Here is a 55,127-nt window from a genome sequence, read left to right as displayed (position 1 = left end):
GCGTGGCCGACACGTGGGCGGATGCCGCGGCCGGTGCGCTCGAGGCCGGCATCGACGTCGAGCTGCCCACCGTCAAGGCCTTCGGCGAACCGCTGCGGGCCGCGGTCTCGGCGGGCGCGGTGCCGATGTCGCTCGTCGACACGGCGCTCGGGCGCGTGCTGCGGCAGAAGGCCGAACTCGGCCTGCTCGACGCCGACTGGTCGCCGGTCCCCTCCGCGCTCCAGGGCGTGGGGGCGACGGATGCCGCGGCGGTCCGCGGCACGATCGACCTCGACCCGCCCGACAACCGCGAGGTCGCTCGCGAGCTCGCCGAGCGCGCGGTGGTGCTCGTGCGCAACGACGGCACGCTGCCGCTCGGCGGCGCGGACGACGCGGACGGTCCGGCCGCGCCATCCGTCATCGCCGTGATCGGCCCCAACGCCGACGACCCGTACGCCATGCTCGGCTGCTACTCGTTCCCCACCCACGTGGTCACGCAGCACCCGGGCGTGGAGATGGGCATCCGCATCCCGACGCTGCTCGACGCGATCCGCGCCGAGTTCCCGGGCAGCGACATCCGTCACGCCCTCGGCACGACCGTCGACGGGGGCGAGATCGATGGCCTCGCGGATGCCGCGGCGCTGGCCGCCTCGGCCGACGTCGTCGTGCTCGCGCTCGGCGACCGGGCGGGCCTCTTCGGCCGCGGCACGAGCGGCGAGGGCTGCGACGCCGAGTCGCTCGCCCTGCCGGGTGCGCAGCAGCAGCTCGTCGACGCCGTGCTCGACACGGGCACGCCCACGGTGCTCGCGCTGCTCGCCGGACGGCCCTACGCCCTCGGGCGCGCGGTCGCGGAGTCGGCCGGGATCCTCCAGGCGTTCTTCGCCGGTGAGGAGGGCGCGGGCGCGATCGCGGGCGTGCTGAGCGGCCGGGTCAACCCGTCGGGCCGGCTGCCCGTGTCGATCCCGTCGTCGCCGGGCTCCCAGCCCACGACCTACCTGGCGCCGCCGCTCGCCCGCGCGAGCGACGTGTCGAACCTCGACCCGACCCCGGCGTACCCGTTCGGTCACGGGCTCGGCTACGCGAGCTTCGACTGGCCGGCGTTCGAGGCCGAGGAGGACGCGATCGCGACCGACGGCGCCGCGAGCGTGCGCGTGCGCGTGCGCAACACGGGCACGCGGTCCGGAACCGAGGTCGTGCAGCTGTACCTGCACGACCCGGTCGCCTCGGTCGTGCGGCCCGTGCAGCGGCTCATCGGCTTCGCGCGCGTCGACCTCGACCCCGGCGCGGCCGCCGACGTGTGGTTCACCGTGCCCGCCGACCTCGCGTCGTTCACGTCGCGCTCCGGCGAACGCATCGTCGAGCCCGGCGAGCTCGTCCTGAGCGTGGGCCGCTCGAGCGGCGACCTCGTGCACGCGCACACCGTGCGGCTCGAGGGTCCGGTCCGCGTGGTCGACCACACCCGGCACCTGCACCCGCTCGTCGACGTCGACCTCTCGCCCGCCGAGGAGGCCACCACCGCGTGACCGCCGCGTCCGGCTGAGCGGCCTCGACGGCCGACGGATGGCGCCCGCCCGCGTCATCCGTCGGCCGGCCGTGCCCGCGCGCCCCCGAACCCCGCACCCCCGCACCACGTCACCGCACCACCGACCGCGCAAAGGAGCGCAGCACATGCACCGACGAAGGACACTGGGAACCCTCGCACTCGCCACTGCCACCGCCGTGCTGGCGACGCTCGGCCTCGCCACCTCGGCGAGCGCCGAACCCGTCACCGTGAGCGCCGCCGACTTCGAGGACGGCACCGCCGGCCCGTGGGGTCCCCGCGGCGGCGTGGCGCTCGCCGTCACCGACGCCGAGGCGCACGGCGGCACGAAGAGCCTCGCCGTCACCGGGCGCACGGCCGACTGGCAGGGCGTGTCGGCGACCGCCGCCGCCGTGGGCCTGCAGGCCGGCGCGACGTACGACTTCTCGGCGTGGGTCAAGCTGCCCGCGGGCGAGACCGGCGCGAGCGGCATCCACTTCACCGCCGAGCAGACGCCCGCGGGCGGCGGCTCGAACACCTACACCTGGATCGGCGGGGCCGTCGAGGCGACCGCCGACGGCTGGGTCGAGATCGGCGGCAGCTACGCCTTCCCGGCCGGGCTCGCGAGCGCGAACCTCTACATCGAGGCGGCGCCGATCGGCGATCGGCATCCGTCGTTCCTCGTCGACGACCTCCGGATCACCACCGAGGACGGCGGCGCGGTGCCGCCGCCGGTCGGCGAGATCGTGATCGACAGCGACTTCGAGGACGGCCTGGACGGCTGGACGCTGCGCGGCGGCAGCGGGACGACCACGGCGACGGTCGAGCTCTCGACCGCGCATGCGCACGGCGGCGCGCAGTCCGCCGTCGTGACCGGGCGGCAGACGCAGGGCGACGGCATCGGCCACGACGTGACCGGGCTGCTCGACCCCGCGGTGACGTACGAGCTGACCGCGTGGGTGCGATTCGGCGAGGGTCAGCCCGTCGACGACGTGTGGCTGAGCCGGGCGAACACGACCGGCGGCACGACGGCCTTCGCGACGCTCGCGCAGTTCGACGGCGTCACGAACAGCGGATGGACCGAGGTGACCGCGACCTTCCAGGGGTCGGCGGCCGACGCGTCGCTGCTCTACTTCGAGACGCGCTGGGACAACGGCGCGACGGGCAACGTCAGCGACCTCCACGTCGACGACGTCGTGCTCCGCGTGCCCGAGCCGCCCGTCATCGAGGACCTCACGGGCATCGGCGAGACCGTCGACTTCCCGGTGGGCGTCGCGATCGACAGCCGGGAGACGTCGGGTGCGGCCTCCGAACTGCTGCTGCGGCACTTCGACCAGGTCACGGCCGAGAACTTCATGAAGCCCGAGGCCTGGTACGACGCCGACGGCGACTTCGTCAGCGCGAACGCCGAGGCCGACGCGCTCATGGACTTCGCGCAGGAGCACGACCTCGGCGTGTACGGCCACGTGCTCGTGTGGCACGGCCAGACGCCGGCGCGGTTCTTCCAGGATGACGCGGGCGCGCCGCTCGCGGCCGACGAGGCCGGCAGGGCGGTGCTGCGCGACCGGCTGCGGACGCACATCTTCGACGTCGCCGAGTACCTCGCCGGGAAGTACGGGCCGTTCGGTTCGGAGACCAATCCGCTGCGCGCGTTCGACGTCGTGAACGAGGTCGTCTCCGACGGCAGCGAGTTCGCCGACGGCCTGCGCCGCAGCGAGTGGTACCGCATCCTCGGCGAGGAGTTCATCGACCTCTCGTTCGCCTACGCCGACGAGGCCTTCAACGAGGTGCACGCGGCGGACGGCGCCGACCGGCCGATCGCCCTGTTCATCAACGACTACAACACCGAGCAGGGCGGCAAGCAGGAGCGCTACCGCGCACTCGTCGAGCGGCTGCTCGAGCGCGGTGCGCCGGTCGACGGCGTCGGGCACCAGTTCCACGTGAGCCTGGCGATGCCGGTCTCGGCACTCGAGCAGGCCATCGTCGCGTTCGAGGACCTGCCCGTCACGCAGGCGGTCACCGAGCTCGACGTCACCACCGGCACGCCGGTCACGCAGGCGAAGCTCGTCGACCAGGGCTACTACTACCGCGACGCGTTCCGGGTGTTCCGCGAGCACGCCGATTCGCTGTACTCGGTCACGGTGTGGGGCCTCACCGACGGACGCAGCTGGCGCGCCGGCTCCGGGGCGCCGCTGCTGTTCGACGACCAGTACCGGGCGAAGCCGGCGTACTTCGGCGCGGTCGACGGCGAGCTGCCGGCCCGGCAGCGCACGGCGAACGTCTTCGCCGGCGACGTCCCGCTCGACGACGCGGCCACCGCCTCCCCCGAGTGGGAGCGCCTGCCGCTGCACGCCGTCGAGGACGTGGCGGAGTTCCAGCTCCGCTGGACGGCCGACCACCTGACCGTGTACGCGAGTGTCGAGGACGCCACGTCGGACAGCGGCGACGGCGTCGAGCTCCAGGTCGGCGACACCGTTGCGAGCGCGGGCCGCGACGGGTCGGGCGACGTCGAGGCGGTCGTCGCCGAACGCGACGGCGGCTACGACCTCGTCGCGCACCTGCCCGTGGCCGACCTCGGCGAGGGCGACTCGCTCGAGTTCGACCTCCGGGTCGCGGGCGCCTCGGGCGAGACCGTCGGATGGAACGCGCCGGGCGTGCTCGGCACGCTGACCCTCGTCGAGCCGCTCTCGTACCTCGAGGTGGTCGAGGCGGATGCCGCGCCCGCCGTGGACGGCACGGTCGACGCCGCGTGGAGCGACGCCACCACCGTCCGCACCGAAAAGCCCGTCGTCGGCGAGACCGGCGCGACGGCCGACGTCCGCACCCTGTGGTCGGGCGACACGCTCTACGTGCTCGCCGAGGTCGCCGACCCGGTCGTCGACGTGAGCGGCTCCGACCCCTGGATCCAGGACTCGGTCGAGATCTACGTCGACCCGGGCAACGCGAAGAACGGCTCGTACCGCTACGACGACACGCAGATCCGCGTGAGCGCGGCGAACGCGCTGTCGTTCGGCACGGGCGACGAGGCCTTCCAGCGGGCGCGGGTGGAGAGCGCGACGGCGCTCGTCGACGGCGGCTACGTCGTCGAACTGTCCGTCGACCTCGGCGACGCCGCGAGCGAGGGCACGTTCCACGGCCTGGACTTCCAGGTCAACGACGCGGCCGCCGGCCAGCGCACGTCGATCCGCAACTGGGCGGACCCGACGGGCGCCGGCTACCAGTCCACCGCCCGCTGGGGCGTCGGAGGCTTCACGGGACCGGCTGCGCCGACCACCGTGGAGAACGTGGTGGCGCCGTCGGTCGAGGGCCCCGCCCTCGCCGGTCGGGTCGTCGTCGCGAACCCCGGGGAGTGGAGCCCCGGGGACGTCGCGCTCGCCTACCGCTGGCAGCGCGACGGCGTCGACATCCCGGGCGCGACGAGCGCGTCGTACCGGGTGACCGGACGCGACCGGGGTTCCGAGTTGACGGTGGTCGTCACGGCGACCTCCGGTGGGCTCGAGCCCGGCGTCGCCTCGGCGACGGTCGCCGTCCCGGCGGCCGCGGGGCGTCCCACGCCCTGACGCGTCACCACACGCGCCGCCGCCGGCCGGGATGCCTGATCCCGGCCGGCGGTGTCGTTCCCGGGCGGGCTACGCGTCCTCGCGGTTCGGATTCTCCAAGCGGAAGAAGTTGGACTGGGAGCCGTCCGACCGCGTCTCCTGGTAGATGAAGTTCAGGCCGCGCTCGTCGAACGTCTCGAACCAGCGCTCCCACGTGACCTTCTCGAGACGGTCGTCGTCGGCGCCGAAGTCGATGCGGAGCACGCCGAGGCGACCCTCGTGCTCGGTGCCGGGCACCGTCGCGGGCGTGCCGTCGCGCTCCTCGGCCCACTGGCGGATCACTTCGTGGTGGGTGGTGACGAGGCTGCGCCCCTCGCGTTCGGGGTCGTCGTCGGTGGACGTGACCTCCTGCGAGTAGTCGATCGACGTGGACGACTCGGGACCGCGCCGCACCCGCCCGCCGTCGGGGCCCGCGCCCAGGTCCTGGTCGTCGCCCGACCCACCGCCTCCGGATCCTCCGTTCGAGGAGGCCTTCGCGACTGCCTCGACGAGCTCCTCCTTGTTCATGTTCGACGCGCCCGACACCCCGGCGTCCTTCGCGCGCTCCCGCAGATCGTCGACGTTCAGGTCGCGGAGTTCGGTCTCGCTGACCTCGGGCGTGTTCGGCGTCTGGTTCCCCGGCTGGTCCGCCATGGTGTTCCCCTTCCGATTCGGGTGTACCGGCCACGTTGCTCGGTCGTGGCGACCGCATCGAGGGGCTTGCGTTCCGCATGACCGACCGCTATCCCGGAGAGCATGGCCGAAACGATCGTCCCGGTGGACCCGGACATCCTTCCCCGCAGTCCCGCCTTCGCGCAGGGCATGATCGCGCCGGCGGGCCCGCTGCTCTTCGTCGGCGGCCAGAACGGCACGGACGCCACGGGCGCGCTGCTCCGCGGACTGCGCGCCCAGACCGAGCAGGCGCTCCGCAACGTGCTCGCGGTCCTCGCCGAGGCCGGCAGCGGACCCGAGCACGTGGTGAAGCTGAACATCCACCTCGCGCCCGGCATCGACCCGTCTGACGCGTTCGCGGCGAGCGCCGCCGTGTGGGGTTCGCGCCGCACGGCCGTGACGGTGCTCGTCGTCGCCCCCGCGAAGACCGGCGCCCTCGTCGAGATCGATGCGGTCGCGGCGGTCCCGGGAGGAGGCGGCGCGCCCGACCGCGCCGAGGGAGAGGAGCACTCACGATGACGAAGTACCTGATCTCGTTCCCGAGCTTTGCGATGGAGGTCTCGCCGGACGAGCTGCCCGCCGTCTCCGACGCCTCGCACGCCGTCGTGCAGGAGGCCAAGGACGCCGGCGTGTGGGTGTTCGGGGGCGGCATCGACGAGAGCGTGCCGCCGGTCATGGTCGCCGCCGACGGCACCGTCACCCCGGGCACGTATCCGCAGACGTCGCGCCTCGATGGCGGCTACGCCGTGCTCGACCTGCCCTCGGCGGAAGCCGCCCATGCGTGGGCGGCGAAGCTCGCCGCCGCGTGCCGATGCGCGCAGGAGGTCCGCGCGTTCGGGTACGACCCCGACAGCTGACCCCCCGGCCGACCTACCAGATGGTGCCGCCGCCGACCGAGATGCCGCCCCAGGTCAACGCGATGAAGATCGCGGCGAAGACGACGGGGGCGATGCCCTTGCCGTCGCGCGCGAGCCCCTTGAGCAGGGCGATCACGGCGAGAATCGCGGCCACGATCGAGAGGCCGCCGCCGAGGATCAGCCCGATGAACAGCGGGATGGGCATGAGCACGAGGCCGGCGAGCGCGACCCAGAACGCGGCCCAGGCAGTCGGATTGGAGCGGCGTTCGACGGAGGAGGTCATGCCTCATTATCCCGTGTCTGCGGCGCGGCGCAGCGCTCAGCCGGCCGGTGGGGCCGTGCTCTCGCGCACCACGAGGCTCGTGGCGAGGTCCATGCGCGGGGTCGGCGCACCGGCGTCGAGCGGCGACTCCGCCAGGCGGATGGCGAGGCGTGCCGCCTCCTCCCCCATGCGGCGCAGGGGCTGGTGCACGGTCGTGAGCTTGGGCGTGAGCCACGCCGCGATCGGGATGTCGTCGTAGCCGACCACCGACAGGTCCTCGGGCACGCGGATGCCGCGCTCACGCGCCGCCTCGAGCACGCCGAGCGCCTGCATGTCGCTGCCGGCGAAGATCGCCGTGGGCCGCTCGGGCGCGTCGAGCAGGGCGCGAGCGCGGTCGCGTCCGCCGGAGACGTGGAAGTCGCCGAACCGGATCCACGACTCGTCGATCGGCAGTCCGGCCGAGTTCATCGCGGAACGGTAGCCGTCGATGCGCGCGAGCGAGCACATCATGTCCTCGGGGCCGGTGATCGCGGCGATGCGGCGGTGGCCGAGCTCGATGAGGTGCCGGGTCGCGGCGAGGCCGCCCGACCAGTTCGCCGACCCCACCGACGGGGCGTCGGCGGACGGGTCGCCCGCCGGGTCGACGATCACGAACGGGATGGCCCGCGCGTGGAGCTGCTCGCGGTACTCCGGCGCGAGGTCGCTGAACACGAGGATCACGCCGACGGGCCGGCGGCGCATGACGCCCTCGACCCAGTCGGGGTCGGGCGAGTGGCGGCTGCCGCTCACGGTGAGCACGACCGACAGTCCGTGCTCCTTGGCGACCGACTCGACGCCGTCGATGAGCTCCATCGACCAGATGCGGTCGAGTTCGTGGAAGACCAGCTCGATGAGCTCCGCGCGCGCCTCGGACCGCGCGGCTCCGCGACGGCGGTAGCCCCGCTCGGCCATGACCTGCTCCACGCGGGCGCGGGTGGCGGCGGCGACATCCGCTCGCCCGTTGAGGACCTTCGAGATCGTGGAGAGGGAGACTCCGGCCTCGTCGGCGATCTCGGCGAGCGTGACGCGCTCCGTCGCGGCATCCGTTGACATGTTTCGAAGTCTAACCACGAAAATTGCGAACGGATGTCGCGCCGCACCTTGCACCCCGACCAACGCATCAGTTATGTTGGGCGTGCCAACAAATCGACGACGATGCCCGAAAGGCCCGCACATGGCAGTGACGCCCACCCGCGACGACCAGTTCTCCTTCGGCCTGTGGACCGTGGGCTACAACGGCACCGACCCGTTCGGCGGCCCGACCCGCAACGCGCTCGACGTGGTGCACGTGGTCGAGAAGCTCTCCGAGCTCGGCGCCTACGGACTGACGTTCCACGACGACGACCTGTTCGCCTTCGGCTCCTCGGACGCCGAGCGCCAGGCCCAGATCGACCGCCTCAAGCAGGTGCTCGCCGACACGGGCGTCATCGTGCCCATGGTGACCACGAACCTCTTCTCGGCGCCCGTCTTCAAGGACGGCGGCTTCACCTCCAACGACCGCCAGGTCCGCCGCTTCGCGCTCCGCAAGGTGCTGCGCAACATCGACCTCGCCGCCGAGCTCGGCGCGAAGACCTTCGTCATGTGGGGCGGCCGCGAGGGCGCCGAGTACGACGCCGCCAAGGACATCCGCTCGGCGCTCGAGCGCTACCGCGAGGCCGTCAACCTGCTCGGCGACTACGTCACCGACAAGGGCTACGACCTCCGCTTCGCGATCGAGCCGAAGCCGAACGAGCCCCGCGGCGACATCCTGCTGCCGACCGTCGGACACGCGCTCGCGTTCATCGACTCGCTCGAGCGCCCCGAGCTCGTCGGCCTCAACCCCGAGGTCGGCCACGAGCAGATGGCGGGCCTCAACTTCGCCGCCGGCATCGCCCAGGCGCTGTACCACGGCAAGCTCTTCCACATCGACCTCAACGGCCAGCGCGGCATCAAGTACGACCAGGACCTCGTGTTCGGCCACGGCGACCTGCACAACGCGTTCGCGCTCGTCGACCTGCTCGAGTTCGGCGGGCCCAACGGCGGCCCGGCCTACGAGGGCCCGCGCCACTTCGACTACAAGCCGAGCCGCACCGAGGACGAGAACGGCGTCTGGGAGTCGGCCGCGGCGAACATGCGCACCTACCTGCTGCTCAAGGAGCGGGCAGCGGCGTTCCGCGCCGACCCCGAGGTCCAGGAGGCCCTCGAGGCCGCGAAGGTGCTCGAGCTCGCGCAGCCCACGCTCGGCGACGGCGAGTCGTACGACGACCTGCTCGCCGACCGCTCGGCGTTCGAGGACTTCGACGCGTCGGCGTACCTCGGCGGCAAGGGCTTCAACTTCGTGCGCCTGCAGCAGCTCGCGACCGAGCACCTGCTCGGCGCGCGCGGCTGACGCGTCGCGCTCGCCGCTCGATCGCCCACCCTACCCATCCGGTGGTCGAGTAGCGACGAAGGAGCGTACCGAGACCTCTCACCCGGTCTCGATACGCGCTTCGCGCTACTCGACCAGCGGAAATGTCCGAAGGAGGACACCGTGGCCCTCGTCGCCGGCGTCGACTCGTCGACGCAGTCGTGCAAGGTCGTGATCCGGGATGCCGCGACCGGGGCGCTCGTGCGCTCAGGCCGGGCACCGCATCCGGACGGCACCGAGGTCGACCCCGCCGCGTGGTGGGGCGCGCTGCTCAGCGCGTTCGCCGACGCGGGCGGCTTCGAGGGCGTCGAGGCGGTGTCGATCGGCGGACAGCAGCACGGCATGGTCGCGCTGGACGCCGATGGGCGCGTCATCCGCGACGCCCTGCTCTGGAACGACACGCGCTCGGCGCAGGCCGCCCGCGACCTGATCGCGGAGGTCGGCGCCGGCGAGTACGCGCGTCGCACCGGCGTCGTGCCCGTCGCGTCGTTCACCGCGACGAAGCTGCGGTGGCTTCGCGACGCCGAACCCGAGAACGCGGCCCGCGTCGCCGCGGTCGCACTCCCCCACGACTGGCTGACGTGGCGGTTGCGCGGCTTCGGTCCGGCCGGCGAGTCCCCGCTCGGACCGGTGCTCGACGAGCTCACGACCGACCGCTCCGATGCGTCGGGCACCGCGTACTGGGGCCCCGACGGCTACGACCGCGACCTCCTCGTCCGGGCGCTCGGCCACGACGCGGTCCTCCCGCGCGTGCTCGGCCCGGGCGAGGCCGCCGGTCGCACGCCCGACGGCATCCTCGTCGGTCCCGGTGCGGGCGACAACGCGGCGGCCGCACTCGGGCTCGACGCGGCATCCGGCGACGTGGTCGTCTCGATCGGCACGAGCGGCACGGTGTTCGCCGTGACGGATGCCGCCGTCGCCGACGTCTCGGGCACGGTCGCCGGGTTCGCGGATGCCACGGGGCGGTTCCTGCCGCTCATCGCCACGCTCAACGCCGCGCGCGTGCTCGACGCCACCGCGACGCTGCTCGGCGTCGACCACGCAGAACTCGGTCGCCTCGCGCTCGAGGCCGAGCCCGGGGCATCCGGTGCCGTGCTCGTGCCCTACTTCGAGGGCGAGCGCACGCCGAACCTGCCCGACGCCACCGCATCGTTCACCGGGCTGACGCTCGCGAACACGACGCGCCCGTCGATCGCGCGCGCCGCCGTCGAGGGACTCCTCTGCGGGCTCGCCGACGGGCTCGACGCCGTGCGCTCGCAGGGCGTCGAGGCGCGCCGCGTGCTGCTGATCGGCGGCGCCGCGCAGAACCCGGCGGTGCGGCGCATCGCCGCGCAGGTGTTCGACGCGCCCGTCGTCGTCCCCGCCCCGGGCGAGTACGTCGCCGACGGCGCCGCCCGACAGGCCGCGTGGGTGCTCCGCGGCGAGCGACCCGCATGGCCCGTCGAGATCGCGGACGAACTCGCACCCGACACCCGACCGACGATCCGATCGCAGTACGCGGTCGCCGCCGCACGCGCCGCCGAGGAGACCGCCGCATGACCACCACCGCCCGAGTCGCCGCCGCCGGCGCCGGCCCCGAGCATCGCCTCGGCACGACGACGCTCCAGGTGACGGATGCCGCGGGCGCCCCGCTCGCCGACACCGAGGTCGTCGTCGAGCAGACCCGCCACGCGTTCACGTTCGGCAACATCGGCTTCGACCTGGTCGGCCTCGCGAACGGCCGCGGCGAGGCCGGCGACGAGGAACTCGGCGAGCGCTACGTCGAGGTGTTCAACGCGGCGACGCTGCCGTTCTACTGGCGCGACTTCGAGCCCGAGCCCGGCCGGCCGCGCACCGACGAACTGCGTCGAGCCGCCGAGTGGTTCCGCGACCGCGGCGTCGCGGTGAAGGGGCATCCGCTCGCCTGGCACACGCTCGCGCCGCAGTGGCTCCTCGGCCGACCGCTCGACGAGGTGGAGCAGACGCTGCGCGAACGCATCCGCCGGGACGCCGGCGGGTTCGCGGGCCTCATCGACACGTGGGACGCGATCAACGAGGTCGTCATCATGCCCGTGTTCGAGGCCGAGGAGAACGCGATCACGCCGCTCGCGCGCGAGCGCGGACGCATCCACATGATCCGCCTCGCCTTCGAGGAGGCTCGCGCCGCGAATCCGAAGGCGACCCTGCTGCTCAACGACTTCGACCTCTCGAGCGCGTACGAGTGCCTCATCGAGGGCGTGCTCGAGGCTGGCATCCGCCTCGACGCGATCGGCCTGCAGACGCACATGCACCAGGGCTTCCGCGGCGAGGAGGCGCTCGTGAAGATCGCCGACCGCTTCGCCCGGTACGGACTGCCGCTGCACTTCACCGAGACCTCGCTCGTCTCGGGCGACCTCATGCCCCGGCACATCGTCGACCTCAACGACTGGCAGGTCGACGAGTGGCCGTCGACGCCGGACGGCGAGGCGCGCCAGGCCGACGAGCTCGAACGCCACTACCGTGCCCTCGTCGGCCACCCGGCCGTCGAGTCGATCACGTACTGGGGCATCACCGACCGGGGTGCGTGGCTCAACGCACCCATCGGGCTGCTGCGCGCCGACGGCACGCCCAAGCCCTCGTTCGACGCGCTCCGCGACCTCGTGAAGGACGAGTGGTGGCTGCCGCCGACGACGACGCGAACGGATGCCGCGGGGCGGGTCGCCGTCCGCGGCTTCGCCGGCGACTACGCGGTGCGGCCGGCCCGCTCGACGGATGCCGCGGCCGCGACGTTCACGGTCGCGCGCGGCGCCGACGCCGAGGCATCCGTCACGCTCTGACCGCGGACGCGAGCGCGCGTTCTCGCGACGAGTGCGCGGCCGTTGCGGCGCGCGCTCGTCGCGCCTGCGCGCACTCGCGGCTCTCCGCTCAGGTGAGGGTGCGCGCGAGCACGGCGCCGGCCGTCTCGAGCCAGCGGAGCGGCTCGGCCATCGCGGCCGTGCCACCGCCCGCGAGGTCGGTGAGCGACGCACGGGCGGCGAAGCCGGAGGCATCCGCCTCGATGGCGCCCGCGACGAGCGCGACCGGCACGCCGGCGGCCGCGGCGCGGGCCGCGACCTCGCTCGGCGCCTTGCTCGCGGCGGACTGGGCGTCGAAGCGGCCCTCCCCCGTGATGACGAGGTCGGCGCCCACGAGCGCGGCGTCGAGTCCGATCGCGTCGGCCACGGCGCCCGCGCCGGCGGCCATCGTCGCGCCCCACGCCAGCAGTCCGAAGCCCGTCCCGCCGGCGGCCCCCGCACCCGGTGTCGCGGCGAGCGCCTCGCCGCCCGGGATCGCGTGCGCGAGCCGCGCGAGATGCTGATCCATAGCCCCGATCATCGCCGGCGTCGCGCCCTTCTGCGGCCCGAACACCGCCGCCGCACCGCGCGGACCGAGCAGCGGATGGGTCACGTCGCCGAGGATCAGCGCGCCGCCGGGCGGGAGCCGGCGCAGCCGGGACAGGTCGACGTGCGCGATGGCGCCGACACCGCGCGCGCCGGACGCCACCGGCTCGCGGTGCGCGTCGAGGAACACGCCGCCGAGCGCGGCGAGCACGCCCACGCCCCCGTCGGTCGATGCGCTCCCGCCGATCGCGAGCAGCAGCCGCGCGGCGCCCGCGTCGAGTGCCGCGGCGATGGCCTGGCCGAAGCCGAACGTGTGCGCGTCGAGCGGTCGCAGCCGGTCGAGCAGCGTGATGCCGCTCGTGAGTGCGAGTTCGACCACGGCGGTGCGGTCGGGCAGGCGCAGCCACGCGGCATCCGTCGGCCGGTCGTCGGGCCCGCGGACCGTGACCGGCACCCGCTCGGCACCCGGCACGGCCGTGGCGAACGCGTCGAGCGTGCCCTCGCCGCCGTCGGCCATGGGCTTCGCGACGAGCTCGTCGGCGGGCGACACCGTGCGCCAACCGCGGGCGAGCGCCCGCACGGCATCGGTCGCGGTCGCGGTGCCCTTGAACGAGTCGGGGGCGAGGACGACCCGCCGCGCGGCGCTCACGCCGGCGACACGCCCGTCCACCCGCCCGTCGGCGCCGGCACGTGGGAGAGCCAGTCGAGCGCCCGGGCGAGGAGCACGCGGTGCTCCGCGGAGTCGTACGACCGGGTGTCGTGGCCGAGCGCGTCGTACACGAGGCGGGACCGCCCGAACTCGCGCGCCCACACGAGCGGGTACCGGAACCCGCCCTCCTCGTGCTCGGCGATCGGCTCGATGACGTCGTGCAGGCGGAGGCCGGTGTAGCGCTCGTCCTCGAGCGTGAAGTCCTCGAGCCCCTCGCGGATCGGGTGGTTGCCGATGAGGTGCACGCGCGCCTCGCCGAACGGCGGATGCCACGACACGTCGTCCTCCCACCGACCCCCGAGTGCGCGGTGGAACGTCGGGTGGTCGCGCAGGCTCGACGCCGCCGAGTGCACGGCGAGGATGCCGATACCGCGATCGACCGCGGCCGCGAGCGCGGTGTCGTCGACGGTCGCACCGTCCGACGCCGCGGCGTCCACCCCCTCCGGCAGGGGGCTGTCCGGGTCGCCCGCGTTGACGACGAGCAGGCGCACGTCGTCGCCGAGCGTCGCGAGCGCGGCATCCACGTCCTCCCGCACCTCGACGTCGAACCCCGCCTCGCCGACGATGGCCGCGAGCCGCTCGGTGGTGTCGGGGTACGGATGCCACGGGTCGGCGTACCGCCCGCTGCCGCTCAGGATGATCGCGCGCATGGGAGCTCCCTCGGTCGGCGAGTCGACGGTGGACGGACTCACGCTGGCTCCTCGATGAGGGTGAGCAGGTTGCCGTCGGGATCGACGAGGTGCCCGGCGCGCAGGCCCCAGTCCTGGCGTCGCACCTCGTGCAGTCGCGGGAAACCCTGCTCGGCGACGGCCACGCCGGACGCTGCGATCGCGTCGGCGAGCTCGTCGACGTCGGCGACCCGGATCGTGCAGCGGCTGGCGCTCTCAGCCGGGTCGAGCCCCGGGAACGGGAAGAACTCGAGCTGGAGCTCGCCGCGGCGGAGGATCAGCCAGCCCTCGTCGCGGAAGCGCCGCTCGAATCCGAATCCGGCGTAGAACGCCTCGGTCGCGTCGAGGTCGCGCGACGGCAGGTTGGGCAGCGCTCGATCACGCACGGCGGTGTGGGTCATGAGAGGCATCATGCCCGTGATCGGGCCCCGCGGCCACCGTCCGGCGCCGGAATCAGGCCCGCGCTCGCAGGACCGCGTCGAGGTGGCGCAGGAGCTCGCCCACGCGGCCGCCGCCGCCGGGAGCCGGCGGGTACCGCCGGAGCACGTCGACGACCGCGTCGGGCACGTCCGGGAGCTCCTCGTCGAGGAACGCCTCGCCGACCCCTCGGACGTCGTCGGCCTCGAGCTCGACGGCTCGCGCCGCGCGTGCGGCGGATCCGAGGATGTGCTTGACCTGGTCGGCGTGCGCGAGCGGATGCAGGAAGGCCGCACCGGCGGCGGCACTCGCGGCGTGGGCGGCCTCGGCGGCGACGGGCGAGTCCACCGACTGCGTCGCCCGGTAGGCGCGCCAGGCGCTCGTGCGCAGGGCGTTGGTCCGCGCGCCGCCCTCGGCGAAGGCCCAGGCGGCGTCGATGGCCTCGCGCGGGCGGGCATCGTCCGGCGCGTCGCGTTCGAAGAAGGGCAGCACCTCGCCCGCGCACCGCGCCGCGAAGCGCGCCACCTCGCGGAGGTCGTCGTCACCGAGGTCGATCGCATACGAGTCCCTCATGGCACCATCCTGCACCGCGGAAATCGGCGTCGGCTGGGCGGGACGGCGGTCGGCGCGACGACCGATGACGCGTGCGGACGCCCGACGACGACCGACGTGCGCCACTCCTCGGCACGTGCGCGCCCAACCTCGCTCACGCGTCGCATGCCAGGGGGGTGCCTCCCGGCGGGACCATCGACCCACCGGTACGGCGGAACCCGGTCGAGACTCGGCGCATGCCCTCCCCACGCAGCGTCGCGCCGACCGTCCTCGCCCCGATCGTCGTCACCGCGCTGGCGCTGCAGTGGTTCGGCCGGACCTACGGGTCGACGGCAGCCGAGCGACGCGCGCGGCTTCCGGGCGACGAGGTGGTCGCCGATCCGCAGATCGTGGCGACGCACGCCGCGACGCTGCCGGCTCCGCCCGAGCGGATCTGGCCGTGGCTCGTCCAGGTCGGCTGGCACCGCGGCGGGTGGTACACGCCGCGCTGGGTCGACGCGCTGCTGTTCCCCGACAACTGGCCGAGCGCGAGCCGCATCCACGACGAGTTCCAGTCGCTCGAGGTGGGCGACGTGATCCCCGACGGCGCGCCCGAGACCATGTGCGGCTTCACGGTGCGCGAGGTCGTGGCCGCCGAACGGCTGGTCCTCGAGTCGACGACCCACCTTCCGCTGTCGTGGCGGCAGCGGGACCTCGCCCGCCTGCACTGGACGTGGAGCTTCCGCCTGACGCCGGTGGACGGCGGCCGGGCGACCCGGCTCGTGTTCCGCTGGCGGGCGCGCACCGCGCCGTGGTGGCTCACCGTCGGGGCGCACCTGGTGATCGTCCCGGCGGACTTCATCATGTCGAGGGGGATGCTGCGGGGGCTGCGCGACCGCGTCCGCGAGACGCCCTCGACCTGGACCTGAGTCGGGGCCGGCCCCAGGTCGGGCCTGCCGGATGCCGCCGCGGCACCTGCCCCGGCGTACGCTTTCCGTGCGGGCAACGGATGCCGCCGCATCCGCTCGACCCACGGAGGAACCATGACCCACACCGCCGCGTCCACCGAGTGCGCCTGAGTGGGCGTCGCCACCTACCTCACCGCGGCGACCCCGCCCCGGCTCGCGGTCGGCGGGATCACCGTCGCGATCCCGGTGCTCGCGGTCGACCAGCTCGGCGACGTCGCGCTCGGCGGGCTGCTCGCCGCGGCCGCGCTGGGCCCGTCGATCGTCGCCGCGCCCGTCGCCGGGGCGATGCTCGACCGCAGCCGCCGACCCGGAGTGCTGCTGGCCGCCGCCGGGCTCGTGATCGCGACCGCCTACGCGATCGCCGCGTTTCTCGGACCCGTTCCCGCCTGGGCGGTGGCGATCGCGCTGCTCGTCGCCGGTGCGGCGACGCCCTTCGTGTTCGGCGGGCTGTCGAGCTTCGTGACCGAGCGGATCCCCGACGAGCGGCGCGCGTATGCGATCGACGCGCTCGCCTACAACCTCGGGGCCGTGGCCGGGCCCGCTGCGGTCGCGGCGGCCGCCGCGCTCGGATCGGCGCGCGTGGCGACCCTGCTCATGGCCGCGGCGGCGCTGCTCGGTGCGCTCGGCACCATCCCGCTGCGCCTGCGCCCGGTCGCGAGCGACCACGACCGCGGGTCGATGCTCGGCACGATCGCCGCCGGCTTCCGGCACATCGCCACGCACCGCCCGCTCGCGATCATCACCGCGAGCGGCACGCTCAGCCAGTTCGGCTCGGGCGGCCTCGCCATCGCCGCGGTCGCGCTGGCGGTCGCGCGCACGGGCGATGCTGCGGAAGGCGCGATCATCGTCACCGCCTTCGCCGTCGGCGGCCTCCTCGGGGCGCTCTGGAACTCCGCGCGGCCGAGCCGCATGCGGCCGGAGGTCGAGATGGGCCTCGGCTTCGCGGCGACCGGCGCGTTCACCGTCATCGCCGCGGCCGACCTCGGCCCGTGGTGGGCGGTCTTCGCGATCGGGGTCTCCGGCGTGTTCACCGCCGGCAGCGCCGCGGCGATGCTGCTCATCCGCAAGCAGCAGAGCCCGCCCGCCCTGCGGTCGCAGGTGTTCACCGTCGGCGCGGGCCTCCGCGCAGCCGCCGCCGCCGCGGGTGCCGCCGTGGCGGGCCTCGCCGCGGGCGCGGGCGCCGAAGTGCTCATCGTCGCGATCGGCGTGGTGTGGATCGCCTCGGGTGCGATGCTGCTCGCCTACCCGAAGGGCGCACCGGCGATCGACGGCTCCGCCGTATCCGGCGCTACTGCGCCACGTTCGTGAAGACCACCGACTCGTACTGGAACGACGGCGCGGTCTGCATGGTCAGCGACGCGGCATCCGCGACCGACCACGCCTCGCGCCACGTGATCGACTCGCCCGGCAGGATCGCCGTCGTCGGGGGGATGCCGACCTGGCCGCCCTCGGCGCCGACGTCGAAGATCCGGGTCGCCTCGGTGCCGCCCGACGACAGGGTCGACAGCACGACGGGCTGCACGTTCTCGGTCGAGTCGTTCGTGATCGTGAGGGTGAACACGAGGTCCTCGGCCTGGTCGGCACCGGCCGACAGGTCGGAGGGCGTGTACGGCTCCGGCTCGGAGACCGTCATCGAGACGCCGTCGTCCCAGGTCATCGTGTCGCCGAACGCGAGGCCGTCGACGGTGCCGGCGTCGGGTGCCTCGCCCTCGTCCTGCGTCGGGACGGGCGTGCCGAACTCCTCCTCGAGCTCGCGCTCGATCTGGTCCTGGATGACGCCGGAGTCGGCGATCTGCCCGAGCACGCCGACCGTGACGAACGCGAACACGAGCGCGCCGACGATCCCGCCGAGCACGGACACGACGAGGCCCGTGATCGCCGGCCACTTGCGCCCCTCGAGGAACAGGGCGACGAGCGAGAGCACGAAGGCGATCGGCAGCACGATCCAGGCGACGACCTGCACGAACGGGATGCAGGCGAGGATGAAGCCCACCACCGCGAGGGCGAGGGCGACGATGCCGAGGACGTTGACCTTCCGCGGCTCGGTCCCGGGGGCACCGGCGGGACCGCCCGGGGCGCCGACGGCGCCGTATGGCGCGTATGGGTCGGCCGCGCCGGCGCCCGGCGCGATGGAGTACGGGGTGGTCGCGGCGTACGGGTCGGTCGAGCGCTGGGTCTCGTACGGCAGCGTCGCCGACTGATCCGCCGCGGCGGTCGCCGCCGCGCCCGGGTCGTAGGCGCCCGCGCTCGCGAGCGGCGCGGTGTGCTCGGTCCACTGCGTGCCGTCCCAGTAGCGACGCTGTCCGCGGCCGTCGTCGTACCAGCCGGCGGGAGGGTTCGTGGCATCCGTCATGCGCGCGATCCTCCCACCGCCCGGGCGGTACGGTGGGGCCGAAAGGCCCTCGTGCAGCGGATGCCGCGGCATCCGCTCGATCGCGTCGGCATGCCCGGCGTTCCGACGTCTTCGGAACCCCCGGGCCGAACGGCCCAGCCGGACCCCCGGTCGGGCAGTAGCATCGAGGCGCCCGACCGGGTGCGACGAAGCGGAGGAACCATGGCCGGCGCACACAGCACGCAGGGGGCCCCCGCGACGCTCCACGACGTGGCGCGCGAGGCCGGCGTCTCCCTCGCCACCGCCTCGCGGTCGCTCAACGGCAGCACCCGCAAGGTCAACGAGGAGTACCGGCAGCGGGTGCTCACGGCGGCCGCGAAGCTCAACTACTCGCCGAACCTCTCGGCCCAGGCGGTCGCTCGCGGCACCACGACGACCGTCGCCCTGCTCGTCGCCGACATCGCCGACCCGATCTTCTCGCAGATCGCCGCGGGCGTCGTTCGCGAGGCCGACCGGGAGCGACTCGTCGTCACCGTGGCGGCCACCGACCGCGACCCGGAGCGCGAGCTCGAACTGGTGCGCACCATGCGCGGCCAGCGACCGCGCGTGCTGATCCTGGCCGCCTCGCGCCGCGAGGACGACCCGCACAACACGGCGCTCGAGGCCGAGCTGCGGGCCTACGAGGCCAACGGCGGGCGCGTCGCGTTCGTCAGCGCGACCGACCTCGACTTCCGCACCGTCCGGGTCGACAACCGCATCGGCGCCGAGGCGCTCGCGCGCGAGCTCACCGGCCTCGGCTACCGCCGGTTCGCCGCGATCACGGGCGACGACGGCATCCGCACGGCCGACGAGCGCCTCGCCGGCTTCCGCGCCGGGCTCGAGGCGGGCGGCGGAACGCTCGAGCGCGTGGTGCGCCAGGACTTCACCCGCGACGGCGGCTACGAGGGCATGCGCCGGCTGATCGAGCAGGGGCTCGACGGCATCGAGCTCGTCTTCGCCGCGAACGACGTCATGGCGGTCGGCGCGATGTCGGCCGTGCGCGATGCGGGGCTCACCCCCGGCGCGGATGTCGCGGTCGCCGGGTTCGACGACGTGCCCATCGTGCGCGAGCTGACGCCCCCGCTCACGACGGTGCGCACCCCGCTCGAGGAGGTCGGCCGCCGCGCCCTCCGCCTCGCGCTCGGCGACGCCACCGAGGAGGACGAGGCACCCGTCCGGACGGAGGTCGTGCTGCGCGCCTCCACGCCGGGTCGCGCGTCGACGCGCGACGCCGAGCAGGTGCCGACCGCCTGACGACCTCACCGGTGCAACCGAATGCCGGTGCCGAACCGAATGCCGGTGCCGAGCCGCGTGTCAAGGAAGGGTCGTTGCGCCTCGATCGATGCGATCATTCGTGGACACTCGCGTTCCCGATCGCACTGAGAGAGCCATGACGCAGACCGCCCGCATCACCGTCCACCCGTCCTTCGTCGTCGGCGAGATCGACCGGCGCCTCTTCGGCTCGTTCGTCGAGCACCTCGGGCGGGCGGTGTACACCGGCGTCTTCGAGCCCGGCCACCCGGCGGCCGACGCAGACGGCTTCCGCCGGGACGTCATCGACCTCACCCGTGAGCTCGGCACGAGCGTCGTGCGCTACCCGGGCGGCAACTTCGTCTCGAACTACTTCTGGGAGGACGGCGTCGGCCCGGTCGACGAGCGCCCCACCCGCATCGACCTCGCGTGGCGCACCATCGAGCCGAACACGTTCGGCACCGACGAGTTCATGCGGTGGGCCCGCACGGCGGGCGTCGAACCGATGCTGGCCGTGAACCTCGGCACGAGGGGGGCGGATGCCGCGGCGAACCTGGTCGAGTACTGCAACATCCCGGGCGGCACCACGTGGAGCGATCGGCGTCGCGCGAACGGCGCGGAGGAGCCCTACGGCGTGAAGCTCTGGTGCCTCGGCAACGAGATGGACGGCCCGTGGCAGATCGGCCACAAGACCGCCGAGGAGTACGGTCGGCTCGCCAGCCAGGCCGCACAGGCGATGCGTCGCGTCGATCCGACGATCGAGTTCGTGGTGTGCGGGTCCTCGGGCCGCGAGATCGCGACCTTCGGGGAGTGGGAGCGCGTCGTGCTCGAGCACACCTTCGACGACGTCGACTACATCTCGGTGCACGCCTACTACCAGGAGCGCGACGGCGACCGCGCGTCGTTCCTCGGCTCGGCGGCGTCGTTCGAGGCGTTCCTGCGCGAGGTGATCGCGACGGCCGACGCCGTCGCCGGGCGTCGCCGCTCCGACAAGCGCATCCGGCTCTCCGTGGACGAGTGGAACGTCTGGTACGTCGACGAGTTCGCCGGCGAGGAGAACCTCGACCTGCGCGAGCAGCCGCGACTCATCGAGGACGTCTACTCCGCCCTCGACGCCGTCGTCGCGGGCGACCTGCTCGCGACGCTCGTCCGCAACGCCGACCGGGTCGCGGTCGCGTGCGTCGCGCAGCTCGTCAACGTCATCGCGCCCATGCTCACCGAGCCCGGCGGCGAGGCGTGGAAGCAGACCACGTTCCATCCGATCGCGCTCACCGCGGCGCACGCGCGCGGCGTCGCGCTCGACGCACGGATCGAGGGGCCGCGGCTCGCGACCGCGAAGCACGGCGACGTGTCCGGCGTCTCCGGCACCGTCACATGGGATGCCGGGTCCGGTTCGCTGGTGGCGCTGCTCGTGAACCGCACCGCCGAGCCCGTCGAGGCCCGCGTCGAGCACCTCGGATTCGCCGACGTGGCCCTCGCCGAGGCCTCCGTGATCGTCGGCGACGACAACGTTCGCGGGGCGTCGTCGACGGATGCCGCGGCCGATCTCGCCGCGCGCGGCGCCGCCGCCGCACCGCAGCCGCTCGACGGCGTCACGACCGACGGCGAGGTCTCGACGGTCGTGCTGCCCGCCGAGTCGTGGTCGCTCGTGCGCTTCACGGCTCGAGTCGCCTGAGGTTCCGCCCGCCCGGTTCCGGCTCGATAGTCTGGATCGATGGCGTTCGAACCCCGCTCGATCCCGATCGACCCCGATGCGAAGGCGGCCCTCGCCCACCGGGGCCTCGAGTACCGCCTCATCGATCCCGGCGACACCGCCGCGCTCGACGCGTGGATCGACGCCGACCACCGCGGGTTCCACCACGCGCGACCGCGCGACGTCGGGCAGGAGTACGACCGGGCCGTCATGTCGGAGCGGCGCGTGCACGGCGTCTACGACGCGGGCATCGCTGAGCCCGACGTGCCCGTCGCGACGGTCTCGAGCTGGCCCGCCGGGCTCAGCGTCCCGGGCGGGCGCAGCGTCGACGGCTGGGCCGTGAGCTCGGTCACCGTCTCCCCCACGCATCGGCGCCGGGGCATCGCCCGGGCGCTGATGGAGGCGGAACTCGCGACCGCCAAGCGCGCGGGCGCGGCGGTCGCGATGCTGACCGTGACCGAGGCCACGATCTACGGGCGGTACGGGTACGCGCCGGCGGCGAAGTCCACCACGGTCGAGGTCGATCGCCGCCGCGCAAGGTGGACCGGCCCCGACGCACCGGGCCGGGTGCACTTCGTCGAGCCGTCGAGCCTGCGCGAGCAGGCCGCCGCCATCTCACGACGCGCCGTCGCACGCACCCCGGGCGAGATCGATCGCTGGCCGGGTGCACTCGACCGCATGCTCGGCCTCGTCGATCCGGAGTCCGACTCGTCGCGGTCGCTCCGCGCCCTCCGCTACGACGACCAGCACGGCCAGCCGCAGGGCTTCGCGACGTTCCGCGTCACGCGTGAACCGAACCAGCCCGGGTGGGCGGAGTTCGACGTGCTCGCCGCCGCGACGGACGACGCCGAGCGCGCGCTCTGGCGGGTGCTCGTGGAACAGGACTTCGTCGCCGGCGTGCGCGGCCTGCTGCGCTCGGTCGACGAACCGCTCGAGTGGATGCTCGAGGACCCGCGCGCCGTCACCGTGCGCGACGTCGCCGACCACCTCTGGGTGCGGATCATCGATCCGGCCGCCGCCCTCACCGCACGCCGGTACGGCGCCGCGGGCGAGCTGGTACTCGACATCGACGACCCGCTCGGCTACGCCTCCGGGCGCTACACGCTCCTCGCCTCGGCCGACGGCAAGGCCGTCGTGCACGTGCCGCGAGGAGACGCCGCGACGCCGGAGCCGGCGGCGCCGCAGCGCGAACGCGCCCGCGCACGCGCGGCCGGCGAATCCGGCGGACGGGCCGCGCGTGCCGCCGAGCCGCGGTCGATCCGGCTCGACGTGCGCGACCTCGCGTCGATCTACCTCGGCGGCGTGCGGCCGTCGGTGCTCGCTCGGGCGGGCCGCATCACCGAAGCGTCCCGCGGGGCGATCGAACTGGCCGAGCGCATGTTCGCCTCGGCGCGCACGCCGCACCTCAGCATCTGGTTCTGACCCCTACGCGGCGTCCTGCCGTGGGAACACGACCTTCTCGACGACGATGATGAGCGAGGCGGCGACGGGGATAGCCACGAGCGCGCCGAGGACCCCGCCGAGCGTGCCGCCCGCGACGGCCGCGATGACGACGAGCGCCCCGGGCACGGAGACCGCGCGGCTCATGATGCGCGGGCTCAGCACGTACGCCTCGACCTGCATGTAGACCAGGTAGTAGATCGCCGCGGCGATGCCCGTCTCGGGCGAGGCGGTGAGGCTCACGAGCGTGATGATCACCGCGCCGGTGAGGGTGCCGACGAGCGGCACGAGCGAGCAGAGGAAGGCGACGAACGCGAGCAGGAACGGCGCGGGCGCGCCGATGATCGACAGGAACACGAGGCTCAGCACCCCGTTGACGGAGGCGAGGCTGATCTGCCCGATCACGTACCGGCCGACCGATCCGGTGATCTCCTCGGAGACCTCGGTGAAGCCGTTGCGCGAGGACGCCGGGACGAACCGCCCGGCGTAGCGCTTCATGGAGTCGAGCGAGGCCAGGAAGAAGAGGGTCAGGATCAGCACGATCGTCGCGCCGGTGAGCCCGCCGAGGATCCCCGCGCCGACGGCGAGCAGGCCGCCCGTGAGGTTGGCGATGTTGCCCGGGTCGCCGAGCCAAGCGCCCACCGAGGCGATGCCGTCCTCGATCCAAGACGAGCCGCCGGCGAGGCCGCCGATCCAGGCCACGAGGTCGCTGTCCCGGACGTCCTCGACGATCTGGTCCCAGTTCTGGACGATCTCGGTGACCTGGGCGACCACGAGAGGCACCGCCGTGGCGATGATCGCGACGAAGGCGCCGATCACGACGACGACCACGAGGAGGATCGACAGCCACCGCGGCATCCCGCGGCGCTGCAGCCAGCTGACCATCGGGTCGAGGCCGAGCGCGAGGAACAGGGCGAGCGCGATGTAGAGGATGACGGTGCTGAGCTGGGTGATGATCCCGCCGAGGAACAGCGCGAGCAGCACGCCGAGCGCCCCGACGAATCCCATCCGGAAGGCCCGCACGCGGACCTCGGGCGTGCCGGGGGGCGCCTCGGCGGTGAGCTCGGCGTGTACGGGCGCCTCGGGCTGCCGGACCACTCCGGCGACACGTCTCCACATGCCAGTGAACCTACGCGCGCGCGGAGGGGCGCGGCGATCGGCACGCCGCCGAGCCGCGCGACGGCCCGGTCAGCCGAACGCTCCGGATGCCGCGGCGAGCCCGACCGCGATCGCCACGACGACGCCCGTGACGCCGACGGCGAGCCCGCCGACGGCGAGCAGCAGACGCTTGCGCGACGTCTCCTCGGCCTCGCCGCCCATGCGCACCCACGAGGGAGCACGTCCCTTGCGCATGGCGCTCTCGGCGAGCATGATGCGGATGATGTCGCGCATCGTGCTCGCGACGTCGTGGGCCGTCGGGCGGACCGCGGGGTCGTCGGCCGTCATCGCGGCGAGCAGCGCCCGCCACTCGGGCGTGAGGTCCTCGGGGATCTCGGGCGACCGGTGGAGACGCGCGAGTGCGGCCTCGATGGGGGTGCCCAGGTACTCCCGCTCGCCCTTCAGCGCCTCGAGGAGCACGAGGCCGAGCGAGTAGATGTCGGTTGCGGGCGTGACCTCTTCGCCGCGCGCCTGCTCGGGCGAGATGTAGGCGGCGGTGCCCATGATCGTGCCGTGGCCGGTGAGCCGGGTGCCGTCGACGAACTGCGCGACGCCGAAGTCGGCGAGCCGGGTGAGCAGGGTGTAGCCGAAGGTCGGCACCTCGCTCACGAGGATGTTCTCGGGCTTGATGTCGCGGTGGATGACGCCCTGCCCGTGGACGTAGCTCAGCACGTCGGCGACCTGCGCGCCGATGTCGGCGACCTGGCGGGGCTTCAGCGGACCGTCGGCGAGCTGGTGCGCGAGCGAGAGTCCCTCGACGAGCTCCATGACGATGTAGCGCCGCTCGACGCCCGCGTGGATCAGGATGCCCGCGTCGTAGACCGGGACGAGCCCGACGTGCGTGAGTCCGCTGAGGAGATGGATCTCTCGTTCGCGGCGCTGCCGGTCGGCGACCGTCTCGTCGCTCTCGCGGAACAGCTTGATGGCGACGTGCCGCCCGAGCTCGTTGTCGCGGGCGCGGTAGACGTCGGCCATGCCGCCCGAGCCGATGTGCTCGAGGAACTCGTACCGCGGGGTGGAGTGGTCCTCGGCGCCGTAGGGCGCGGCCTGCGCCGCGTACTCCTCGGCGGCCGTGGGGATCGGCGTCTGCGTGGGCGCCGGCACGTATGGCATCGCGCGGGGATCCGTCCGGCGGGACGGGTCCGTCTGGAGCGACGGGTCCGTCCGGGATCCGTGCTCACCGCGGAGGGTGGGATCGGTTCGGACACCGACGCCGTCGATTCCTCGCGGCCCGGCGTGGCGCGGCTGACCAGGGGGTGACGCCTCGCTCATTGCGGCCTCTTCTCTTCGGCCTGCTGGGGACCGACTCCACGCCGGCGATGGTCTCGAGGCGTGTAGCTAGTTTATCTAGCTAGCTTTATTGTGGAACGACACTTCACTAGATTCTTCCGAATTCGGATACACGGGGCAAACCTGCCCGACCGGGCTTGACTCCCGGGAACCGGTGTGCGTCGGCGAAGCGCCGTCAGGAGGCGGAGCGGGCGCTCTCGATCGGCGAGACGGTGGCACCGGAGTCGGGCTCGCGGGGCACCTCGACGGCGGCCTGCTCGCTCACGCTGTCGACGGCGTCGCGCATGCGCTCGAGGAAGTAGAGCACCGTGCCGGCCTGCTCGGCCTCGAGCCCTTCGGCCACCTCGATCATGCGGCGGTGCATCTCGCCGAGCGTCGCGCGGACCTCGTCGTCGCTCGCGATGGTGGGCGCGATGACCAGCGCACGCCGGTCGGTGGGATGGGGCCGTCGCTCGACGTGCCCCGAGCGGACGAGCCGGTCGATGAGGACGGTCGTCGACGCCGAGGAGATGCCGAGGTGCGCGGCCAGGTCCTTCGGGCTCACGGTACGGCCCTCCCCCTCGCGCTTGAGGAGGAAGCGGATGGCGAGCAGGTCGGTCTCGCCCATCCGCATCGCGGATCGGGTCCGACGGCGCATGGCGGCCTCGGCGGCGCGGTAGTCGCGCAGTGCATTCAGGACGGCCACGCCCCGGCGGGTCCGATCGTCGGAATACCAGTACCCCGAAGATCGCTCGTCAGCCATTCTTCAAGCCTACACGAACTCGATACTAGACAGTCTAGGAATCGACGGCGGATGGGGCGGAGCGGCTCAGAACGAGCGCTGGTACTCCCACGGCAGCCCGCGCATGACCAGGCGGTGCCGGGGTCCGCTATCCCCCGCCGCCGTCTCGTCCGCGAACGCGGCGTCCTCGCGCCAGTAGAGCACCCGGCGGTCCTCGCCGAACCGGCCGACGTACACCTGCTCACCGCCCTGGCGCAGCGCCGCGAGCACGGAGTCGACGGATGACGCACCGCTGAGCCCGTGCAGCGTGACCCACGTCGGCGGGTACAGCGTCATCGTGCCCGCGGCGTGCCGGTCGAGCGCCGCCTCCGGCCGCAGCCACGCGGCAGCCACGAGCTCGTCGGCGGCGAGCGCATGCTCGCCCTCCGGGGCGCGCGCGGCGAAGAAGCGGGTCCGCAGCCGCTTGGGCACGCCCTCCGGCGGGCTCCACAGCGCGAACGCCACGAGTTCGTCGGGGTCGAGGCCGAGCCCGACCTCCTCGAGGGTCTCGCGGACGGCGGCGCGCCGCGCGGCGGGCTCGGAGTCGATCGGGTCGCCCGCGGCATCCGCTTCGTCGACCGCGCCGCCGGGGAACACCCACGCCCCGGCGAACGATCCCCGGTCGCTCGGGCGCTCGGCCAGCAGCACCTCGACGCCCTCGGCGCCGTCGCGGAGCAGCACGACGGTGGCGGCGGAGGCATCCATGCCGGCCAGCCTAGCCCGCGGGTACACTGCCGAGCGTGCCCGACACCGCCGACGCCACGCAGCCCGCCGACGCCCGACCGCCCGTCGAGGCGACGCTCGTCCGGGCGCCCAATCCGGGCCCGATGACGCTCGACGGCACCAACTCGTGGGTGCTCCGGGGCGCGCACGCGCGCGGGTCCGTCGTCGTCGATCCGGGGCCGACGGATGCCGCGCACCTCGAGCGCCTCGCCGAGGGCGGCGTCGAGCTCGTGCTCATCACCCACCGCCACCCGGACCACACCGAGGCGGTCGACGCGTTCGCCGAGCTCACCGGCGCGCCCGTCCGCGCGATGTCCGACGAGTGGTGCCGCGGCGCCGAACCGCTCGTCGACGGCGAGCGCCTCACGGCCGGGGGCGTCGACCTCGAGGTGCTCGCGACGCCCGGCCACACGGCCGACTCCGCGTGCTTCGCGTTGCGCCGCGGCGACGCACCCGAGCCGGTCGCGGTCCTGACCGGCGACACCGTCCTCGGCCGCGGCACGACGATCATCGCCCACCCCGACGGCGCGCTCGGTCCGTACCTCGACGCCCTCCGGCGCCTGCGCGCGATCGGCGCCGCCGGCGGCCCCGTCGCGGTCCTCCCCGGGCACGGTCCGGCGCTTCCCGACCTCGCCGCGATCTGCGACGCGTACCTCGCGCACCGCGCCGAGCGACTGGACCAGGTCCGCGACGCCCTCGCCCGCGTCGGCGCCGAGGCGTCCGCCGAGGCCGTGACCGACCTCGTGTACGGCGACGTCGACGCGGGCGTGCGGTTCGCCGCCGAGGCATCCGTTCGCGCGCAGCTGGCCTACCTGCGCGGCGAATGAGCGAGGGGCGGATGCCACGCGGCATCCGCCCCTCGACGAGCGCGGTCGGTCGGCTCAGCGCTCGACCGGCTGGACCTCCTTGACGGTGCCGGTGTCGTCGACGTACTGCTGGTGCAGGTGCACGGGCTCGGTCGGCTTCGCCTCGGCGCGCTTGCGCTTGCGGGCGGCGGCGGCGAGGTTCAGCACCTCGACGAAGATCGCGAACGCCATCGGCACGTAGATGAGCGCCTTGTCGATCTTGAAGCCGAAGCCGTCGGCGATCAGGAACACGCCGATCAGCAGCAGGAACGACAGCGCCAGCATCTTCACCGTCGGGTGCTTGTTGACGAACGCGAAGATGTAGCGCGCCGCGAAGAGCATGATGCCGAACGACAGCACCACCACGGTGATGATCACGATCATGTTCTCGGTCATGCCCACCGCGGTGATGACCGAGTCGAGCGAGAAGACGATGTCGAGCACGAGGATCTGCGCGATGACGGCGCCGAACGTCGCGGTGCCCGCGCCGGTCGTGTGCTCCTCGGCCCCCTCGAGCTTGTGGTGGATCTCGGTGACCGCCTTGTAGACGAGGAAGAGGCCGCCCGCGATGAGGATGACGTCGCGACCCGAGAAGCCCATGCCGAAGAGGGTGAACAGCTCCTCCTTCAGCGAGATGACCCAGCCGGCGGCGAACACCAGGCCGACGCGCATGAGCATCGCCAGGGTGAGGCCGAGGTTGCGGGCCTTCGCCTGCTGCTCGACGGGCAGCTTGGCGGCGAGGATCGAGATGAAGATGACGTTGTCGACGCCGAGCACGACCTCGAGCACGAACAGGGTGAGGAACACGGCCAGCAGATCGGGCGTGAACTCGAGTGAGAAGTCCATGGCGGACATTCTCGCCCACGCGAGCCCCTCAGCGCGTATCGACCTCGCCCAGCGCGATCGGCGGGATCGCGGTGCCCAGCGGATGCCGCATCCACACGTGTCCCGTGCGCCGGTGCTCCTCGCGGGTGGCGAACGTGAACAGCTCCGTGCGGGCCCGCACCGCGCGCGGCCGCTCGCCGTCGAACGGGTCGTGGGCGAGCAGCCGCAGCGTCGCGGCATCCGCTTCGAGGAGCTTCTCGAGGAACCGCAGGAACCACACCTCGTGGATGCGCCCGAGCGGCAGGAACCACATGAGCCAGTCGAGCCGCAGGTGGTACGGCGCGAACTGCCGCGGGATGCGCGCCGGGTCGCCGGGCTTGCCCTTGAAGCCGTACTCGCGCCACTCCGCGTCCCGGTCGCGCGGGTCGTCGACGGTGCCCTCGACGATGATCTCCACGCGCTCCTTCGTGACCGTGCCGAAGGCGCCGTACGCGTTGACCAGCATGAACCGGTCGAAGCTCGCGTTCATCAGCTGCCGCTTGGAGAAGAGGTTCATGAGCGGATGCCGGCTGAGCCAGACGATCAGCACGGCGACCGCGAGCACGATCGCGATCCACCACGGCGGGCTCGTGGCATCCGCCGTCGTCTGGATCGCGTCGAGCGGCAGCCACGGCAGCAGCCACTGCACGGCCTCGTCGCCCACCGCGCCGAACGCGAGGACGATGGTGATCCAGTTGAGCCAGGCGAAGTTGCCCGTGACCACGAGCCAGAGCTGCGTGGCGATGATGATCGCCGCCGCGATCGTGCGGATCGGCTGCGGCGCGAACAGCAGGAACGGCACGACGAGCTGCGCGGCGTGGTTGCCGAGCACCTCGAACCGGTGGAACCACGCGGGCAGCAGGTGGGCCCGGCGGCTCAGCGGCCCGGGCATGGGCTGGGTCTCGTGGTGGTACATGAGCGCCGTGAGGTCGCGCCACTCGCGGCCGCCGCGGATCTTGATCATGCCGGCGCCGAACTCGAGGCGGAACACGAGCCACCACACGAGCACGATCGTCGGCAGCGGCGGCGGCACCTCGCGCGACCCGAGGAACGCGACGAGGAACCCGGCCTCGCACAGCAGCATCTCCCAGCCGAAGCCGTAGAACGTCTGCCCGACGCTCACGATCGACAGGTACAGCGCCCACAGCGCGAGGAACACGAGCATCGGCACCCACGGCGGGCCGAGCTGGGGCAGGCCGACGACGACGGATGCCGCGAGCACCATGCCCGTCGCGCACACGGCGACGAGCCTCGCGTCGCGGTAACCCCAGCGACGGAAGATCGTGGGACCGAGGTAGCCGAGTCGCCGCGTACGCCGGAGGAACCCCACCGGCCGCCCGGCGCGCTCCTCGCGGTCGCGGGCACGCTGCTCGGCGCCGCGCACCGCCTCGAGGAGCTCGGGCACGGGGAGCAGGCCGCGTTCGCCGAGGAGCGGGCGGAACTGGTTCAGCGTCGACAGGAACGCGACGAGGAAGAGCGCCGCGATGCCGCGCTGGAGGACCTCGCGCGCGAGGTCGGCGTCGCGCGCGTCGAACCACGAGAACCAGTCGGCCCAGTCCACGGCGTCACGCTATCCCGGGACCGGCGCGGGGCGCGGGCCGTTCGGCCCGCACCCAGCACGTGCTCCGGACACCGGCCGGCTCAGGCAGGCGGGTTCTCGGGGTCGAGGGTCTCGATCGTCTCCTGCTCGACCGCGTTGTCGGCCTCGAGGTCGTTCGCGTCGGTGCCGCGGTCGCTCGGCTTCGGCTCGGGTCCGGTGTCGCCGACGCCGCCCGCGGCGGTCTGCTCGGCGTCGCGCGCCTCGCGGTCGGCCGTGTCCGAGTCGAGCATCGCGTCACCGTGCCCGCCGCTCGTCCCGCCGATGGTGCCGCCCGTGTCGCTCATGCGTCCTCCGCTGATGGTGTTGATCGCGCCGGTGAGATCCGGCGTCTTCTCGTTGAGGTCGCCCGCAGGGCCGAGCCGATCCCGGCTCTCCCACGGGTTGAGGGGATCGTTCATCCCACTGCACCTCCTGTGGTTGCTACGGGTTCCACGCTCCTCGCGCGGGCGCGGCGCGTCAACGGGTTGACACCTCGACATGCCGACGCGCCCCGGGCCTGGCGGCTCGGGGCGCGTCAGACGGCAGCGGTCGCCGGTCAGGCGACGAGCGCGACGCCCGCGTTCCAGCCGACCTTCTCCTGCACCGCGAGCGTGAGCTGCAGGAAGCCGACCGACTCGAGCTCGCGCGCGCGGGCGAGCGAGCCGGCGTCGACCGCATTCAGACCGCCGGCGCGCACGACGTCGAGGAGCGCCTGCTTGGCGAGGTCGTCGTCGCCCGCGACGAGCACGGTGGTCGGCTGCGCGCCGCCCACGGTCTTCGCGGCGAGGGTCGCGGCGAAGTTGGTGTTGAAGGCCTTGAGGACGCGCGAGTCGGGCAGCGCCGCGGCGAGCTCGGCGGCGGCCGACGAGTCGGCCGGCACGACGAGCGAGTCGAAGGTCGCGAAGTCCAGCGGGTTGGTGATGTCGACGACGACCTTGCCCGCGAGCTGCTCGCGGCGCGCCTCGACGATCGCGGCGACCGAGGGGTAGGGCACGGCGAGGATCACGATGTCGCCCGTGACCTGCGCTCCTTCGTCGCGGCCGACGTACTCGACGGTGTTCCCGCCCGCCGCCACGATGCCGCCGATGGCGGTGCCCATGTTGCCGTTTCCGATGATGCTGACCGTCGTCATGAGATTCCTCTCCGCGTCGGATGACGCGATTACTTGTATCGACAACCAACACCGTAGCTCCGATCAGTTGTCGCGTCAACCAAGTGTGCGAGAATGAGGGCATGACGGATGAAACCCGCTGGCTCAGCACCGAGGAATCGGCCGCTTGGGTTCGCCTCGTCGCCCTCACCGAACTGCTGCCCGGCGCCCTCGACGCCCAGCTGCTCCGCGACGCGCAGATCACCCACTTCGAGTACGTCGCGCTCATGGCGCTCGCCGCCGCCCCCGACCGCACCATGCGCATGACCGCGCTCGCCGCGCGCACCAACGCCACGCTCCCCCGACTCTCCCACGTCGCGCGCCGCCTCGAGGACCGCGGGCTCATCCGCCGCTTCCCCTGCCCCGAGGACCGCCGCGCGACCAACGCCACCATCACCGACGCCGGCATGCGACTCATCGACGACGCCGCGCCCGGCCACGTCGAGACCGTCCGCCGCAACGTGCTCGATGCGCTCACGCCCGAGCAGCTCCAGCAGCTCTACGACATCGCCGGCGCCGTCCTCACGCGCCTCGATCCCGACGAGCGGCTCACCGCGACCGCCTGCCAGTTCAGCGAGGGCCCCGCGATCGCGCGCGCCGGCTGACCCGCGGCCGGCACCACCTCCCGGCGCCTCCGCCGAGGGCAGATCTGCCCGCGGCAGCATCCGCCCCGCGGCATCCGCTCGACGCGCAGGCTGGACCGCATGAGCGATCGAGAGACCCCACCCGTCCAGCCCATCGACGCCGAACTCACCCGGCGGCTCTTCCACGAGCGCATCATCGTGCTCGGCGACGAGCTCGACCAGGCCGGCGGCAACCGCATCTGCGCCCAGCTCGTCGCGCTCGCCGCCGACGACGCGCGCCGCGACATCCGCTTCTGGATCAACTCGCCCGGCGGCTCGGTGCCGGCGATGCTCGCGATCCACGACGTGATGCGCGCCATCCCGAACGACGTCGCGACCATCGCCGTCGGCATGGCCGCGAGCGCCGGGCAGTTCCTCCTCACGGCCGGCACCCCCGGCAAGCGCGCCGCCCTGCCGCACTCGCGGATCCTGCTCCACCAGGGATCCGCGGGCATCGGCGGCACGGCGGTGGACATCGAGCTGCAGGCCGACGACCTGCGCCACACACGCGACACCGTCCTCGGGCTCATTGCGCGCTACACCGGCCAGACCGTCGAGCGGATCGCGCAGGACTCGCTGCGCGACCGGTGGTACACGGCCGACCGGGCCATGGAGTACGGATTCATCGACCACGTCACCGAGCGGTTCGACGAGCTCTTCCCACTCGAACCGCGCGCCGTCGCCGGACTGGGGGTGCCCGCATGACCAGCTACACGATCCCGTACGTCGTCGAGAAGCGCGGCGGCGTCGAGCGGTCGCTCGACGTGTACAGCCGACTGCTCTCCGAGCGGATCGTCTACCTCGGCACCGAGATCGACGACGGCGTCGCGAACGTGCTCATCGCGCAGTTCCTCCACCTCGCGTCCGACTCGAGCGAAGCGCCGATCAGCCTCTACGTGAACTCCCCCGGCGGGTCGCCGAGCGCCGCGCTCGCGGTGTACGACACGATGCAGCACATCCGGCCGGAGGTCGCGACCACGTGCGTCGGCCGCGCCGGCGGGCCCGCCGCCGTGCTCCTCGCGGGCGGTGCCCGCGGGCGGCGCTCGATGCTGCCGCACAGCACCGTGACGCTGCACCAGCCGTCGACGCAGGGCCGCGGAGCCGTGCCCGACCTGATCCTGCACGCCGACGAGGTGCTGCGCGTGCGCGGAGAACTCGAGGCGGCGCTCGCCGCCGACACCGGCCGCCCGGTCGAGGCGATCCGCACCGACACCGACCGCGACCTGATCCTGCCCGCGCACGCCGCGGTCGACTACGGCCTCGCCGACCAGGTGCTCGCCGCCCAGGCCGTCGCGGCCCTCACCCACCGCTGACCTCGCCCGCCCCCCTCCCCGCCCGTCCCGCCCCGCCCGGGCCGCGAGATGACGCGAACGGCTGCTCGACCGGCTCGCGCGGACGATTCGTGTCATCTCGCGGAGCGACGGGGGGCGGGTGGCGAATGGGGGGCCGACGGCCCGCGGGTCAGGCGGCCAGGAGGAAGACGTCGGCGACGCCGGCCGACGGCGTCGGCGCGGGGGCGAGGATGTCGTGGGCGGTTCTGGGGAGCGGCGCGGGGACGTGGACGTCGTGGGCGGGTCCGGCGATCGGCGGAGCGGACACCGGCGCGGGCGAACCCGTGTCGGCCCGCGCGGGGTTGCGAGCGCCGAGGCGCCCCGCGACCCGGCCGACGACGTCGGCGAGCTCGAGCCCGAGCGCGTCGGCGACGGCACCGAGGACCTCCGACGAGGCCTCCTTGCGGCCGCGTTCGACCTCCGACAGGTACTGCGGCGAGACGCCCGCGGTCGCCGCGACCTCGGTGAGGATCCGGTCCTGGTCCAGGCGTTCGCGGCGGAGCACCTCGCCGAGCACGTGCCGCCACAGCGGCCGCGCGGCGCGCGACGGTTCGGCCTGCGGGAACTCGATCAGCCTGCCCATGTGCCGAGGCTACGCACGCCCCGGCTCCGGCGACAGGTCGATCCGCTCACAGCAGAACGCCCGCGGCCTCGCGCCCCCGTCGGGTCAGCGGGGCTCGTACGTCAGGCAGTCCGCATCGACCGCACCGGGCCCCACGCGCACGGCCGTCGCGGTGCACTCCAGCGAGTCGTTGTGCACGCACTCCGACCGCTGGCACGCGCCGACGTGGGAGATCACCTTGTCGAGCCCGCCCTTCGTGCCGAGCGGGATGAACGTGGCGCACTCGGCGTCGCCCACCGAGCCCGCGATGGTGACCGCGGCGGCGTGGCAGCTCGAGTGGTCGTTGTACGAGCACCCGGTCACCGAGCATTCGGCGACGGCGGGCAGTTCGTCGAGGGTCATGCTCATGGTGACCTCCTGAGGTGGTGTCGACCGGCAGGTGCGGGCGATGCTACTCCGCGGGGCGACGCGCGACCAGACCCGATGCGCGCGTCGCGCCGGAATCGAGGTCGCCGGTCAGAGCAGCCAGGGGTCGATGCCGAGGTCGTCGGCCCGCGGCGGCTCGGCGATCGCCGGAGGCGGCGGCATCCGTCGTCGCGCCGCGGCCGCCGCACGCCCCTGCACGACGCCCTTCGCGCCGGTCGCGCCCGCGCCGAGCCGCACGAGGTCCTTCGTGGGCGGGCCGGTGGGCAGGTCGCGCGGGAGCGCGCCGGCGGCCACGATCCACCGCGGCAGGCCGAGCAGGCCGAGCACGCGAGCCAGCCGCTCCGACTCGTAGACGCTGTCGGTGTCGAGCTCCTCGCCGAGCACCTCGGCGAGCTCCTCCGCGGCATCCGCTCGCCCCACCGCCTCGGCGAACGCCTCGGCGTGCTCGACGCCGAACGGCTCGGCGAGCACCTCGTCGTCGGCGCCCGGTTCTCGCGACGGGTCGCTCGAGTAGCGCCCGAGCTCGTCGGTGCCGCGGAAGGCCGCGAGCACGAGCTGCCGGTCGAGCCGCACGCGCGCGACGACCACCACGGTGTGCAGCGCCGCCGCGAGCGCCGCCCCCACCTCGAGGACGCCGCTGCGGGCCGTCGCCACGGTGCCGTCACCGGGGTCGCCGAGCGCGACGACCCAGCCCGACTCGGCCGGGGCGACCCAGCCGGTGAAGCGGATGCCGCGGAGCGCGTCGACCACGAGCGATTCGTCGCCGATGCGCACGAGCGCGGCGCCGTACGTCTCGCCGATGGGGCCGCCCCCGTCGGGCGTGCTGCCGGGGATCGCGTACGTCACGCCGTCCTCCCGTTCGCCATGTCCCGATGCTCGCACGGATGGCGCGCGACCGCAGCCGCAGGCCCGTGCCGCGGGCGTCCTGGGGGGAGGGACGTCCGCGGCACGGGCTGCACTCGGGCGGGCGTTACTCCGCGACCGGGATGGACTGGGCCTCGAGCGCCTTGATGGTCGACTCCTGGCCCTTCTCGAGGGCCTCCATCAGGGTGCTGCTGCCGGATGCGGCGGCCTTGAACCCGTCGGAGACGTCAGCGTAGGTCTGCGTCATCGTCGGACCCCAGACGAAGTCCGGGCTGACCTGCGCCGCCGCCTCGGCGAACACGTCGTAGATGGGCTGGCCGCCGTAGAACTCGACGCCCTCCTTCAGCACGGGCAGGTCGAGCCCCGCCTCGGTGGCGGGGTAGATCTGCGCGGTCTCGTTGAGCGAGGTGAGCGCCTCCTCCGAGGTGTTCAGCCACAGCGCGAACTTCGCCGCCTCGTAGAGGTGGTCGGTGCCGTTGAAGACGGCGATCGACGAGCCGCCCCAGTTGCCGGCGACCGCGTCGCCCTCGTTCCACTGCGGCGCGAGCGCGACCGACCAGTTGCCCGCCGTGTCCGGCGCGCCCGACAGGATCGAGTTGGCGCCCCAGACGGCCGAGTTCCAGGTCCAGACCTCGCCCGAGTTGTAGGCGTTGTTCCACTCGTCGGTCCAGGCCGGGTAGGTCGAGACGAGGTCGTTCTCGATGAGGTCCTGCCAGTACTCGGCGACCGTCATCGACTCGTCGCTCGTGAGCTCGACCGTCCACGCGTCACCGTCGTTGGCGAACCACTGGCCGCCCGCCTGCCAGACGAAGCCGGCGAACTGGTTGATGTCGGTCTGCGAGAAGTTGGTGATGTAGCCGCCCTGCTCGCGGATCGTCACGGCCGCCTCGCGGTACTCCTCCCACGTGGTCGGCACCTCGATGCCGGCCTGCTCGAAGAGGTCGCTGCGGTAGAACAGGGCCATGGGGCCCTGGTCCTGCGGGATGCCGTAGACCTCGTCCTCGGTGCCGAGGGTGACCTGGCCCCAGGTCCAGTCGAGGAACTGGTCCTCGGCGGCGAGCACGTCCTCGCAGGCGCCGAGGTTCACGAGGCCGTCCTGCACGCGGAAGTTCGGCAGCGCGTCGTACTCGATCTGGCCGAGGTCGGGGGCGTTGCCCGCCTCGAGCTGGTTGAAGAAGTTCTGGTAGGTGCCGGCGTTGCCCGAGGGGCCGGTCTGCACCTCGACCTGGATGTCGGGGTTCTCCTCGTTCCAGATCGCGACGGCGTCCTCGATGCCGGGGATCCAGCTGGTGAAGGTGAGCGTGACGTCCTCGCCCGCGGGCTCGCAGGATGCCGCGGCGTCGCCGCCGCCGCCCCCGGAGCTCGCGCCGCCCGCGGCGCACCCGGTCAGGGCGAGCGCGGCGGAGGTGAGCAGGGCTGCGGTGACCGCTCGTTTCGTGTGACGCATGGTTTCCTCTTCTCGGTGTGGGGTTGGTGCCCGGATGCCCCGGGCGGGCTCTACTTCAGGGCTCCGGTGCCGAGGCCCGTGCGCCAGTAGCGCTGAAGCAGCAGGAAGGTGATGATCAGGGGGATGATCGACAGCAGCGATCCGACGAGCACGTACGTGCGCAGTTCGGGGAACTGGTTGACCGTGGAGTTCCAGGCGTAGAGGCCGTAGGTGACGGGGAACAGCTCCTCGCTGCGCAGCATGATGAGCGGCAGGAAGAAGTTGTTCCAGATGGTCACGAACTGGAACAGGAACACCGTGATGAGCGCCGGGAACATGAGGCGGATCGAGACGGTGAAGAACGTGCGGATCTCCCCCGCGCCATCCAGCCGGCTCGCTTCGAGCAGTTCGTCGGGCACGGATGCCTCGGCGAACACGCGCGACAGGTACACGCCGAACGGGCTCACGACGCTCGGGAGGAACACCGCCCAGAACGTGTCGGTGAGCTGCACGCGGCTGAACAGCAGGAACAGCGGGAGGGCGAGCGCGGTGGCGGGCACGAGGACGCCGCCGAGCACGATGTTGAAGATCGTCTCGCGCCCGGGGAAGCGGTACTTCGCCAGGGCGTAGCCGCACATCGCCGCGAGGATCGTCGCGACGACGGCGCCGAGGCCCGCGTACAGGAGGCTGTTGAGGATCCACTTGAGGTAGACCCCGTCGCGGTGGGCGAGGAGGGCGCCGATGTTCTCGAACAGCCGGAAGTCGGCGAACCAGAGCGGGTTGGTGCTGAACAGGTCGCCGCGGCTCTTCGTCGAGGCGACGAGCAGCCACCAGATCGGCACGAGGAAGTACAGCGTGAACACGGCCATGACGAGCATGGCGCCGGTGCGCGAGAGGATGCTCTCCCGGGGGCCGCGACCGACCGACGGCATGTCGCCGTGGCGGTCGACGCCGCGCGGGTTGACCGCCGGCATGGCCGAGGTCGCGTCGGGGCCGATCGCGGTGCTCATGCGTCCGCTCCCTTCCGTCGGGTGAGTCGCAGGAACGTGAACGAGAGGATGAACGTGGCGAGCGCGAGCACGACCGAGAAGGCCGCGGCGAGCGAGACGTTCGGGATCGAGCTGGTCGCGTAGATCGTCATGTTCGGCGTGTACGTGCTCGTCACGGCCGAGCTGAACGACCGGAACGTCTGCGGCTCGGCGAGCAGCTGGAGCGTGCCGATGATCGACAGCACGGCCGTGAGCACGAGCGCGGGACGGACGAGCGGGATCTTGATCGACCAGGCGATGCGCGCCTGGCCCGCGCCGTCGATCCGCGCCGCCTCGTAGATCTCCTGCGGGATGGCGAGCAGCGTCGAGTAGATGATGAGCATGTTGTAGCCGACGAACACCCAGGTGACGACGTTCGCGATGGCCCACAGCACGAAGTCGGCCGAGAGCAGGTTGACCTGGCTCGTGAGCGCCTGGAACGGCGACAGGTTCGGCGAGTACAGGAAGCCCCACATGATGGCCGCGATGACGCCGGGGACGGCGTACGGCGCGAAGAACGCGAGCCGGAAGAACTTCTTGCCGCGGATGAGCGGCGAGTCGAGCAGGAGCGCGAACAGCAGCGCGAGGGCGAGCATGACGGGCACCTGCACGATGCCGAAGAGCAGCACGCGGCCGACAGACGTCCAGAACGCCTCGTTCTGGAAGACCAGCTCGTACTGGCGGAGCCCGCCGAAGACCTCGGTCGCGGCGCCGTACGTGCCCTCGCGCTCGACGACGAGCAGCGACTGCCAGACGGCCACGCCGATGGGGATGAGGTAGAACAGCACGAACATCGCCGCGAACGGCCCGACGAAGGCGACGATCGCCCACGGGTGCTGCACGCGCCGTCGGCGCGTCGGCGTCCGGCGGCCGCGTCCCTCCTCGGCGGACAGTCGCGCCGCGGTCGCTGGGGTGGCGGATGCGGTCATTCCGCGTCCTCCTCTCTGATCACCCGGACCGCGCCGGCGGGCACCGCGAAGGGCCCGTCCGCGACGGTTCCGGTCACGAGTTCGGTGCCGCGCACGTCGACCTCGACGGCGTCGGCGCCGTGGTTCACGACGAAGGTGTACGCCCGACCTTCGGCGGTGCGCCGCGTGATCTCGACGTCGGCGCCGGCGGCGGGGGCGGATGCCGCGCCGGCACCTTCCACGACCCGGCCGACGAGGTCGAGCAGGTCGTCGCGCTCGAGCAGCGTGGCGAGGTACCACGCGTCGCCCGCGCCGGCGCTGCCGGCGCGGCGGGTCACGGCGGGGCGGCCGGCAGCGGGGCCGTCGGCGAAGCGGTCGAGCACCGCGGCATCCGTCGCCTCGACCCGCTCGGCCCACAGCGAGGCGGCCGCGCCGGACTCGAGGACGAGCGGCGTGCCGGGGAGCACGGGCGTGAACTCCTCGACGCGGATGCCGAGCAGGTCGCGCCAGGCGCCGGGGTACCCGCCGGGCCGCACCCGGTCGTGCTCGTCGACGATGCCGCTGTAGAACGTGACGAGCACGTGGGTGCCGGATGCCACGGCCGCGTCGAGCGCGGCGGCGTCCTCGTCGCCGACGAGGTAGAGGCCCGGGACGACGACGAGGCGGTACCCGCTGAGGTCGGCGCCGGGGCGGACCACGTCGACGCTCACGCCGAGGTCGTGCAGCGCACCGTACAGCGCGTGCACCTGGTCGAGGTACTCGATGGCGTGGGTCGGCCGGGTCTCGGCGTCGGAGGCCCACCACGACTCCCACGAGAACAGGAGCGCGACGTCGGCCTGCACGCGCGTGCCCGCGACCTCGTCGAGCGCGCCCACGATGCGGCCGAGCTCGACGACCTCGCGCCAGAGGGCGGAGTCGGTGCCAGCGTGCGGCACCAGCGCGGAGTGGAACTTCTCGGAACCCTGCAGCGAGGCCCTCCACTGGAAGAAGCAGACGCCGTCGGCACCGCGCGCGACGTGGGCGAGCGAGTTCCGCAGCAGCTGGCCGGGTTCCTTCGCGAGGTTCACGGGCTGCCAGTTGACCGATCCGGTGGAGTGCTCCATGAGCAGCCAGGGCTCGCCGCCCGCGAGGCCGCGGGTGAGGTCGGCGGCGAACGCGAGTTCGGTGCGCGGCTCGCCGAGGCGGTGGTCGAGGTAGTGGTCGTTCGCGATGACGTCCATGTCAGGTGCCCACGACCAGTAGTCGAGGTTCCGGATGTGCGCGGTGACCATGAAGTTCGTCGTGATGGGCAGGTCGCTGCGGCGACGGATGACGGCGGCCTCGGCCCGGTAGTGGTCGAGCAGTTGCTCGGACGAGAACCGGTGGAAGTCGAGCACCTGCCCCGGGTTGCGGCTGGAGAGGGTGAGCTTGGGGGTGAGGATCTCGTCCCAGTCGGCGTACCGCTGGCTCCAGAAGCTCGTGCCCCAGGCGCGGTTCAGCTCGGCGATCGTGCCGTACCGCGCGCGGAGCCAGCGCCGGAAGGCGCGCGTGCTCTCGTCGCAGTGGCAGAGCGCGTTGTGGCAGCCGAGCTCGTTCGACACGTGCCACAGGGCGACCGCGGGGTGCCGGCCGTAGCGCTCGGCGACCCCGTCGACGAGCTCCAGTGCCGCACGGCGGAACACGGGCGAGCTCGGGCACCAGGCCTGGCGGCCGCCGGGGAACCGCGTGGTGCCGTCCTCGACGACGGGCAGGATCTCGGGGTGCCGCGTGGTGAGCCACGGGGGCGGCGAGGAGGTGCCGGTGCCGAGGTTGATGCGGATGCCGGCCTCGTGGAGGAGGTCGACGACCTCGTCGAGCGCGGAGAAGTCGAAGGCGCCGTCCGGGCCCTGCAGCGCGGCCCAGCCGAAGATGTTGATGGCGACCAGGTCGACGCCGGCCTCGCGCATGAGCGCGACGTCCTCGCGCCAGACGGCCGGGTCCCACTGCTCGGGGTTGTAGTCGCAACCGAAGGCGATGCCCTGGTGCTGGAAGCGGGGGCGGGCGGCGGCGGGTGCAGGCTCGGCCTGCTGCGGCGGGATCGGCGCCAGCGTCGTCGCGTGGTGGTCCACGGTGCTCCCGGTGATCGTCATTGAACCTGTGAACGTGCACAGTTTCGCGTGAGCGTGTGGGCCTCGCGATTTCTGTGAACGTACACAGAATGGCACCGCGCGGCATCCGTGTCAACACCCCGCCGCCGCTACAGTGAGTCGCATGACGACGAAGCGGGCCCGCGCGAAGCGCGCCACGGTGCACGACGTGGCCCTCGAGGCCGGCGTCTCCCGCGGCACCGTGAGCCGCTACGTCAACGGCGAGCGCTACGTCTCCGCCGCTGCGCGCGAAGCCATCGAGGCGGCCATCGCCAAGGTCGGCTACGTGCCGAACACCGCGGCGCGCAACCTCGTGATGCAGCGCACGCAGGCCGTCGGCTTCATCGTCCACGAGCCGCACTCGCTCTTCGTCGAGGACCCCAACATCGGCGAGATCCTGCTCGGCGCGAACGCGCGACTGTCCGAGGCCGACCACCAGATGGCCGTGCTCATCGTCGACACCGAACGCGACACCGAGCGCGTCGCGCGCTACCTCTCGGGCGGCCTCGTCGACGGCGTCGTCATCGTCTCCGCGCGCGCCGACGACCCGATCACGCGCGTCGTCGAGCGCCTGCAGCTGCCCGCGGCGTACGTCGGCCATCCGCCGGGCGCCGCCAGCACGGCGTCATTCGTCGTGATCGACAACCGCGGCGCGGCGAGCGCGATCACCGAGCGACTGGCCGCCACCGGCCGCTCGCGCATCGGCATGATCGCCGCCGCCCTCGACCGCGACTCGGGCGCCGACCGGCTGAGCGGCTTCCGCGCCGCCCTCGGCGACCGGTTCGACGACACCCTCGTCGAACCCGTGCCGCTCTACTCGTACTCCGCCGGGCGCGACGGCATGCGTCGCCTGCTCGAGCGCGCGCCCGACCTCGACGGGGTGTTCGCGGCATCCGACGCGGTGGCCGCGGGCGCGATCGAGGCGCTCAAGGAGGCGGGCCGCCGGGTGCCCGAGGACGTCGGAGTCGTGGGGTTCGACGACAGCGCCTGGGCCCGTCGTACGACGCCGCCGCTCTCGACCGTTCGGCAGCCCGCGGCGGGCCTCGGGGCGGGCGCGGCCGAACTCGTGCTCGACCGCCTCCGCGGCGAGGACACGCCGACCGAGCGCCGCCTCGACTGCGAGATCGTCTGGCGCGACTCCGCTTGACCGGCCGTTCCGCTCTTCCTCCGTTTCTCAGGAGACACGCCCGGCCGGATCGCACGATCCCGGAACCGACGCACGGATCGGGGCGGCGTTCCGCGATCCTCCGCCGGCGCTCCTGAGAAAAGCATCATGGGGAGGCGGTCAGGGGCGCAGGCGGCGGCGGTACGCCGCGGGCGCCTCGCCGCAGCGCTCGCGGAAGCGGGCGTAGAACTGGCTCTGCGACCGGAACCCGGCGGCGTGGCCCACGTCGGGCACCGCGAGGTCGGTCGTGAGCAGCAGGTGCTGGGCCCGAGCCACGCGGCACTGCGCGAGGTACTCGCCGATCGTGATCCCGAGCGCTCGGCGGAACACGGTCATGGCGTGCTGCGGCGCGAGGTGCACCTGGCGTGCCACGTCGTCGACGCGCACCTCCTCGTCGGCGTGCTCCGAGATCCACGCGGCCATCGCGGCGGCGTCCGGACGCAGCCCTCCACCGGCTGAGACCGCCGACTCGCCCGCTCCCGGCTCGGATGCGGCGAGCGCGGCCCGACGCACGAACCCCTCGATCTCAGCGGATGCCGCACGCCGGGCCTCGCCCCCGGCCGCGAGTTCCGCGGCCCACACGCCGACCCGGCCCTCGAGGTCGAGCCCCGGCCCGGCGGGGACCAGGGCGAATCCGCCCGCGAGCAGCCGCGGGACCATCCCGCCGGGCAGCCGCCAGCCCAGCGCCGTCCCGAGCGGGACGGTGAGCCACGAGACAAGGCCGCGCGACGCGTCGGTCAGGAGCTGGTGCGGGCGCGCCGCCCAGAACAGCGCGAGCGTGCGTGGCGGGATGTGCACGGCGCGCCCGTCGACGAGGTAGTCGAGGCTGCCCGGCGAGAGGTTGAGCTCGAGATCGTCGTGCCGGTGCGCGACCGTCATGGCCGCCGTCGCGCCCTGCCAGCAGGAGAGCCCGAACGACCTCGCTCCGTGTGCGCTTGCGTCGACGTCGTCGCTCATGATCCCGGAATCCTCGCACATTCGGCAGGAAGACCTGCTCGATCCTGCGACCTACCGTGAGATGCGAACCCGCCGACAGGAAGGACCGACATGACCATCGCCGAGCCCGCCGCCCGCGCCGCGGCATCCGCTGCCGACCACCACCTGACGCCCGAGCAGGTGCGCTTCTTCGACGAGCACGGCTACCTCGTGCTGCGCGGGCGCATCCCCGCCGCGACGCTCGCGCGCCTGCAGGACGCCGCCGACGCCTGGATCGCCGACGGCCGCGCGCTCGACGAGGGGGACCCCGCGGCATCCGACTACCAGTGGGCCACGCGCGGCGGCGAGCGCCGCATGTTCCGCGTCGATTACCTGCACGCCAAGGGCCAGTCGGCGTCGCTCGAGCTGCTCGGCAGCCCTGCCGTGCTCGGCATCGCCGAGAGCCTCGCCGGGCCGGACTTCGTGCCGACGTACGAGTCGCTCGTGTTCAAGGACGAGGGCGACGGTGCCGCGATCGACTGGCATCAGGACGCCGTGCACCCGCGCACGCACCGCATCTTCAACATCGACGTGTACCTCGACGCGTCGCGCGCGGGCGAGGGCGCGCTGCGGGTGGCGCCCGGCTCGCACCTCGCGCCCGTCGACGTGTGCCAGCTCCAGGAGGAGTACGGATGGGATGCGCCCGGCGTGATCCAGGTCGAGCTCGAGCCCGGCGACGTGCTCGTGCATGACGTGATGGTCGTGCACGGCTCCGAGGCGGTGACGGGCAACCGGCTCCGCCGCACGATCTACTACGAGTTCCGCGCGGCCGAGCAGATCCTCGCCGAGGGACCGTGGGACGCCGAGTGGATCGACCGGCGGCTGCGCCTGCTGCCCGTCGCGCTGCGCGAGCACGCCCGCGCCAACCCGGATGCCGCGCCGTTCGCGTGGAACCTCGACCCGGCGCTTCGCCCGGAGACCACGGGCGACGACGCGGCCGAGCTGCGCATCGCGCACCTCGTGCACTCCCCCGGCTCGTACTGCAGCGCGGGCAGCGTGCCGTTCACCGAGTGAGCGCGGTCAGCCCCGCAGCGCCTCGGCGATGGGCGTGTCGCCGTTGTTGAAGCGGATGGTGCGCCCGATCGTCGCCGGCTCGTCGAGCGTCGCGACCACGACGGCCGCGACATCCGCGCGGTCGACCTGCCCGCTCTCCTCGCCGGTCGTGTCGATGCGGCCCGTGCCGGGGCCGTCGGCGAGCGTCGACGGGCCGAGGATCGTGTAGTCGAGCCCGGTCGAGCGCAGGTGCTCGTCGGCGTCGGCCTTCGCGTCCGCGTAGTGGCGGAACGCGCTGTCGGCGGGCACGCGGTGGTCGACGCGGGAACCGAAGTACGACACCATCACGTAGCGGCGCACGCCCGCGCGCTCGGCGGCATCCATCGACCGCACCGCGGCGTCGTGGTCGACCGCCCGCGTGCGCTCGGGGTTGCCGCCGCCGGCGCCCGCCGACCACACGACCGCGTCGTGCCCGGCGATGAGCTCGGCGAGCGCGTCGACGTCGAGCGTCTCGACATCCGCCACCACCGGGTTCGCCCCGGTCGCCGCGACGTCCTCGGCGTGCTCGGGGTTGCGGATCACCGCGTCCACCTCGTCGCCCCGGCCGGCCAGCAGTCGCTCGACCTGCAGTGCGACCCGCCCGTGCCCTCCGATGACCAGCACCTTCGTCATCCGTCCGTCCCCCTCCGTCGGTTGCTTCGAGCGTAGTGACGGATGCCGCGGCGGCAACCTGCGGCGGCGAAATCGGGGCTGGCCCGGCGCGTGCCCGGCCCGGCAGAATGGGGCGCACACACGGGGAGGTGCGGATGGACATCGACATCGAGACGGTGCTCTGGCTGGCGATCGGGGGGATCGTGGCGGTCGGCGGGGTCCTCGCCGTCGCGGCGCTGTGGTCGTTCGTCAAGCCCAAGTGAGCCCGGCTCGATCGTGCCGGTGACGAGCGCGGGTATCCTGCTGTTCCGCCGGAGTCCCGCCCTCCAGGTGTTCGTCGCGCACATGGGCGGGCCGTTCTGGGCGAAGCGGCACGAGCAGGCCTGGTCGATCCCGAAGGGGCTCCTCGAGGGCGATGAGTCGCCGCGGGTCGCGGCCATGCGGGAGTTCGCCGAGGAGATCGGCGTGCCCGCGCCATCCGTCGACTACGTCGACCTCGGCACCGTGCGCGCGTCGTCGGGCAAGGTGCTGCGCGTGTTCGCGGCCGAGGCGCCGGACTTCGAGGTCGCCGAGCTGCGACCGGGCACGTTCGAGATGGAGTGGCCGCCGCGGTCGGGGCGCACGGCCGAGTTCCCCGAGGTCGACCAGGCGCGGTGGGCGGATGTCGCGGAGGCGCGCACGCTCCTCGTGAAGGGCCAGCTCGCCGCGCTCGACCGCCTCGAGGCGCACCTCGCCGCCGTCTGACCGCCGTCCTCCGCGGCTGGGCCGCCGGCCGTGCGCGCTACGACCCGGCGGGCCGGTGGAGCGGCTCGTCCCACCCGGTCTGCGCGGTGTCGCACGTCTCGCGGTACACCACCTGCGAGGGCAGCTTGCGCTCGTGGCTGACCCAGTCGATCGCGGGCCGTCGCTGCTCGACGGGCACGTAGCCGAGCCGGTACACGGCCATGAGCTCGAGCTCGTCGGGCACCTTCAGCAGCCGGACGATCTCCTCCCAGCGGCCCGGCACCTCCATGGGGAACGAGATGAACTGGATCCCCATCCCGAGCTCGACGGTCGTGAGCCAGACGTTCTCCATCGCGGCGCCCATGCTGAACACCGAGTAGAACGACGACAGCTGCCCCGGCCGGTACTCCGACCGGTCGAGCATGACGCCCATGAGCAGCGGCGACCCGGCGACGAGCTTGCGGTTCTCCTCGCCGAGGGTCTTCGGCACCCCGAACGTGTTCATGAGCTTCTGCCCGCGCTTGGTGAACACCTGCGAGGTGAACGGCCGCAGCGCCGAGGGCAGCTTGTCGAAGAGCATGCCCGAGCGCTTCTCGTCCATCTCGGCCTGGCTGAAGCGGAAGTACGGCTTGTAACGCTCGAAGAACGTGCCGTTCGACATCGCCTCGGTCATGCTCTCGCCGGAGATGCGCGCGATGGCCTCGATGGTCGAGCGGTCCTCGATGAGCACGAACCGCCACGGCTGGCTGTTCAGCTGCGACGGGGCCCGGCCGGCGGCCTCGATGAGGGTGCGCTGGTGCTCCTCCGAGACCGGCTCGGGCAGGAACGGGCCGTTGGTGGTCTTGCGGCGCCGGATGGCGTCGAGCAGCTCCATGCGGGCTACCTCCTGGATCGGATCGCGGCGGCGGCGACGAACGGCGCGGCCGTCAGGGCGATGAGCGGATGCCGCCGCGTGTGCGTCCCCGCGTACGGGATGACGGCGAGCGGCACGAGGGCGGGGGCGAGCGCGGCCGCGGCGGAGCCGACGGCCTCGCGGGGCCGGCCCCACCATGCCGAGGAGAAGGCGGCGAGCGCGAGCCCGAACGTGGCGATGTACAGGGCGTGGTGCACCCAGCGGAAGTTCCGGGTGTCGATGAGCCGCGCGGCGACCGAGGCGCCGAGGGCGCAGTTGGCCGTGTAGCTCGCCGCGGCGGCCGTGAACAGCGCCGGAGCGGCATCCGTCGGCGCGCGCGACGCCCCGCGGGTCGAGCGGATGCCGCGGCTCATGCGGTCGGCACCCCGCCGGCCGAGTCGGGGCGGGCGGGTTCGGCACGATCGGCCTCGATGACCCGCCGGGTCCGTCGTCGGAACGTGCGGCGCTCGTCGATCGTCGGGTCGTCGCGGTCCCACACCTTGACGATGGCCCAGCCGACCGCGGTGAGCGGCACTGCGAGGACGGCGCCGACGATGCCGCCGAGGATCGTGCCGGCCGTCAGCGCGATGAGGATGACGAGGGGGTGGAGCTTCAGCGACTGCGCCATGACGACCGGCTGCAGGAAGTTGCCCTCGATCTGGTTCACGCCGATGACGATCGCGATGACGATGAGGGCGACGATCGGCCCGTTGGCGACGAGGGCCACGAGCGCGGCGAGCGCCCCGGCGAGCGTGGCGCCGACGATGGGGATGAACGAGAGCAGGAACACGATCACGGCGAGCGGCAGCGCGAGCGGCACCTGCAGGATCGCGAGGCCGATCCCGATGAAGAACGCGTCGACGAAGGCGATGATCGCGGTGCCGCGCACGTAGCCGCCGAGCACGCGGACGCTCGTCCGGCCGACGCGCCGACCGCGCTCGAGCCGGCGGCCGCGGAACGGCCGGAGGAAGAACGCCCAGATGCGGTCGCCGTCCTTGAGGAAGAAGAACAGCACCACGATCATGAGCACGAGTCCGGTCAGGAACTCGGTGGCCTGGGTGACGCCGGCGAGTGCGCCCTGCCCGAACTCGGCGCTCGTGACGAAGTCGAGGATGCCGTCCCGCGCGTCGTCGAGCTGCTGCTGGTCGATGGGGATCGGCAGGTCGCGCACCCAGCCGAGCAGGTCGTCGAAGCCTTCGGTGGCCGACTCGACCAGTCGCGACCACTGTCCGCGCACCGCGAAGACGATGAGCGTCACGACGCCGCCGAGCACGACGATGCCGCCGAGGAGGGTGGTCCATGCGGCGAGCATCGGCGACCAGCCCTTGCGTCGCATGAGCGCGACGAGCGGGGCGGCCGCGGCGGCGAGGATGAGGGCGACGAGCACGGGGATCACGAGCAGGCGGATCTGCAGGAGCGCCCAGATCGAGACGGCGGCGAGCGCGCCGACGATCAGCACCTGCAGGCTCCGGATCGACCAGTGGCCGAGGCGGTCGTTCCAGATGGGACCGCCCGCACCGTCGCGCGTCTCGTGCCCGTCGTCCTCAGTCGCCGCCTGGACCGGCCGGCTCCGTCCCCTCGCGAAGATCATGGCTCGACCCTAGGGCGGGCACGGCCGGGCGCGCAGCCCCCTCGCGGTCCGCGTCCGATCCGCCTAGGGTGCGCGAGCGGATGCCGCCGGCTACGCCGATCCGCTCCACGGCGCGGGGACGAGCACCCACACGACCTCGGCGGGCGCGTCGTCGTCGGCGACCCAGGTGTGCGGTTCCCGACCGGGGAAGGTCAGCGCGTCGCCGGCCTCGAGTCGGACGGTGCGGTCGGCGAACCGCACCTCGACCGCGCCTGCGACGACGTGGAGGACCTCGACGTCGCAGTTGACGGTGTAGAGCTCGTGTCCGCCGTGGGCGCCGGGTTCGAGCGACGACCGCAGCAGCTGGACGCGTTCCTCGCCCCGGGGCGACATGAGGTGCTCCTCGACGTGCACGCCGCCGAGGTTGATGCGGGGCGCGTCGGCGCGCGTGATCTTCTGGATCTCAGGCTCGGCGAACAGCGCCCCGACCGGGAGCGAGAGCACCTGGCAGAGCTGGACGAGGGTAGCGACGCTCGGCGACGTCTCGTCGCGTTCGAGCCGGCTGAGGAAGCCCTTGCTGAGGCCGCTCGACTCGGCGACCTGCGAGAGCGTGAGTCCCTGGGCCATGCGCGTGCTGCGCAGCTTGGCGCCGATGGGCGGACCGCCGGTGGCGGACGGGTGGATGGGTCGCATCGGGGGCTCCTCTCGCGCGGGTGGGTCGCCGCGGCATCCGTCGGCCTTGACGCGCGGACGCGTCGAGGCGTACCGTGTGAGCAAGTTGTCTCAACAGTACTGGAAGTTTCTCAATATGCAACCCTCTTCGGAGTCCACCCCGATCGGGCCGGTCGACGCGAGCGTCGTGCCGCGCTTCGCGGGCATCGCCACCTTCGCACGCCTTCCTCGACTCGACCAGGTCGAGCGGGCGGATGTCGCGATCGTCGGCGTGCCGTTCGACTCCGGCGTGAGCTACCGGCCGGGTGCCCGGTTCGGCCCGGCACACGTGCGCGAGGCCTCCCGGCTGCTGCGCCCCTACAACCCCGCACAGGACGTGTTCCCCTTCGGCGCCCAGCAGGTCGCCGACGCCGGCGACATCGCCGTCAACCCGTTCGACATCGCCGAGGCCGTCCGCCAGGTCGAAGCCGGTGCCCGCGAGCTGCAGTCGAACGCCGGACGGCTCCTCGCGATCGGCGGCGACCACACCATCGCCCTGCCGCTGCTGCGCGCCGTGCACGCGCAGCACGGACCGGTCGCCGTGCTCCACTTCGACGCGCACCTCGACACGTGGGACACGTACTTCGGCGCCCCCACCACGCACGGCACGCCCTTCCGCCGCGCGAGCGAGGAGGGTCTCATCGACCTCACCGCGAGCATGCACGTCGGCATCCGCGGCCCGCTCTACGCCAAGAGCGACCTCGAGGACGACGAGCGCCTCGGGTTCTCGATCATCACGAGCGAGTACCTCGAGGAGCACGGCGTCGCGAGCGCCATCGAGCGCCTCCGCGCCCGCATCGGCGACGCGCCGCTGTACATCTCGATCGACATCGACGTGCTCGACCCCGCCCACGCGCCCGGCACCGGCACCCCCGAGGCCGGCGGGCTCACGAGCCGCGAGCTGCTCCGCATGCTCCGCGCGCTCGCGGACCGGAACATCGTCGGCGCCGACATCGTCGAGGTCGCCCCGGCCTACGACCACGCCCAGCTCACGGGCGTCGCGGCGAGCCACGTCGCGTACGAACTGCTGAGCGCCATGGCGCCCCGCTCGACTCCGGTGGTCGAGTAGGGCGAAGCCCGTATCGAGACCGCCCCACCCACGACCCCAGGCGAAGGAGCCCGCGACATGACCGAACCACGAACCCCGTCCGTCGAGGAGGTCGAGGCCGCGGCATCCGCCATCGTCGACGCGTTCGCCGCGACCGACGGGGCGCGCTACTTCGCCACGTTCGCACCCGACGCCACGTTCGTGTTCCACACCGAGCCCGCGCGGCTCGACGACCGCGCCGCCTACGAGCGGCTGTGGGACGAGTGGGTCGCGAGCGGCTGGCGCGTCGTGTCGTGCGAGTCGACGAAGCGGCACGTGCAGCCCCTGCCCGGCGGCGCCGTCTTCACCCATTCCGTCGCGACGACCGTCGAAACCGGCGACGGCCGCGAGTCGTACCGCGAGCGCGAGACCATCGTGTTCCGAACGGATGCCACGGGCGACCTCATCGCCGTGCACGAGCACCTCTCCCCCGACCCCGCCGACGCGGCATCCGCCGACGACGACGCCTGAACCCCACCCACCACCGAGGAGACACAGCAATGTCGCTCTACACCCGCCTCGAACAGCGCCTCGAGCGCAACTCGGATGACGCCGGCCCGGTGCGCGGCGAGTTCTCGCTCGTGCGCATCGGCCTCATCTGGCTCGCCGCGAACCTCGTCGTGACGACGCTGCTCACCGGCACGCTCTTCGTGCCGGGCATCGACTACGGCCTGGCGATCCTGCTCATCATCGTCGGCACGCTCGTCGGCGCGGTCGTGCTCGTCACCGTCGGCAACATCGGCACGCGCACCGGGCTGCCGACGATGGCGCTCACGCGCGGGCCGTTCGGCACTCGCGGCAGCCTCGTGCCGGTCGCGGCGAACGTCATCATCCTCATGGGCTGGAGCTGGGTGCAGGCGATGCTCGCCGGCATCGCGCTCGACTTCATCGTCGCCTCCATGACCGGGGTGTCGATGCCCGTGCTGTGGGCGGTCGTCTGCCAGACGATCGTCGTGATCCTCGCCATCTTCGGCCACGAGGGCATCGCGCGCATCGAGCCGTGGCTCGCCGCGATCATGCTCGCGATCATGGCGTTCATCTTCATCACCGCGTTCACGACGTTCACGCCCGCCGAGTTCCAGTCGATCCCGGTCGACGAGTCCATCGGGTACACGCCGATCCTCGTGCTCGACGTCGTCATCGCGACGGCGATCTCGTGGACCGTCCTGTCGGCCGACTTCAACCGGTTCGCCAAGACGAGCCGCGCGGGCATCATCGGCTCGGGCATCGGCTACAGCCTGTCGACCATCATCGCCATGTCGCTCGGCGCGACCGCGATCTCGTACGTCATCCTCTCGGGCGGCGAGGCGATCCCGTTCGACCCGGTGACCATCGTCGAGCCGTTCGGCTGGCCGCTCGCCGTGGTCATCTTCACCTCGGTCATGGCGACGAACACCATGGTCGTCTACGGCATGGTCACGACGGTCGTCAACGCGGTCCCCGGCACGCGCGTGAAGTTCCTGCCCGCTGCGCTGATCCTCGGCCTGATCTCGATCATCGGCGCGACTTTCTTCGGGCTGCTGGAGCAGTTCACGACCTTCCTCGTGACGATCGGCGCCCTGTTCGCGCCGGTCTTCGCGATCATGATCGCCGACTACTACATCGTCAAGCGCGGCGCCTACACGCCCGACATCCTGAACGCCAAGGGCGGGCGCTACTGGTACCTCGCGGGAGTCAACTGGTTCGCAGTCGCCGCGTGGGCGATCGGCGCAGTCGCGGTGTACCTCTGGACGTACGTGTGGCCGACGCCGATCGGCGCGACGATCCCGGGCTTCGTGCTCACGTTCGTGCTCTACCTGGCGCTGTCGCTGCGCGAGCGGTCGGCGCACCCGGCCGAACCGAGCCGCCACCTGGCACGCAGCGGCGCCCGCGACGCGTGACGACCGGCGCGATGCGCGACCTCAGCCACCCCATCGCCGACGGCATGATGGTGTACCCCGGCGACCCCGGGGTGCACCTCGCGCCGGCGCTCGAGCTCGAGCGCGACGGCGCCGAGGTGACCGCGCTCGAGCTCGGCTCCCACACGGGCACGCACGTCGACGCGCCCTCGCACACCGTCGCGGGCGGACGGACGATGGCCGATGTCGCGCTCGAGGAGCTCGTCGGCGAGGCGCTCGTCGTGCACCTCGACGGCGCGGTCGACGACGGCGAGACCTACGGGCTCGACCGGCTGGGCGACCTGCCCGAGCGGGTGCCGCCGATCGTGGTGATCGACACGGGGTGGTGGCGGTGGTTCGGCACCGAGCGCGCGCTGCGGCATCCGTCGCTCGCGCGCGATGCCGCGCAGGAGCTCGTCGACCGCGGCATGCGCGTACTCGCCGTCGACACGCTGAGCCCCGACCCGACGGATGCCGCGGGCACCACCTCGTTCCCCGTGCACGAGGTCGTCCTCGGCGGTGACGGGCTCATCGTCGAGAACCTCGCGAACCTCGGCGGCCTGCCGGCGCGCGTGCGGATCGGGTTCTTCCCGATGCGCCTCGGCGGCGACGGCGCGCCCGTCCGCGCGGTCGCGTTCGCCGGGCCCCCGCTGGTCGAGTAGGCGCGCCAGCGCCGTACCGAGACCTCGAGTCCCGAGGCGGTCTCGGTGCGGTGCCCCTCGACCACCGGGACCAGCCGGGGCAGACTGGGGCGATGGACCCGGTGCAGGCGCTCGAGGAGATCGCGACGCTGCTCGAGGTGCAGCTCGCGTCGCCGTTCAAGGCCAAGGCGTTCCGGCGCGCGGCCGGGGTGATCGGCCCCTGGTCCGAGGACGAGCTGCGGGCGCGCGCCGCCGACGGGCGCCTGAAGCGGACGCCGGGCATCGGCGACTCGAGCTTCGGCGTCATCGTCGACGCGCTCGACGGCCGCGTGCCGACGTACCTCGCCGACCTGCGCGAGAAGGCGGGCGCCCAGTCCGCCACGGGCCTGCGCGCGCAGCTGCGGGGCGACCTGCACGCCCACTCGGACTGGTCGGACGGCACGACCAGCATCGCCGCGATGGCCCGCGCCGCGGCATCCGCCGGGCTCGCCTACTTCGCCCTCACCGACCACTCGCCGAGCCTGCGCGTGGCGAACGGCCTCTCGCCCGAGCGGCTCGAGTCGCAGCTCGACATCCTCGCCGCCCTGAACGCCGGCCTCGGCGAGTCGGGCCGCGGCGAGGGCGACGAACCCGACCCGCGCTCGCGCGGCGACCTGGGCGTGCGGATCCTCACGGGCATCGAGGTCGACATCCTCGAGGACGGCACGCTCGACCAGCGCCCCGACCTGCTCGAGCGGCTCGACATCGTGGTCGCGAGCGTGCACTCGAAGCTGCGCGCCCCGCGCGACGAGATGACGAAGCGGATGCTGCGGGCCATCCGCGACCCGCACACGAACGTGCTCGGCCACTGCACCGGCCGCCTCGTGAAGGGGTCGCGCGGAACGCGCCCCCAGTCGGAGTTCGACCACGAGGCCGTCTTCGCGGCGTGCGCCGAGTACGACGTCGCCGTCGAGATCAACTCGCGCCCCGAACGCGAGGACCCGCCCGACGAGCTCATCGCGATGGCGCTCGACGCCGGATGCCGGTTCTCGATCGACAGCGACGGGCACGCGCCGGGGCACTTCGGCTTCCTCGCGCTCGGCGCCGCGCGCGCCGAGGCCGCGGGGATCCCGCCGGAGCGGATCATCACCACGTGGGATGCGGACCGGCTCGTGGAGTGGGCGGGCGCGAAGACGCGTTGACCGCGCGCCGGGCCGACCGCGCGGCCGCGCCGCGTCAGCCGGCGACCGCGGCGGACCGCTCGACGAGCCAGTCGAGCGCGTCCAGCACGACCGCGAGCACCGCGACGTGCCCCTCGTCGAGCCGCATCCAGAGCCGGGCGTCCGGCAGCGCGGCGAGCGCGCGGACGGCGTGGGCCCGCGGCACCACGCGGTCGCGTTCGCCGTGGACGAGGAGGGTCGGAACGCGCACGTCGCGGAGGTCGAACCCCCACGGGCGGGTGAAGGCGACGTCGTCGTCGACGAGTCCGCCCGGCCCGTCGGCCTCGGCGCGCTGCGCATCCTGCCCGAGCGACGCCCACTCCCCCTCGAGGGCGGCCCAGTCGGTGTCGACGAACTGGCCGGGGTCGAACTCGTCGTGCTCGGCGTGGCGCAGGCGCGCGTCGCGCGAGGTCGCCGCGGCCCGGAGGCCGGCGGGCGCGTGCATGCCCGCGAACCAGTCGTCGGCGGCGACGTACGGCGCGATCCCCGCCAGGGTCGCTGCGGCGGTGACCCGACCGGGCAGCAGCGCGGCGCACGCGATCGCGTGCGGTCCGCCGCCGGAGTAGCCGAGCACGGCGAACCGGTCGACGCCGAACGCATCGGCGATCGCGGCCACGTCTCCGGCGGCCGAGGCGACGTCGCGATCCGGCTGCGGCGTCGACGCCCCGTACCCGGGACGGGCGTAGGTGATGAGCCGGATGCCGCGACGGTCGGCCGCGGCGACGAGCGGCGGCACCGGCTCCCCCGTGTGCGGCGACCCGTGGTGCCACACCACCGTCGGGGCGTCGGGCGCGGTCGATCCCGCCTCGACGGCGCGGAGGGTGCGCCCGTCGGGTCGGGCGACGTCGACCGTGCTGATCATGCGAGTGCGGGTCGGGCCCCGGTCACCGCTCGACCTCGCGCCGGTCGCCGGAACGGCCGAGCCAGGACCGCAGCAGGAAGAACACCACGACCGCGACCACCGCCACGATCGCGAGCTTCACGATGAACCAGACGACGCTGAAGACGAGGTCGACGACGAACCAGGCGATGGCGACGGAGACGATGACGCCGAGGACGATCCAGAGGGTGCGGCTCATCAGGCGAGCCTAGCGAAGCCGGCCGAGTCAGCCCTGGACGCGTCCGGATGCGGCGGCGATCCGCTTGAGCAGCGGCGGCTTCGCGACGACCCAGGCGGCCACCATGACCACGACCGACAGCGCGAACACCCCGAAGCCCAGCCAGTCGTCGGTGTCGCGCGCGGTGTACATCTGGTTGAGCTTGCGCAGCGCGCCGGTCGTGAAGACGAGCACCACGTGCACGAACGTGAAGGCGAGGAAGAACAGCATGACCGGGTAGTGGACGGCACGCGCCATCCGCTCGCCCGCGGGGGCCGCGAGGCGCCCCTCGACCGGCCACACCGACGAGAGCCGCAGGCCCGTGAGGATCGCGAGCGGCGAGGCGATGAAGACGACGGTGAAGTAGGCCAGCTGCTGCAGCGAGTTGTACACGACCCACGAGTCCTCGACGGGCCAGTCGAGCGACGCGTACTGCAGCGCCGCCGAGAGCGCATTCGGGACGACCGCCCAGTCGGTGGGCACGATGCGCACCCACTGCCCCGTGGCGAACAGCAGCACGGCGTAGCTCACGCCGGTGAGCACCCAGAGCGCGTCGAGCCACAGGTGGAACCAGAGCCAGATGCCCAGGCGGCGCGGCGGCCGGGCAGTGCGGGGCCAGCGCGTGTTGTCCCGGGTCCAGAACCCGGGCGGGCGGCGCTTGGAACGCAGCTCGAGGCCGGTCTTCACGAGCAGCACGAGGAAGAAGGCATTGAGGAAGTGCTGCCAGCCGAGCCAGGCGGGGATGCCGACGGGAGCTCCCTCGGGCGGCGGCACGATGCCCGGGTACTCGGCGACGAACGCCTCGACCGCGGGCAGGCCGCGGAGCAGCCGCGCGACGACCACGGCGACGACGAGCACGACGAGGGCGATCGCGGCGCCCCACAGCAGCCGCTTCCGCTGCGCACGCCACCATTCGGCGGCACGTGAGGGCTTCGTCTGGGTCACGGTCATCTTCCGGGCGGGGTCCTTCTGCGGCGGGGTCCCGTCACCCTGCGGGCGGTAACGGATGCCTCCGACGATATCGCCGTCTGCTGTGAGCGCGTGACGGTCCCGCAACACCGCGTCGCACCGCCGGGCGCGCCCGGGCCCGCCTATGCTGGCCCGATGCTGAGGGATCTCGCCGACGGCGCTCGCACCCTGCTGCGCGGCTTCGGGTTCTGGCGGGTCGACCCCGGGGTGATGCTGCTCGGGCTCGTGCCGGCCGCGATCGTGTTCGCCGTGCTCGT

General features: G+C 73.0%; 57 protein-coding genes (2 of these 57 cut by a window edge). 25 read left to right on the top strand and 32 right to left on the bottom strand.

From position 1 onward, the window contains the following. Window positions 1-1,502 carry the 3' portion of a beta-xylosidase/alpha-l-arabinosidase gene (locus RH861_RS05425; RefSeq protein WP_310520113.1) on the top strand. The gene continues 946 nt to the left of window position 1, outside the view, so 1,502 of the gene's 2,448 nt are visible here — the last part of the coding sequence; its start codon lies off the left edge, out of view; its stop codon occupies window positions 1,500-1,502. A gap of 145 nt (window positions 1,503-1,647) precedes the next feature. Beyond that, complete coding sequence (locus RH861_RS05420; RefSeq protein WP_310520112.1) at window positions 1,648-5,058, top strand: endo-1,4-beta-xylanase; 3,411 nt, start codon at window positions 1,648-1,650, stop codon at window positions 5,056-5,058. Window positions 5,059-5,127: 69 nt separating this feature from the next. Here RH861_RS05420 and RH861_RS05415 read toward each other — a convergent pair whose 3' ends face one another. Further along, window positions 5,128-5,730 carry a Rho termination factor N-terminal domain-containing protein gene (locus RH861_RS05415; protein ID WP_310520111.1) on the bottom strand — a complete coding sequence of 201 codons (603 nt, stop codon included), beginning with the start codon at window positions 5,728-5,730 and terminating at the stop codon, window positions 5,128-5,130. 102 nt (window positions 5,731-5,832) lie between these two features. On the opposite strand from RH861_RS05415, the gene RH861_RS05410 reads away from it, so the two are divergent. Together RH861_RS05410 and RH861_RS05405 are read left to right on the top strand one after the other, a co-directional pair. Beyond that, window positions 5,833-6,267, top strand: a complete 435-nt coding sequence (locus RH861_RS05410) for a RidA family protein (RefSeq protein ID WP_310520110.1) — start codon at window positions 5,833-5,835, stop codon at window positions 6,265-6,267. After that, window positions 6,264-6,605 carry a YciI family protein gene (locus RH861_RS05405; RefSeq protein WP_310520109.1) on the top strand — a complete coding sequence of 114 codons (342 nt, stop codon included), beginning with the start codon at window positions 6,264-6,266 and terminating at the stop codon, window positions 6,603-6,605. Before RH861_RS05410 ends, RH861_RS05405 begins: the two co-directional genes overlap by 4 nt. Before the next feature lie 13 nt (window positions 6,606-6,618). On the opposite strand, the gene RH861_RS05400 is transcribed toward RH861_RS05405, so the two are convergent. Together RH861_RS05400 and RH861_RS05395 are read right to left on the bottom strand one after the other, a co-directional pair. Next, window positions 6,619-6,888, bottom strand: a complete 270-nt coding sequence (locus tag RH861_RS05400) for a hypothetical protein (RefSeq protein WP_067948956.1) — start codon at window positions 6,886-6,888, stop codon at window positions 6,619-6,621. Between the two features lie 36 nt (window positions 6,889-6,924). After that, window positions 6,925-7,959, bottom strand: coding sequence for a LacI family DNA-binding transcriptional regulator (locus tag RH861_RS05395; RefSeq protein WP_248597796.1), 1,035 nt, complete (start codon window positions 7,957-7,959; stop codon window positions 6,925-6,927). A gap of 121 nt (window positions 7,960-8,080) precedes the next feature. Here RH861_RS05395 and xylA point away from each other — a divergent pair, with 121 nt between their 5' ends. The 3 genes from xylA (at window position 8,081) to RH861_RS05380 (ending at window position 12,087) form a co-directional block, all read left to right on the top strand. After that, entirely contained in the window at window positions 8,081-9,274 is a 1,194-nt protein-coding gene (xylA, locus tag RH861_RS05390) for a xylose isomerase (protein ID WP_310520108.1), read from the top strand. Window positions 9,275-9,415: 141 nt separating this feature from the next. Continuing rightward, window positions 9,416-10,831 (top strand): xylulokinase, encoded by a 1,416-nt coding sequence (gene xylB / locus RH861_RS05385; protein WP_310520107.1) that lies wholly within the window; start codon window positions 9,416-9,418, stop codon window positions 10,829-10,831. Beyond that, on the top strand, window positions 10,828-12,087 hold the full coding sequence (locus RH861_RS05380; protein ID WP_310520106.1) for an endo-1,4-beta-xylanase: 1,260 nt from the start codon (window positions 10,828-10,830) through the stop codon (window positions 12,085-12,087). The genes xylB and RH861_RS05380 overlap by 4 nt, the downstream gene beginning before the upstream one ends. 88 nt (window positions 12,088-12,175) lie before the next feature. On the opposite strand, the gene RH861_RS05375 is transcribed toward RH861_RS05380, so the two are convergent. From RH861_RS05375 to RH861_RS05360, 4 genes are read right to left on the bottom strand one after another with little or no spacing between them, the layout of a single operon-like run. Further along, window positions 12,176-13,279 (bottom strand): glycerate kinase, encoded by a 1,104-nt coding sequence (locus RH861_RS05375; protein ID WP_310520105.1) that lies wholly within the window; start codon window positions 13,277-13,279, stop codon window positions 12,176-12,178. Then, window positions 13,276-14,031, bottom strand: a complete 756-nt coding sequence (locus tag RH861_RS05370; RefSeq protein ID WP_310520104.1) for a ThuA domain-containing protein — start codon at window positions 14,029-14,031, stop codon at window positions 13,276-13,278. The genes RH861_RS05375 and RH861_RS05370 overlap by 4 nt, the downstream gene beginning before the upstream one ends. Continuing rightward, entirely contained in the window at window positions 14,028-14,408 is a 381-nt protein-coding gene (locus tag RH861_RS05365; protein WP_310520103.1) for a bleomycin resistance protein, read from the bottom strand. Before RH861_RS05365 ends, RH861_RS05370 begins: the two co-directional genes overlap by 4 nt. A gap of 52 nt (window positions 14,409-14,460) precedes the next feature. After that, window positions 14,461-14,997, bottom strand: coding sequence for a putative immunity protein (locus RH861_RS05360; protein ID WP_310520102.1), 537 nt, complete (start codon window positions 14,995-14,997; stop codon window positions 14,461-14,463). Window positions 14,998-15,212: 215 nt separating this feature from the next. On the opposite strand from RH861_RS05360, the gene RH861_RS05355 reads away from it, so the two are divergent. Together RH861_RS05355 and RH861_RS05350 are read left to right on the top strand one after the other, a co-directional pair. Beyond that, complete coding sequence (locus tag RH861_RS05355; protein ID WP_310520101.1) at window positions 15,213-15,884, top strand: SRPBCC family protein; 672 nt, start codon at window positions 15,213-15,215, stop codon at window positions 15,882-15,884. Between the two features lie 150 nt (window positions 15,885-16,034). Beyond that, window positions 16,035-17,231 (top strand): MFS transporter, encoded by a 1,197-nt coding sequence (locus tag RH861_RS05350; protein ID WP_310520100.1) that lies wholly within the window; start codon window positions 16,035-16,037, stop codon window positions 17,229-17,231. Here the strand turns inward: RH861_RS05350 and RH861_RS05345 are convergent. Next, window positions 17,212-18,276, bottom strand: a complete 1,065-nt coding sequence (locus tag RH861_RS05345) for a DUF2510 domain-containing protein (RefSeq protein ID WP_310520099.1) — start codon at window positions 18,274-18,276, stop codon at window positions 17,212-17,214. The two genes, RH861_RS05350 and RH861_RS05345, sit on opposite strands and share 20 nt — an antisense overlap. A 201-nt stretch (window positions 18,277-18,477) precedes the next feature. Here RH861_RS05345 and RH861_RS05340 point away from each other — a divergent pair, with 201 nt between their 5' ends. The 3 genes from RH861_RS05340 to RH861_RS05330 all read left to right on the top strand — a co-directional run bounded on the left by RH861_RS05340 (window position 18,478) and on the right by RH861_RS05330 (window position 22,660). Further along, on the top strand, window positions 18,478-19,548 hold the full coding sequence (locus tag RH861_RS05340; RefSeq protein WP_310520098.1) for a LacI family DNA-binding transcriptional regulator: 1,071 nt from the start codon (window positions 18,478-18,480) through the stop codon (window positions 19,546-19,548). Between the two features lie 136 nt (window positions 19,549-19,684). After that, window positions 19,685-21,220 carry an arabinosylfuranosidase ArfA gene (gene arfA, locus RH861_RS05335; RefSeq protein WP_310520097.1) on the top strand — a complete coding sequence of 512 codons (1,536 nt, stop codon included), beginning with the start codon at window positions 19,685-19,687 and terminating at the stop codon, window positions 21,218-21,220. 39 nt (window positions 21,221-21,259) lie between these two features. Continuing rightward, window positions 21,260-22,660 carry a GNAT family N-acetyltransferase gene (locus RH861_RS05330; RefSeq protein WP_310520096.1) on the top strand — a complete coding sequence of 467 codons (1,401 nt, stop codon included), beginning with the start codon at window positions 21,260-21,262 and terminating at the stop codon, window positions 22,658-22,660. Between the two features lie 3 nt (window positions 22,661-22,663). Here the strand turns inward: RH861_RS05330 and RH861_RS05325 are convergent, their stop codons facing one another. The 4 genes from RH861_RS05325 to RH861_RS05310 all read right to left on the bottom strand — a co-directional run bounded on the left by RH861_RS05325 (window position 22,664) and on the right by RH861_RS05310 (window position 26,591). Beyond that, a complete protein-coding gene (locus RH861_RS05325; protein ID WP_310520095.1) occupies window positions 22,664-23,797 on the bottom strand; it encodes an AI-2E family transporter in 1,134 nt (377 codons plus the stop codon). A gap of 69 nt (window positions 23,798-23,866) precedes the next feature. Then, window positions 23,867-24,949 carry a serine/threonine-protein kinase gene (locus RH861_RS05320; RefSeq protein ID WP_310520094.1) on the bottom strand — a complete coding sequence of 361 codons (1,083 nt, stop codon included), beginning with the start codon at window positions 24,947-24,949 and terminating at the stop codon, window positions 23,867-23,869. A gap of 352 nt (window positions 24,950-25,301) precedes the next feature. After that, entirely contained in the window at window positions 25,302-25,868 is a 567-nt protein-coding gene (locus tag RH861_RS05315; RefSeq protein WP_310520093.1) for a MarR family winged helix-turn-helix transcriptional regulator, read from the bottom strand. 66 nt (window positions 25,869-25,934) lie between these two features. Further along, window positions 25,935-26,591 carry an NUDIX hydrolase gene (locus RH861_RS05310; protein WP_310520092.1) on the bottom strand — a complete coding sequence of 219 codons (657 nt, stop codon included), beginning with the start codon at window positions 26,589-26,591 and terminating at the stop codon, window positions 25,935-25,937. Between the two features lie 35 nt (window positions 26,592-26,626). Here RH861_RS05310 and RH861_RS05305 point away from each other — a divergent pair, with 35 nt between their 5' ends. Beyond that, window positions 26,627-27,436: an MBL fold metallo-hydrolase gene (locus RH861_RS05305; protein WP_310520091.1), complete on the top strand. Its 810-nt coding sequence runs from the start codon at window positions 26,627-26,629 to the stop codon at window positions 27,434-27,436. Window positions 27,437-27,490: 54 nt separating this feature from the next. Here RH861_RS05305 and RH861_RS05300 read toward each other — a convergent pair whose 3' ends face one another. The 4 genes from RH861_RS05300 to RH861_RS05285 all read right to left on the bottom strand — a co-directional run bounded on the left by RH861_RS05300 (window position 27,491) and on the right by RH861_RS05285 (window position 31,029). Further along, window positions 27,491-28,300 (bottom strand): TerC family protein, encoded by an 810-nt coding sequence (locus RH861_RS05300; RefSeq protein WP_310520090.1) that lies wholly within the window; start codon window positions 28,298-28,300, stop codon window positions 27,491-27,493. Between the two features lie 28 nt (window positions 28,301-28,328). After that, window positions 28,329-29,879, bottom strand: a complete 1,551-nt coding sequence (locus tag RH861_RS05295; RefSeq protein WP_310520089.1) for a lipase maturation factor family protein — start codon at window positions 29,877-29,879, stop codon at window positions 28,329-28,331. A gap of 80 nt (window positions 29,880-29,959) precedes the next feature. Next, window positions 29,960-30,316, bottom strand: a complete 357-nt coding sequence (locus RH861_RS05290; RefSeq protein WP_310520088.1) for a hypothetical protein — start codon at window positions 30,314-30,316, stop codon at window positions 29,960-29,962. Between the two features lie 137 nt (window positions 30,317-30,453). Further along, window positions 30,454-31,029 carry an NADPH-dependent F420 reductase gene (locus RH861_RS05285; protein WP_310520087.1) on the bottom strand — a complete coding sequence of 192 codons (576 nt, stop codon included), beginning with the start codon at window positions 31,027-31,029 and terminating at the stop codon, window positions 30,454-30,456. Between the two features lie 101 nt (window positions 31,030-31,130). On the opposite strand from RH861_RS05285, the gene RH861_RS05280 reads away from it, so the two are divergent. From RH861_RS05280 to RH861_RS05270, 3 genes are all read left to right on the top strand, one after another. Then, a complete protein-coding gene (locus RH861_RS05280; protein ID WP_310520086.1) occupies window positions 31,131-31,652 on the top strand; it encodes a MarR family winged helix-turn-helix transcriptional regulator in 522 nt (173 codons plus the stop codon). Between the two features lie 99 nt (window positions 31,653-31,751). Continuing rightward, window positions 31,752-32,375 carry a ClpP family protease gene (locus tag RH861_RS05275; protein ID WP_310520085.1) on the top strand — a complete coding sequence of 208 codons (624 nt, stop codon included), beginning with the start codon at window positions 31,752-31,754 and terminating at the stop codon, window positions 32,373-32,375. After that, complete coding sequence (locus RH861_RS05270) at window positions 32,372-32,983, top strand: ClpP family protease (protein WP_310520084.1); 612 nt, start codon at window positions 32,372-32,374, stop codon at window positions 32,981-32,983. The genes RH861_RS05275 and RH861_RS05270 overlap by 4 nt, the downstream gene beginning before the upstream one ends. Before the next feature lie 148 nt (window positions 32,984-33,131). Here the strand turns inward: RH861_RS05270 and RH861_RS05265 are convergent, their stop codons facing one another. The 7 genes from RH861_RS05265 to RH861_RS05235 form a co-directional block, all read right to left on the bottom strand. After that, window positions 33,132-33,584, bottom strand: a complete 453-nt coding sequence (locus RH861_RS05265) for a helix-turn-helix domain-containing protein (protein ID WP_310520083.1) — start codon at window positions 33,582-33,584, stop codon at window positions 33,132-33,134. An 84-nt stretch (window positions 33,585-33,668) separates the two neighbouring features. Continuing rightward, window positions 33,669-33,971 (bottom strand): DUF1540 domain-containing protein, encoded by a 303-nt coding sequence (locus RH861_RS05260; protein ID WP_067946433.1) that lies wholly within the window; start codon window positions 33,969-33,971, stop codon window positions 33,669-33,671. 108 nt (window positions 33,972-34,079) lie between these two features. After that, window positions 34,080-34,835, bottom strand: a complete 756-nt coding sequence (locus RH861_RS05255; protein ID WP_310520082.1) for a hypothetical protein — start codon at window positions 34,833-34,835, stop codon at window positions 34,080-34,082. Between the two features lie 124 nt (window positions 34,836-34,959). Further along, a complete protein-coding gene (locus tag RH861_RS05250; protein ID WP_067946429.1) occupies window positions 34,960-36,300 on the bottom strand; it encodes an ABC transporter substrate-binding protein in 1,341 nt (446 codons plus the stop codon). A gap of 50 nt (window positions 36,301-36,350) precedes the next feature. After that, complete coding sequence (locus tag RH861_RS05245) at window positions 36,351-37,253, bottom strand: carbohydrate ABC transporter permease (protein WP_197466952.1); 903 nt, start codon at window positions 37,251-37,253, stop codon at window positions 36,351-36,353. A gap of 32 nt (window positions 37,254-37,285) precedes the next feature. Next, a complete protein-coding gene (locus RH861_RS05240) occupies window positions 37,286-38,236 on the bottom strand; it encodes a carbohydrate ABC transporter permease (protein ID WP_310520081.1) in 951 nt (316 codons plus the stop codon). Then, entirely contained in the window at window positions 38,233-40,323 is a 2,091-nt protein-coding gene (locus RH861_RS05235; protein WP_310520080.1) for a beta-galactosidase, read from the bottom strand. Before RH861_RS05235 ends, RH861_RS05240 begins: the two co-directional genes overlap by 4 nt. A gap of 121 nt (window positions 40,324-40,444) precedes the next feature. On the opposite strand from RH861_RS05235, the gene RH861_RS05230 reads away from it, so the two are divergent. Next, window positions 40,445-41,467 (top strand): LacI family DNA-binding transcriptional regulator, encoded by a 1,023-nt coding sequence (locus RH861_RS05230; protein ID WP_310520079.1) that lies wholly within the window; start codon window positions 40,445-40,447, stop codon window positions 41,465-41,467. A gap of 138 nt (window positions 41,468-41,605) precedes the next feature. Here the strand turns inward: RH861_RS05230 and RH861_RS05225 are convergent, their stop codons facing one another. Further along, window positions 41,606-42,442 (bottom strand): helix-turn-helix domain-containing protein, encoded by an 837-nt coding sequence (locus tag RH861_RS05225; RefSeq protein ID WP_310520078.1) that lies wholly within the window; start codon window positions 42,440-42,442, stop codon window positions 41,606-41,608. 90 nt (window positions 42,443-42,532) lie between these two features. On the opposite strand from RH861_RS05225, the gene RH861_RS05220 reads away from it, so the two are divergent. Beyond that, window positions 42,533-43,474 (top strand): phytanoyl-CoA dioxygenase family protein, encoded by a 942-nt coding sequence (locus tag RH861_RS05220; protein ID WP_310520077.1) that lies wholly within the window; start codon window positions 42,533-42,535, stop codon window positions 43,472-43,474. Between the two features lie 6 nt (window positions 43,475-43,480). Here RH861_RS05220 and RH861_RS05215 read toward each other — a convergent pair whose 3' ends face one another. Next, window positions 43,481-44,125 (bottom strand): SDR family oxidoreductase, encoded by a 645-nt coding sequence (locus RH861_RS05215; protein WP_248597764.1) that lies wholly within the window; start codon window positions 44,123-44,125, stop codon window positions 43,481-43,483. A 261-nt stretch (window positions 44,126-44,386) separates the two neighbouring features. Here RH861_RS05215 and RH861_RS05210 point away from each other — a divergent pair, with 261 nt between their 5' ends. Next, complete coding sequence (locus RH861_RS05210; protein ID WP_310520076.1) at window positions 44,387-44,848, top strand: NUDIX hydrolase; 462 nt, start codon at window positions 44,387-44,389, stop codon at window positions 44,846-44,848. A gap of 37 nt (window positions 44,849-44,885) precedes the next feature. Here the strand turns inward: RH861_RS05210 and RH861_RS05205 are convergent, their stop codons facing one another. The 4 genes from RH861_RS05205 to RH861_RS05190 all read right to left on the bottom strand — a co-directional run bounded on the left by RH861_RS05205 (window position 44,886) and on the right by RH861_RS05190 (window position 47,982). Next, on the bottom strand, window positions 44,886-45,701 hold the full coding sequence (locus tag RH861_RS05205) for a nitroreductase family protein (RefSeq protein WP_310520075.1): 816 nt from the start codon (window positions 45,699-45,701) through the stop codon (window positions 44,886-44,888). Between the two features lie 5 nt (window positions 45,702-45,706). Next, window positions 45,707-46,093 (bottom strand): hypothetical protein, encoded by a 387-nt coding sequence (locus RH861_RS05200; RefSeq protein WP_310520074.1) that lies wholly within the window; start codon window positions 46,091-46,093, stop codon window positions 45,707-45,709. Beyond that, complete coding sequence (locus tag RH861_RS05195; protein WP_310520073.1) at window positions 46,090-47,310, bottom strand: AI-2E family transporter; 1,221 nt, start codon at window positions 47,308-47,310, stop codon at window positions 46,090-46,092. The genes RH861_RS05200 and RH861_RS05195 overlap by 4 nt, the downstream gene beginning before the upstream one ends. A gap of 90 nt (window positions 47,311-47,400) precedes the next feature. Then, window positions 47,401-47,982, bottom strand: coding sequence for a helix-turn-helix domain-containing protein (locus tag RH861_RS05190; protein WP_067946417.1), 582 nt, complete (start codon window positions 47,980-47,982; stop codon window positions 47,401-47,403). A gap of 115 nt (window positions 47,983-48,097) precedes the next feature. Here RH861_RS05190 and speB point away from each other — a divergent pair, with 115 nt between their 5' ends. The 5 genes from speB (at window position 48,098) to RH861_RS05165 (ending at window position 52,786) form a co-directional block, all read left to right on the top strand. After that, window positions 48,098-49,069, top strand: a complete 972-nt coding sequence (gene speB / locus RH861_RS05185; protein ID WP_310520072.1) for an agmatinase — start codon at window positions 48,098-48,100, stop codon at window positions 49,067-49,069. Between the two features lie 57 nt (window positions 49,070-49,126). Beyond that, entirely contained in the window at window positions 49,127-49,558 is a 432-nt protein-coding gene (locus RH861_RS05180) for a YybH family protein (protein ID WP_310520071.1), read from the top strand. A gap of 29 nt (window positions 49,559-49,587) precedes the next feature. After that, window positions 49,588-50,967, top strand: a complete 1,380-nt coding sequence (locus RH861_RS05175) for a purine-cytosine permease family protein (protein ID WP_310520070.1) — start codon at window positions 49,588-49,590, stop codon at window positions 50,965-50,967. A gap of 11 nt (window positions 50,968-50,978) precedes the next feature. Continuing rightward, window positions 50,979-51,626, top strand: a complete 648-nt coding sequence (locus RH861_RS05170; RefSeq protein WP_310520069.1) for a cyclase family protein — start codon at window positions 50,979-50,981, stop codon at window positions 51,624-51,626. A gap of 92 nt (window positions 51,627-51,718) precedes the next feature. After that, window positions 51,719-52,786 (top strand): PHP domain-containing protein, encoded by a 1,068-nt coding sequence (locus RH861_RS05165; RefSeq protein ID WP_310520068.1) that lies wholly within the window; start codon window positions 51,719-51,721, stop codon window positions 52,784-52,786. Window positions 52,787-52,820: 34 nt separating this feature from the next. Here RH861_RS05165 and RH861_RS05160 read toward each other — a convergent pair whose 3' ends face one another. Genes RH861_RS05160 through RH861_RS05150 form a run of 3 tightly spaced genes read right to left on the bottom strand, consistent with a single transcriptional unit; the run spans window position 52,821 to window position 54,852 of the window. Further along, window positions 52,821-53,666, bottom strand: a complete 846-nt coding sequence (locus tag RH861_RS05160; RefSeq protein ID WP_310520067.1) for an alpha/beta fold hydrolase — start codon at window positions 53,664-53,666, stop codon at window positions 52,821-52,823. A gap of 22 nt (window positions 53,667-53,688) precedes the next feature. Next, a complete protein-coding gene (locus RH861_RS05155) occupies window positions 53,689-53,883 on the bottom strand; it encodes a hypothetical protein (protein ID WP_310520066.1) in 195 nt (64 codons plus the stop codon). 27 nt (window positions 53,884-53,910) lie between these two features. Beyond that, a complete protein-coding gene (locus RH861_RS05150; RefSeq protein ID WP_374760948.1) occupies window positions 53,911-54,852 on the bottom strand; it encodes a cytochrome b/b6 domain-containing protein in 942 nt (313 codons plus the stop codon). Window positions 54,853-55,005: 153 nt separating this feature from the next. Between RH861_RS05150 and RH861_RS05145 the strand changes: the two genes are divergently transcribed. Continuing rightward, window positions 55,006-55,127, top strand: partial view of an EI24 domain-containing protein gene (locus tag RH861_RS05145; protein ID WP_310520064.1) — the 5' portion only. 610 nt of this gene lie beyond the right edge of the window; only the first 122 of its 732 coding nucleotides appear in the window; it begins with the start codon at window positions 55,006-55,008; its stop codon lies beyond the right edge, outside the window.

The organism is Agromyces indicus (genome assembly GCF_031432295.1).
Taxonomy (GTDB): domain Bacteria; phylum Actinomycetota; class Actinomycetes; order Actinomycetales; family Microbacteriaceae; genus Agromyces; species Agromyces indicus.
Note: the sequence above shows the minus strand (reverse complement) of the source record. Positions and strands in the feature narration are given on the sequence as shown.

Coding starts and splice junctions, on each gene's coding strand:
- RH861_RS05285 (WP_310520087.1), bottom strand. CDS start 31,029: ATGACGACGGTCAGCATCATCGGAAACGGCAACATGGGCACCGCCATC.
- RH861_RS05265 (WP_310520083.1), bottom strand. CDS start 33,584: ATGGGCAGGCTGATCGAGTTCCCGCAGGCCGAACCGTCGCGCGCCGCG.
- RH861_RS05360 (WP_310520102.1), bottom strand. CDS start 14,997: ATGAGGGACTCGTATGCGATCGACCTCGGTGACGACGACCTCCGCGAG.
- RH861_RS05280 (WP_310520086.1), top strand. CDS start 31,131: ATGACGGATGAAACCCGCTGGCTCAGCACCGAGGAATCGGCCGCTTGG.
- RH861_RS05395 (WP_248597796.1), bottom strand. CDS start 7,959: ATGTCAACGGATGCCGCGACGGAGCGCGTCACGCTCGCCGAGATCGCC.
- RH861_RS05245 (WP_197466952.1), bottom strand. CDS start 37,253: ATGCCGGCGGTCAACCCGCGCGGCGTCGACCGCCACGGCGACATGCCG.
- RH861_RS05230 (WP_310520079.1), top strand. CDS start 40,445: ATGACGACGAAGCGGGCCCGCGCGAAGCGCGCCACGGTGCACGACGTG.
- RH861_RS05195 (WP_310520073.1), bottom strand. CDS start 47,310: ATGATCTTCGCGAGGGGACGGAGCCGGCCGGTCCAGGCGGCGACTGAG.
- RH861_RS05180 (WP_310520071.1), top strand. CDS start 49,127: ATGACCGAACCACGAACCCCGTCCGTCGAGGAGGTCGAGGCCGCGGCA.
- RH861_RS05250 (WP_067946429.1), bottom strand. CDS start 36,300: ATGCGTCACACGAAACGAGCGGTCACCGCAGCCCTGCTCACCTCCGCC.
- RH861_RS05220 (WP_310520077.1), top strand. CDS start 42,533: ATGACCATCGCCGAGCCCGCCGCCCGCGCCGCGGCATCCGCTGCCGAC.
- RH861_RS05275 (WP_310520085.1), top strand. CDS start 31,752: ATGAGCGATCGAGAGACCCCACCCGTCCAGCCCATCGACGCCGAACTC.
- RH861_RS05310 (WP_310520092.1), bottom strand. CDS start 26,591: ATGGATGCCTCCGCCGCCACCGTCGTGCTGCTCCGCGACGGCGCCGAG.
- RH861_RS05150 (WP_374760948.1), bottom strand. CDS start 54,852: ATGACCGTGACCCAGACGAAGCCCTCACGTGCCGCCGAATGGTGGCGT.
- RH861_RS05400 (WP_067948956.1), bottom strand. CDS start 6,888: ATGACCTCCTCCGTCGAACGCCGCTCCAATCCGACTGCCTGGGCCGCG.
- RH861_RS05235 (WP_310520080.1), bottom strand. CDS start 40,323: ATGACGATCACCGGGAGCACCGTGGACCACCACGCGACGACGCTGGCG.
- RH861_RS05410 (WP_310520110.1), top strand. CDS start 5,833: ATGGCCGAAACGATCGTCCCGGTGGACCCGGACATCCTTCCCCGCAGT.
- RH861_RS05325 (WP_310520095.1), bottom strand. CDS start 23,797: ATGTGGAGACGTGTCGCCGGAGTGGTCCGGCAGCCCGAGGCGCCCGTA.
- RH861_RS05345 (WP_310520099.1), bottom strand. CDS start 18,276: ATGACGGATGCCACGAACCCTCCCGCCGGCTGGTACGACGACGGCCGC.
- arfA (WP_310520097.1), top strand. CDS start 19,685: ATGACGCAGACCGCCCGCATCACCGTCCACCCGTCCTTCGTCGTCGGC.
- speB (WP_310520072.1), top strand. CDS start 48,098: ATGCAACCCTCTTCGGAGTCCACCCCGATCGGGCCGGTCGACGCGAGC.
- RH861_RS05160 (WP_310520067.1), bottom strand. CDS start 53,666: ATGATCAGCACGGTCGACGTCGCCCGACCCGACGGGCGCACCCTCCGC.
- RH861_RS05175 (WP_310520070.1), top strand. CDS start 49,588: ATGTCGCTCTACACCCGCCTCGAACAGCGCCTCGAGCGCAACTCGGAT.
- RH861_RS05315 (WP_310520093.1), bottom strand. CDS start 25,868: ATGGCTGACGAGCGATCTTCGGGGTACTGGTATTCCGACGATCGGACC.
- RH861_RS05355 (WP_310520101.1), top strand. CDS start 15,213: ATGCCCTCCCCACGCAGCGTCGCGCCGACCGTCCTCGCCCCGATCGTC.
- RH861_RS05420 (WP_310520112.1), top strand. CDS start 1,648: ATGCACCGACGAAGGACACTGGGAACCCTCGCACTCGCCACTGCCACC.
- RH861_RS05190 (WP_067946417.1), bottom strand. CDS start 47,982: ATGCGACCCATCCACCCGTCCGCCACCGGCGGTCCGCCCATCGGCGCC.
- RH861_RS05290 (WP_310520088.1), bottom strand. CDS start 30,316: ATGAACGATCCCCTCAACCCGTGGGAGAGCCGGGATCGGCTCGGCCCT.
- RH861_RS05155 (WP_310520066.1), bottom strand. CDS start 53,883: ATGAGCCGCACCCTCTGGATCGTCCTCGGCGTCATCGTCTCCGTCGCC.
- RH861_RS05260 (WP_067946433.1), bottom strand. CDS start 33,971: ATGAGCATGACCCTCGACGAACTGCCCGCCGTCGCCGAATGCTCGGTG.
- RH861_RS05240 (WP_310520081.1), bottom strand. CDS start 38,236: ATGACCGCATCCGCCACCCCAGCGACCGCGGCGCGACTGTCCGCCGAG.
- xylA (WP_310520108.1), top strand. CDS start 8,081: ATGGCAGTGACGCCCACCCGCGACGACCAGTTCTCCTTCGGCCTGTGG.
- RH861_RS05380 (WP_310520106.1), top strand. CDS start 10,828: ATGACCACCACCGCCCGAGTCGCCGCCGCCGGCGCCGGCCCCGAGCAT.
- RH861_RS05165 (WP_310520068.1), top strand. CDS start 51,719: ATGGACCCGGTGCAGGCGCTCGAGGAGATCGCGACGCTGCTCGAGGTG.
- RH861_RS05170 (WP_310520069.1), top strand. CDS start 50,979: ATGCGCGACCTCAGCCACCCCATCGCCGACGGCATGATGGTGTACCCC.
- RH861_RS05330 (WP_310520096.1), top strand. CDS start 21,260: ATGGCGTTCGAACCCCGCTCGATCCCGATCGACCCCGATGCGAAGGCG.
- RH861_RS05200 (WP_310520074.1), bottom strand. CDS start 46,093: ATGAGCCGCGGCATCCGCTCGACCCGCGGGGCGTCGCGCGCGCCGACG.
- RH861_RS05320 (WP_310520094.1), bottom strand. CDS start 24,949: ATGCCATACGTGCCGGCGCCCACGCAGACGCCGATCCCCACGGCCGCC.
- RH861_RS05270 (WP_310520084.1), top strand. CDS start 32,372: ATGACCAGCTACACGATCCCGTACGTCGTCGAGAAGCGCGGCGGCGTC.
- RH861_RS05300 (WP_310520090.1), bottom strand. CDS start 28,300: ATGGACTTCTCACTCGAGTTCACGCCCGATCTGCTGGCCGTGTTCCTC.
- RH861_RS05415 (WP_310520111.1), bottom strand. CDS start 5,730: ATGGCGGACCAGCCGGGGAACCAGACGCCGAACACGCCCGAGGTCAGC.
- RH861_RS05215 (WP_248597764.1), bottom strand. CDS start 44,125: ATGACGAAGGTGCTGGTCATCGGAGGGCACGGGCGGGTCGCACTGCAG.
- RH861_RS05340 (WP_310520098.1), top strand. CDS start 18,478: ATGGCCGGCGCACACAGCACGCAGGGGGCCCCCGCGACGCTCCACGAC.
- RH861_RS05365 (WP_310520103.1), bottom strand. CDS start 14,408: ATGACCCACACCGCCGTGCGTGATCGAGCGCTGCCCAACCTGCCGTCG.
- RH861_RS05405 (WP_310520109.1), top strand. CDS start 6,264: ATGACGAAGTACCTGATCTCGTTCCCGAGCTTTGCGATGGAGGTCTCG.
- RH861_RS05205 (WP_310520075.1), bottom strand. CDS start 45,701: ATGGAGCTGCTCGACGCCATCCGGCGCCGCAAGACCACCAACGGCCCG.
- RH861_RS05225 (WP_310520078.1), bottom strand. CDS start 42,442: ATGAGCGACGACGTCGACGCAAGCGCACACGGAGCGAGGTCGTTCGGG.